This is a genomic window from Rhodococcus sp. Z13_19A (assembly GCF_058133575.1).
The window spans coordinates 223997-279279 of sequence record NZ_JBYUNN010000004.1 but is presented as its reverse complement, the minus strand read 5'-3'; the positions used below and the strand labels follow the sequence as shown (position 1 = coordinate 279279).

Annotated in this window: 58 protein-coding genes, 3 tRNA genes, 1 other RNA gene and 2 pseudogenes (2 of these 64 running past the window's edge); 23 read left to right on the top strand and 41 right to left on the bottom strand. The window is 72.2% G+C overall.

Features of this window, described 5'->3' with window-relative positions; translation table 11 throughout:
• A protein-coding gene (locus AC3YNX_RS16330; protein WP_489996149.1) for a DEAD/DEAH box helicase crosses the window boundary here: on the bottom strand, positions 1-1182 show its 5' portion. It extends 531 nt beyond the left edge of the window; only the first 1182 of its 1713 coding nucleotides appear in the window; the start codon lies at positions 1180-1182; its stop codon lies off the left edge, out of view.
• 73 nt (positions 1183-1255) lie between these two features.
• Here AC3YNX_RS16330 and AC3YNX_RS16325 point away from each other — a divergent pair, with 73 nt between their 5' ends.
• The 9 genes and pseudogenes from AC3YNX_RS16325 to AC3YNX_RS16285 all read left to right on the top strand — a co-directional run bounded on the left by AC3YNX_RS16325 (position 1256) and on the right by AC3YNX_RS16285 (position 7084).
• Positions 1256-2122: a putative protein N(5)-glutamine methyltransferase gene (locus AC3YNX_RS16325; RefSeq protein ID WP_489996148.1), complete on the top strand. Its 867-nt coding sequence runs from the start codon at positions 1256-1258 to the stop codon at positions 2120-2122.
• Positions 2119-2604 carry a DUF5709 domain-containing protein gene (locus tag AC3YNX_RS16320; RefSeq protein ID WP_489996147.1) on the top strand — a complete coding sequence of 162 codons (486 nt, stop codon included), beginning with the start codon at positions 2119-2121 and terminating at the stop codon, positions 2602-2604. Before AC3YNX_RS16325 ends, AC3YNX_RS16320 begins: the two co-directional genes overlap by 4 nt.
• Positions 2605-2636: 32 nt before the next feature.
• Positions 2637-3311: pseudogene (locus tag AC3YNX_RS16315) on the top strand (alpha/beta fold hydrolase); the annotation flags it as partial.
• A 171-nt stretch (positions 3312-3482) separates the two neighbouring features.
• Entirely contained in the window at positions 3483-4559 is a 1077-nt protein-coding gene (locus tag AC3YNX_RS16310; protein ID WP_489996291.1) for an alpha/beta fold hydrolase, read from the top strand.
• A gap of 58 nt (positions 4560-4617) precedes the next feature.
• On the top strand, positions 4618-5397 hold the full coding sequence (locus tag AC3YNX_RS16305; protein ID WP_127783540.1) for an acyl-[acyl-carrier-protein] thioesterase: 780 nt from the start codon (positions 4618-4620) through the stop codon (positions 5395-5397).
• Between the two features lie 102 nt (positions 5398-5499).
• The gene (locus tag AC3YNX_RS16300) at positions 5500-5739 is read left to right on the top strand and encodes a hypothetical protein (protein ID WP_127783541.1); all 240 of its coding nucleotides are present in this window, start codon (positions 5500-5502) and stop codon (positions 5737-5739) included.
• 11 nt (positions 5740-5750) lie between these two features.
• Entirely contained in the window at positions 5751-6008 is a 258-nt protein-coding gene (locus AC3YNX_RS16295) for a DUF167 domain-containing protein (protein ID WP_127783542.1), read from the top strand.
• 92 nt (positions 6009-6100) lie between these two features.
• Positions 6101-6173, top strand: a tRNA-Lys gene (locus AC3YNX_RS16290).
• Positions 6174-6286: 113 nt separating this feature from the next.
• Positions 6287-7084 carry an SCO6745 family protein gene (locus tag AC3YNX_RS16285; RefSeq protein ID WP_489996146.1) on the top strand — a complete coding sequence of 266 codons (798 nt, stop codon included), beginning with the start codon at positions 6287-6289 and terminating at the stop codon, positions 7082-7084.
• Between the two features lie 124 nt (positions 7085-7208).
• Here the strand turns inward: AC3YNX_RS16285 and AC3YNX_RS16280 are convergent, their stop codons facing one another.
• A complete protein-coding gene (locus tag AC3YNX_RS16280) occupies positions 7209-7430 on the bottom strand; it encodes a DUF3618 domain-containing protein (RefSeq protein WP_127783544.1) in 222 nt (73 codons plus the stop codon).
• Between the two features lie 105 nt (positions 7431-7535).
• On the opposite strand from AC3YNX_RS16280, the gene bcp reads away from it, so the two are divergent.
• Positions 7536-8024 carry a thioredoxin-dependent thiol peroxidase gene (gene bcp, locus AC3YNX_RS16275; protein WP_489996145.1) on the top strand — a complete coding sequence of 163 codons (489 nt, stop codon included), beginning with the start codon at positions 7536-7538 and terminating at the stop codon, positions 8022-8024.
• 3 nt (positions 8025-8027) lie between these two features.
• Here bcp and AC3YNX_RS16270 read toward each other — a convergent pair.
• Positions 8028-8111: transfer RNA gene (locus AC3YNX_RS16270), tRNA-Leu, on the bottom strand.
• A gap of 91 nt (positions 8112-8202) precedes the next feature.
• Here AC3YNX_RS16270 and AC3YNX_RS16265 point away from each other — a divergent pair.
• The 3 genes from AC3YNX_RS16265 (at position 8203) to AC3YNX_RS16255 (ending at position 10420) form a co-directional block, all read left to right on the top strand.
• A complete protein-coding gene (locus AC3YNX_RS16265; protein ID WP_127783546.1) occupies positions 8203-8610 on the top strand; it encodes a hypothetical protein in 408 nt (135 codons plus the stop codon).
• Entirely contained in the window at positions 8610-8963 is a 354-nt protein-coding gene (locus AC3YNX_RS16260) for a DUF3817 domain-containing protein (protein ID WP_489996144.1), read from the top strand. Before AC3YNX_RS16265 ends, AC3YNX_RS16260 begins: the two co-directional genes overlap by 1 nt.
• 101 nt (positions 8964-9064) lie before the next feature.
• Positions 9065-10420 (top strand): HNH endonuclease signature motif containing protein, encoded by a 1356-nt coding sequence (locus AC3YNX_RS16255; protein ID WP_489996143.1) that lies wholly within the window; start codon positions 9065-9067, stop codon positions 10418-10420.
• Positions 10421-10446: 26 nt separating this feature from the next.
• Here the strand turns inward: AC3YNX_RS16255 and rdgB are convergent, their stop codons facing one another.
• The 10 genes from rdgB to clpS all read right to left on the bottom strand — a co-directional run bounded on the left by rdgB (position 10447) and on the right by clpS (position 17023).
• Entirely contained in the window at positions 10447-11037 is a 591-nt protein-coding gene (gene rdgB / locus AC3YNX_RS16250; protein WP_489983442.1) for an RdgB/HAM1 family non-canonical purine NTP pyrophosphatase, read from the bottom strand.
• Positions 11038-11050: 13 nt separating this feature from the next.
• Positions 11051-11830 (bottom strand): ribonuclease PH, encoded by a 780-nt coding sequence (gene rph / locus AC3YNX_RS16245; RefSeq protein ID WP_489982793.1) that lies wholly within the window; start codon positions 11828-11830, stop codon positions 11051-11053.
• Between the two features lie 52 nt (positions 11831-11882).
• Positions 11883-12683, bottom strand: coding sequence for an MBL fold metallo-hydrolase (locus AC3YNX_RS16240; RefSeq protein WP_489996290.1), 801 nt, complete (start codon positions 12681-12683; stop codon positions 11883-11885).
• Positions 12684-12726: 43 nt separating this feature from the next.
• Complete coding sequence (murI, locus tag AC3YNX_RS16235; RefSeq protein ID WP_489996142.1) at positions 12727-13557, bottom strand: glutamate racemase; 831 nt, start codon at positions 13555-13557, stop codon at positions 12727-12729.
• A complete protein-coding gene (locus tag AC3YNX_RS16230; protein ID WP_489996141.1) occupies positions 13554-14192 on the bottom strand; it encodes a rhomboid family intramembrane serine protease in 639 nt (212 codons plus the stop codon). The genes murI and AC3YNX_RS16230 overlap by 4 nt, the downstream gene beginning before the upstream one ends.
• Entirely contained in the window at positions 14189-15151 is a 963-nt protein-coding gene (locus AC3YNX_RS16225; protein WP_127783553.1) for a PLP-dependent cysteine synthase family protein, read from the bottom strand. The genes AC3YNX_RS16230 and AC3YNX_RS16225 overlap by 4 nt, the downstream gene beginning before the upstream one ends.
• Positions 15152-15153: 2 nt before the next feature.
• Complete coding sequence (locus AC3YNX_RS16220; RefSeq protein ID WP_127783554.1) at positions 15154-15432, bottom strand: MoaD/ThiS family protein; 279 nt, start codon at positions 15430-15432, stop codon at positions 15154-15156.
• Positions 15433-15508: 76 nt separating this feature from the next.
• Positions 15509-15964 carry a M67 family metallopeptidase gene (locus AC3YNX_RS16215; RefSeq protein ID WP_127783555.1) on the bottom strand — a complete coding sequence of 152 codons (456 nt, stop codon included), beginning with the start codon at positions 15962-15964 and terminating at the stop codon, positions 15509-15511.
• A gap of 59 nt (positions 15965-16023) precedes the next feature.
• The gene (gene aosR, locus AC3YNX_RS16210; protein ID WP_489982790.1) at positions 16024-16611 is read right to left on the bottom strand and encodes an oxidative stress transcriptional regulator AosR; all 588 of its coding nucleotides are present in this window, start codon (positions 16609-16611) and stop codon (positions 16024-16026) included.
• Between the two features lie 109 nt (positions 16612-16720).
• Complete coding sequence (clpS, locus tag AC3YNX_RS16205) at positions 16721-17023, bottom strand: ATP-dependent Clp protease adapter ClpS (RefSeq protein WP_127783557.1); 303 nt, start codon at positions 17021-17023, stop codon at positions 16721-16723.
• 75 nt (positions 17024-17098) lie between these two features.
• On the opposite strand from clpS, the gene AC3YNX_RS16200 reads away from it, so the two are divergent.
• Positions 17099-18394: a nicotinate phosphoribosyltransferase gene (locus tag AC3YNX_RS16200; protein WP_489982789.1), complete on the top strand. Its 1296-nt coding sequence runs from the start codon at positions 17099-17101 to the stop codon at positions 18392-18394.
• 111 nt (positions 18395-18505) lie between these two features.
• A complete protein-coding gene (locus AC3YNX_RS16195; protein WP_241248919.1) occupies positions 18506-20575 on the top strand; it encodes an ATP-dependent DNA helicase in 2070 nt (689 codons plus the stop codon).
• Between the two features lie 37 nt (positions 20576-20612).
• Here AC3YNX_RS16195 and serB read toward each other — a convergent pair whose 3' ends face one another.
• The 5 genes from serB to AC3YNX_RS16170 all read right to left on the bottom strand — a co-directional run bounded on the left by serB (position 20613) and on the right by AC3YNX_RS16170 (position 25537).
• The gene (serB, locus tag AC3YNX_RS16190) at positions 20613-21890 is read right to left on the bottom strand and encodes a phosphoserine phosphatase SerB (protein ID WP_489996140.1); all 1278 of its coding nucleotides are present in this window, start codon (positions 21888-21890) and stop codon (positions 20613-20615) included.
• A gap of 151 nt (positions 21891-22041) precedes the next feature.
• Positions 22042-23808 (bottom strand): aa3-type cytochrome oxidase subunit I, encoded by a 1767-nt coding sequence (ctaD, locus tag AC3YNX_RS16185; protein WP_489982787.1) that lies wholly within the window; start codon positions 23806-23808, stop codon positions 22042-22044.
• Positions 23809-24043: 235 nt separating this feature from the next.
• Positions 24044-24116 (bottom strand) — tRNA-Ala (locus tag AC3YNX_RS16180).
• A 77-nt stretch (positions 24117-24193) separates the two neighbouring features.
• Positions 24194-24916 (bottom strand): DsbA family protein, encoded by a 723-nt coding sequence (locus AC3YNX_RS16175; protein WP_489996139.1) that lies wholly within the window; start codon positions 24914-24916, stop codon positions 24194-24196.
• A 141-nt stretch (positions 24917-25057) separates the two neighbouring features.
• A complete protein-coding gene (locus tag AC3YNX_RS16170; RefSeq protein WP_489982785.1) occupies positions 25058-25537 on the bottom strand; it encodes a MauE/DoxX family redox-associated membrane protein in 480 nt (159 codons plus the stop codon).
• A 169-nt stretch (positions 25538-25706) separates the two neighbouring features.
• Here AC3YNX_RS16170 and AC3YNX_RS16165 point away from each other — a divergent pair, with 169 nt between their 5' ends.
• Positions 25707-26396 carry a VIT1/CCC1 transporter family protein gene (locus tag AC3YNX_RS16165; protein WP_489996289.1) on the top strand — a complete coding sequence of 230 codons (690 nt, stop codon included), beginning with the start codon at positions 25707-25709 and terminating at the stop codon, positions 26394-26396.
• On the opposite strand, the gene AC3YNX_RS16160 is transcribed toward AC3YNX_RS16165, so the two are convergent.
• From AC3YNX_RS16160 to AC3YNX_RS16145, 4 genes are all read right to left on the bottom strand, one after another.
• The gene (locus tag AC3YNX_RS16160) at positions 26371-27612 is read right to left on the bottom strand and encodes an MFS transporter (RefSeq protein ID WP_489996288.1); all 1242 of its coding nucleotides are present in this window, start codon (positions 27610-27612) and stop codon (positions 26371-26373) included. The genes AC3YNX_RS16165 and AC3YNX_RS16160 overlap by 26 nt on opposite strands.
• A 59-nt stretch (positions 27613-27671) precedes the next feature.
• Complete coding sequence (gene pgm, locus AC3YNX_RS16155; protein WP_489996138.1) at positions 27672-29300, bottom strand: phosphoglucomutase (alpha-D-glucose-1,6-bisphosphate-dependent); 1629 nt, start codon at positions 29298-29300, stop codon at positions 27672-27674.
• 264 nt (positions 29301-29564) lie between these two features.
• Positions 29565-29921: a fluoride efflux transporter CrcB gene (gene crcB, locus AC3YNX_RS16150; RefSeq protein WP_127783564.1), complete on the bottom strand. Its 357-nt coding sequence runs from the start codon at positions 29919-29921 to the stop codon at positions 29565-29567.
• Positions 29921-30352: a fluoride efflux transporter FluC gene (locus AC3YNX_RS16145; protein WP_489996137.1), complete on the bottom strand. Its 432-nt coding sequence runs from the start codon at positions 30350-30352 to the stop codon at positions 29921-29923. Before AC3YNX_RS16145 ends, crcB begins: the two co-directional genes overlap by 1 nt.
• Before the next feature lie 131 nt (positions 30353-30483).
• Here AC3YNX_RS16145 and AC3YNX_RS16140 point away from each other — a divergent pair, with 131 nt between their 5' ends.
• Entirely contained in the window at positions 30484-32169 is a 1686-nt protein-coding gene (locus tag AC3YNX_RS16140) for a class I adenylate-forming enzyme family protein (RefSeq protein WP_489996136.1), read from the top strand.
• Positions 32166-32927: an enoyl-CoA hydratase-related protein gene (locus tag AC3YNX_RS16135; RefSeq protein WP_489996135.1), complete on the top strand. Its 762-nt coding sequence runs from the start codon at positions 32166-32168 to the stop codon at positions 32925-32927. Before AC3YNX_RS16140 ends, AC3YNX_RS16135 begins: the two co-directional genes overlap by 4 nt.
• A 1-nt stretch (position 32928) precedes the next feature.
• Here AC3YNX_RS16135 and AC3YNX_RS16130 read toward each other — a convergent pair whose 3' ends face one another.
• Both AC3YNX_RS16130 and AC3YNX_RS16125 read right to left on the bottom strand, forming a co-directional pair.
• Entirely contained in the window at positions 32929-33978 is a 1050-nt protein-coding gene (locus AC3YNX_RS16130) for an NAD(P)-dependent alcohol dehydrogenase (protein ID WP_489996134.1), read from the bottom strand.
• Between the two features lie 99 nt (positions 33979-34077).
• On the bottom strand, positions 34078-35649 hold the full coding sequence (locus AC3YNX_RS16125) for an FAD-dependent oxidoreductase (protein ID WP_489996133.1): 1572 nt from the start codon (positions 35647-35649) through the stop codon (positions 34078-34080).
• A gap of 70 nt (positions 35650-35719) precedes the next feature.
• Here AC3YNX_RS16125 and AC3YNX_RS16120 point away from each other — a divergent pair, with 70 nt between their 5' ends.
• Positions 35720-36295 (top strand): helix-turn-helix domain-containing protein, encoded by a 576-nt coding sequence (locus tag AC3YNX_RS16120; protein WP_489996132.1) that lies wholly within the window; start codon positions 35720-35722, stop codon positions 36293-36295.
• A gap of 10 nt (positions 36296-36305) precedes the next feature.
• Here the strand turns inward: AC3YNX_RS16120 and AC3YNX_RS16115 are convergent, their stop codons facing one another.
• The 10 genes and pseudogenes from AC3YNX_RS16115 to AC3YNX_RS16070 all read right to left on the bottom strand — a co-directional run bounded on the left by AC3YNX_RS16115 (position 36306) and on the right by AC3YNX_RS16070 (position 42975).
• Positions 36306-36497: a GIY-YIG nuclease family protein gene (locus AC3YNX_RS16115; RefSeq protein WP_489996131.1), complete on the bottom strand. Its 192-nt coding sequence runs from the start codon at positions 36495-36497 to the stop codon at positions 36306-36308.
• A gap of 85 nt (positions 36498-36582) precedes the next feature.
• Positions 36583-36852 (bottom strand): annotated as a pseudogene (locus AC3YNX_RS16110) (GIY-YIG nuclease family protein); the annotation flags it as partial.
• An 87-nt stretch (positions 36853-36939) separates the two neighbouring features.
• Positions 36940-37310: a transfer-messenger RNA gene (gene ssrA, locus AC3YNX_RS16105) on the bottom strand.
• 92 nt (positions 37311-37402) lie between these two features.
• Positions 37403-38341: an amidohydrolase family protein gene (locus AC3YNX_RS16100; protein ID WP_489996130.1), complete on the bottom strand. Its 939-nt coding sequence runs from the start codon at positions 38339-38341 to the stop codon at positions 37403-37405.
• Between the two features lie 8 nt (positions 38342-38349).
• Positions 38350-38823, bottom strand: coding sequence for an SsrA-binding protein SmpB (gene smpB / locus AC3YNX_RS16095; RefSeq protein ID WP_127783572.1), 474 nt, complete (start codon positions 38821-38823; stop codon positions 38350-38352).
• Between the two features lie 52 nt (positions 38824-38875).
• On the bottom strand, positions 38876-39778 hold the full coding sequence (ftsX, locus tag AC3YNX_RS16090; RefSeq protein WP_127783573.1) for a permease-like cell division protein FtsX: 903 nt from the start codon (positions 39776-39778) through the stop codon (positions 38876-38878).
• Positions 39779-39845: 67 nt separating this feature from the next.
• The gene (gene ftsE / locus AC3YNX_RS16085) at positions 39846-40535 is read right to left on the bottom strand and encodes a cell division ATP-binding protein FtsE (protein WP_127783574.1); all 690 of its coding nucleotides are present in this window, start codon (positions 40533-40535) and stop codon (positions 39846-39848) included.
• A 150-nt stretch (positions 40536-40685) separates the two neighbouring features.
• Positions 40686-41801, bottom strand: a complete 1116-nt coding sequence (gene prfB, locus AC3YNX_RS16080; protein ID WP_489996129.1) for a peptide chain release factor 2 — start codon at positions 41799-41801, stop codon at positions 40686-40688.
• A gap of 39 nt (positions 41802-41840) precedes the next feature.
• Positions 41841-42425 (bottom strand): GNAT family N-acetyltransferase, encoded by a 585-nt coding sequence (locus tag AC3YNX_RS16075; protein ID WP_489996128.1) that lies wholly within the window; start codon positions 42423-42425, stop codon positions 41841-41843.
• A gap of 28 nt (positions 42426-42453) precedes the next feature.
• The gene (locus AC3YNX_RS16070) at positions 42454-42975 is read right to left on the bottom strand and encodes a PadR family transcriptional regulator (RefSeq protein WP_489982776.1); all 522 of its coding nucleotides are present in this window, start codon (positions 42973-42975) and stop codon (positions 42454-42456) included.
• 195 nt (positions 42976-43170) lie between these two features.
• Here AC3YNX_RS16070 and hisN point away from each other — a divergent pair, with 195 nt between their 5' ends.
• Entirely contained in the window at positions 43171-43950 is a 780-nt protein-coding gene (hisN, locus tag AC3YNX_RS16065) for a histidinol-phosphatase (protein WP_489983439.1), read from the top strand.
• Between the two features lie 80 nt (positions 43951-44030).
• On the opposite strand, the gene clpB is transcribed toward hisN, so the two are convergent.
• The 5 genes from clpB to dnaK form a co-directional block, all read right to left on the bottom strand.
• On the bottom strand, positions 44031-46667 hold the full coding sequence (gene clpB / locus AC3YNX_RS16060; RefSeq protein ID WP_489996127.1) for an ATP-dependent chaperone ClpB: 2637 nt from the start codon (positions 46665-46667) through the stop codon (positions 44031-44033).
• Positions 46658-46963 (bottom strand): chaperone modulator CbpM, encoded by a 306-nt coding sequence (locus AC3YNX_RS16055; RefSeq protein ID WP_127783578.1) that lies wholly within the window; start codon positions 46961-46963, stop codon positions 46658-46660. The genes clpB and AC3YNX_RS16055 overlap by 10 nt, the downstream gene beginning before the upstream one ends.
• Positions 46964-47014: 51 nt before the next feature.
• Positions 47015-47977, bottom strand: coding sequence for a DnaJ C-terminal domain-containing protein (locus AC3YNX_RS16050; RefSeq protein WP_489996126.1), 963 nt, complete (start codon positions 47975-47977; stop codon positions 47015-47017).
• Between the two features lie 6 nt (positions 47978-47983).
• Complete coding sequence (locus tag AC3YNX_RS16045) at positions 47984-48535, bottom strand: nucleotide exchange factor GrpE (protein WP_489996287.1); 552 nt, start codon at positions 48533-48535, stop codon at positions 47984-47986.
• A gap of 89 nt (positions 48536-48624) precedes the next feature.
• Complete coding sequence (gene dnaK / locus AC3YNX_RS16040; protein WP_489996125.1) at positions 48625-50529, bottom strand: molecular chaperone DnaK; 1905 nt, start codon at positions 50527-50529, stop codon at positions 48625-48627.
• A 215-nt stretch (positions 50530-50744) separates the two neighbouring features.
• Between dnaK and AC3YNX_RS16035 the strand changes: the two genes are divergently transcribed.
• From AC3YNX_RS16035 to AC3YNX_RS16025, 3 genes are all read left to right on the top strand, one after another.
• Complete coding sequence (locus AC3YNX_RS16035) at positions 50745-52532, top strand: PucR family transcriptional regulator (RefSeq protein WP_489996124.1); 1788 nt, start codon at positions 50745-50747, stop codon at positions 52530-52532.
• A gap of 100 nt (positions 52533-52632) precedes the next feature.
• The gene (locus AC3YNX_RS16030) at positions 52633-52851 is read left to right on the top strand and encodes an Rv3202a family protein (RefSeq protein WP_127783583.1); all 219 of its coding nucleotides are present in this window, start codon (positions 52633-52635) and stop codon (positions 52849-52851) included.
• A 90-nt stretch (positions 52852-52941) separates the two neighbouring features.
• On the top strand, positions 52942-54015 hold the full coding sequence (locus AC3YNX_RS16025; protein WP_489996123.1) for a S1C family serine protease: 1074 nt from the start codon (positions 52942-52944) through the stop codon (positions 54013-54015).
• Between the two features lie 12 nt (positions 54016-54027).
• On the opposite strand, the gene AC3YNX_RS16020 is transcribed toward AC3YNX_RS16025, so the two are convergent.
• Together AC3YNX_RS16020 and AC3YNX_RS16015 are read right to left on the bottom strand one after the other, a co-directional pair.
• Positions 54028-54522 (bottom strand): DUF2382 domain-containing protein, encoded by a 495-nt coding sequence (locus AC3YNX_RS16020; protein WP_489996122.1) that lies wholly within the window; start codon positions 54520-54522, stop codon positions 54028-54030.
• Positions 54519-55283: the 3' portion of a DUF2382 domain-containing protein gene (locus AC3YNX_RS16015; RefSeq protein ID WP_489996121.1), read on the bottom strand. It continues 126 nt past the right edge of the window; the window shows 765 of its 891 coding nt (coding positions 127-891); its start codon lies off the right edge, out of view; it ends in the stop codon at positions 54519-54521. Before AC3YNX_RS16015 ends, AC3YNX_RS16020 begins: the two co-directional genes overlap by 4 nt.

The following is a 55283-nucleotide window of genomic DNA, read 5'->3' as shown; positions in this document are numbered from 1 at the left end:
CGGGGCCCGCAGCATGCCGGCCTTCTGCCGGAAGCGCAGCACCGCCGCCCGCCCGCGAGCCACGTCGCGCCCGCGCCGGGCCAGGCCCATCTCCCGGCAGTACTCGCCCCACTCGCTCTCGTAGGCGCTGCGCTCGTCGACGGAGAGGTCCACCGGCAGGCCCTCCAGCGGCGCCGGCCCCCACGGTGCGGAGCGGTGCAGCATCACCGGTGGGTCGGCCTGGGTGAGCCAGCCGCGCACCGTCTCGGTGGCCGCCTGCTGCACCGCCCCGGACTCCTTGGCCTGCGCCGTCCAGGTCCACCGCGTGCGGGAGCGCTCCAGCGGGATGCCGGCGGCGGCCATCCGGGCGCCCAGCGGCGACCACCGCGCCGGCGGCTCGTCGTGAACCTGCGCGAACAGTGGCGACAGGTACGTCATCTCGCCGGGGTGGTGGCCGGGCGTGGCGGTGAGGGCGAGCACGAACGGCGCGGTGTCGTGGGCGTCGGTGTAGCGGGCGATGCGACGCATCGCGGTGGTGCGCTGGGTGTCGGTGTGCCGGTACAGGTGTGCCTCGTCCAGCACGCAGATGCCGAAGCGGTAGCGCGGCCTGCCGTTGCGGGCCAACAGCTTGCGCAGCTGGTCCGGCGAGAGCAGCAGCCAGCGCAGCCCGCCGTCGCCCACCGCGGCGATGGAAGCCCGCCAGTGCGCGATGGTGATGGAGGTGGGCCGGTCCACCGTCACCAGCACGCTGCTCTCCCCGCGCAGCTCGGCGATCTCGCGCACCGCCATGACCGCGGTGATGGTCTTGCCGGTGCCCGGGTCGTCGGCCAGGTAGAAGCCGCGGGCGCCGGCACGGGCGGCAGCGACGATGGCCTCGGCCCCGTCGCACTGCTCGGGCCGCGGCAGCCGCGGGTGGGCCTGCGCACCGGGGCCCACCTCGCCGTTGAGCTCGTCCTCCACGAAGCGCTGGTAGCTGTAGGGCAGCGAGGCGTAGGGCGCCAGCGCGGCGGGCAGCTCGGCGCCCACGTAGGCGTGGGCCTTCCAGGCCGGCACGTAGCTGACGCCGGGCAGCTGCACCCGGAAGGGCACCTCGAGGATCCAGATCCGCTCCCCCGGGCCCGCGGTGGGCGCCGGCTTGACCGTCTTGGCGGTGCGGGTGCGGGGGGTGCTGGCGCGGCGCCTGCTCGGTGCTCGGCCGGTCACGGCAGGGCTCTGCGGGAAGTGTCGATGGCGAACAGGCTAGCGCCTGCCCCCGTCGGGAGTAGGTTCGCCGCTGATGGCCGTCGACCTCGACCCCGAGCACGTCAGTGCGCTCGTCGCGCAGCTGCGTGCGGCGGGCTGCGTGTTCGCCGAGGACGAGGCCCAGCTCCTGGCACGGTCCGCCGACACCCTGGCTGAGCTGGCCGCGACGGTGGCCCGGCGCACGTCGGGAACCCCGCTGGAGCACGTGCTGGGCTGGACCGAGTTCGACGGTCTCGTGGTGGCGGTGGACCCCGGGGTGTTCGTCCCGCGCCGGCGCACCGAGGCGCTGGCCGAGCAGGCCGTGACGGCGGCCCGCTCGCTGGGGCGGCCCCCGCGGGTGGTGGTGGACCTGTGCTGCGGGTGCGCCGCGGTGGGGCTGGCGGTGCTCACCGGGCTGGCCAGCGGGCCTGAGCCCGTCGACGGGGTGCAGCTGTACGCCTCCGACATCGACGCGCCCGCGGTGCGCTGCGCCGCCCGCAACCTCGCCGGCACCGGTGCCCGGGTGCTGCACGGCGACCTGTTCGACGCCCTGCCGGCGCAGCTGCACGGGCAGGTGGACGTGGTGGTCGCCAACGTGCCGTTCGTGCCGACCGCCGAGCTGGCGCTGCTGCCCACCGAGGCGCGCGACCACGAGCCGCGGGTGGCCCTCGACGGTGGCCCGGACGGGTTGCGGGTGCTGGCGCGCACCTGCGCGGCAGCCCCGTCCTGGCTCGCCCCTGGCGGGCGACTGCTGGCGCAGACCAGCGCCGCGCAGGCGCCCCAGGCGTGCACCCTGCTGAGCGCGCACGGCCTGCAGCCGGCGGTGGTGCACGACCAGGAGCTGGACGCCACGGTGGTGCTGGGTCGCGCCCCTGAGCGGCACGAGCGCAGCCGCCCGCACAGTGACATCGTGGAGGCATGACCGGACCTGAGAGCTTCAGAGATGAAGGGGACAGCGAGTACAGCCTGGACCCCGAGGACCAGCTGCCCCAGGAGGACACCCTGCTCTACCGGGGCGTGGACGACGCCCTGGACGAGGGCTACTCGCCACCCGAGTACCCGCGCCCGGAGATGCGCCCGGACAGCTCGCCCACCTACGAGCGGGACGGCAGCGCCACCATGGACGAGCTGCTGGCGGAGGAGGTCCCCGACCCCGCGGCCGAGATCGACGAGCCGCTGGACCGCAACGACGAGTGGCGCTCCGACGTCGCCGAGCGGGCCAGCGAGTTCCCGCGGGACGAGGAGGTCGGCAGCCCGCGCTCCGGGCGGCTGGTCGCCCCGGACGAGGGCGTGGGCCCGGACCTCGACGCCGAGCTCTTCGCCGAGGACGTCGGCATCGACGGCAGTGCCGCCTCGGCCGAGGAGGCGGCGGTGCACGTGATCGACGAGGAAGCGACGGACTAGTCCACGCCCCACCACGCACGCACGGAGGCTCGATGTCCGGCTACGTCACCGTGAACGGGGTCAACACCTGGTACGCCGAGCACGGGTCCGGCGAGCCGCTGGTGCTGCTGCACGGCGGGATGAGCGACCAGCTCAACTTCATCGCCAACGTCGACGCGCTGGCCGAGCACTTCCACGTCTACGTCCCGGAGCGCCGCGGCCACGGGCACACCCCCGACGTCCCCGGCCCCATCACCTACGAGCTGATGGCCCAGGACACCGTCGCCTTCCTCGACGAGGTGGTGGGTGGTCCGTGCCGGCTGATGGGCCACAGCGACGGGGCGACCATCGGGCTGCTGGTGGCCCTGCGCCGACCGGACCTGGTGCAGCGGCTGGTCAGCGTGAGCGGCAGCATCCACCACAGCGGCAGCGTGGAGGGCTGGCTGGAGGCGGAGGCGCTGACGTCGGTGGTGGCCGACTCCTACGCCGCGGTGTCCCCCGACGGTCGCGAGCACCTCGCCGTGGTCGCCGCCAAGCTGGGCCGCATGTGGGCGGAGGAGCCGACCATGTCCCCGGAGGTGCTGCGCGACGTCGCCGCCCGCACCCTGGTGATGGCCGGCGACGACGACGGCATCGCGCTGGAGCACACCGCGGCCATGTTCCGGGCCATCCCGGACGCCGAGCTGGCGGTGGTCCCCGGCACGTCGCACACGCTGCTGCTGGAGAAGCCGGACCTGTGCAACCGCATGGTGCTCGACTTCCTGCTCCACGACGCCACCCCCACCCTGGTGCCGCTGCGGCGCGCGGGCCGGCGGGGACCAGCGGCGACCCGGCTCGCCGTTACTCGCACGCAACGCTCGCCTGACGCCCCGGCAACCCCCCGCCTGGACCATGCAGGGATGCCCCGCGACACGAGCACGCGCACGCTGCCGGACCCGCCACCCCTGCGCGTGGTGCAGGACCCGCCGCCGGCGCCGGGGGGCGAGGTGCAGCTGCGGCACCGCACCATCCACGGCTACCGGCGGGCGTTCCGGACGGCGGGCAGTGGTCCGCCGCTGCTGCTCATCCACGGCATCGGGGACAGCTCCAGCACCTGGACCCACGTCATCGACGAGCTGGCCCAGAGCTTCACCGTCATCGCACCCGACCTGCTGGGCCACGGCCGCTCGGACAAGCCGCGCGCGGACTACTCGGTGGCCGCCTACGCCAACGGGATGCGCGACCTGCTCACCGTGCTGGGCATCGAGCGGGTCACCCTGGTGGGCCACTCCCTGGGCGGCGGTGTGGCCCTGCAGTTCGCCTACCAGTTCCCGCACATGGTGGAGCGGCTCGTCGTGGTGGCCCCCGGCGGGGTGACCAAGGAGGTCAACCCCGCGCTGCGCCTGGCTGCCCTGCCGGTGGCCAACCAGGCGCTGCGCCTGCTGCGGCTGCCCGGTTCCCTAACCGTGGTGGGCCTGCTCGGCCGGGTGTCCGAGCTGCTCTACCGGGGCCCGCTGAGGGGGGCCACGGTCTTCCACGACGTCCCCGACCTGGTGCGCGTGCTCAGCGACCTGCCCGACCCCACCGCGCGCGAGGCGTTCCTGCGCACGCTGCGGGCGGTGGTGGACTGGCGCGGGCAGGTGGTCACCATCCTCGACCGCGTGCACCTGACCTCCCAGCTGCCGGTGCAGATCATCTGGGGCGCGGTGGACACCGTGGTCCCGGTCAGCCACGCCTACCTGGCCCACGCCGCCATGCCCGGCTCGCGGCTGGACGTCTTCCCCCGCAGCGGTCACTTCCCCTTCCGCGACGACCCCGAGGGATTCCTGCGGGTGGTGCGGGAGTTCCTCGCCGAGACGGAGCCGATGGTGTTCGACCCGCAGGTGTGGCGGGAGACGCTCATCGCCGGCGTCGCCCCTGCCCTCGGGGAGAGCAGCCCCGCCATGCGCCGGGCGGTGCTGGGCGCCATCGGCGCCGACGACCGGAGCGCCACGTGAGCGGCCGCGGCCTCCCCCGTCCCACCGAGATCGCCTGCAGGGGGCAACATGTCAGCACATGAGAACGCTCGAACCCACTGAGTTCACCGCGGTCCCCACCGAGGGTCGGGTGTTCACCCAGCAGCGCCGGGTCCGTGCCAACGACGTGGACCCGCAACGGCGGCTGCGCCTGGACGGGATGGCGCGCTACCTCCAGGACATCGCCTTCGACGACCTCAACGACGCCGGGTTCGGCGAGAAGCACGCCTACTGGGTGCTGCGTCGCTGCGTCGTCCGGGTGCTGCGTCCGGCCCAGTTCGACGAGGACGTCCGGCTGCACTCGTGGTGCTCGGGCTACGCCAGCCGGTGGTGCACCAAGCGAGTGCAGATCGAGGGCGACGACGGAGCGCTGATCGAGACCGAGGGCTTCTGGGTGAACGTCAGCGCCGAGACCGGGATGCCCACCCCGCTCTCCCAGGACTTCTTCTCGATGTTCCACCTGCCCGCGGCCGACCGGGAGCTGCGCTGGCGGCGGATGCTCACCCCGCCCCGCGCGCCCGAGGGCGAACACCTGCGGGGCACGCCGTTCCCGCTGCGGGTGACCGACTTCGACTGGTTCTCCCACGTGAACAACGCCGCCTACTGGTTTGCCGTGGAGGAGCACCTGGACGCCGAGCACCGCGGACTGCTGGACGGCCCGCACGAGGCGGTGCTGGAGTACAACACCCCCATCACCCGCGGTGAGCAGGTCGAGGTGATGACCACGACCGACGCTGACGCCGTGCACCTGTGGTTCCTGGTGGCCGGCCGTGTGCGCGCCGCTGCCCGTATCCGCCCGCTCGGCCCGGACGCGCTCTGAGCTCCACCACCCCCAGGTCGCCCACGCCAGCGGCATGCGCAATGCTCGGGGAGGCCGCCGCACGGCGATGCTGAACAACGCTGCGAGACAAGGGAGACCAGAGTGGCTGTGACCCGCGATGACCTGCGACGCCTGATCGACGCCGGGCCGGAGAACTACCGGCTGGTGCTGGAGGAGGGCAAGGCCAAGGTCACCGACCCGACCGACGAGGTGGACTCGGCCGACGTGGAGATCATCAACCGCGACGAGCTGGTGGAGCGCCTGCCCGCCGAGTACAGCGACACCGACCTCGACCAGCTCGCCACCACCCTCGACGCCACGGTCGGTGACCTCGGCGCCTGAGCCAGCACCACGTGCGGGTCGCCATCCGGGTGCGCCCGGGCGCCAGCCGGACCGAGGTCGGCGGGTCCCACGACGGCGCCCTGGTGGTCCGGGTGGCGGCTCGCGCCGTGGACGGCAAGGCCACCGAGGCGGCGCTGCGAGCGGTGGCCGAGGCGTTCGGCGTGCGCCGCCGCGCGGTCGAGCTGGTCAGCGGGCCCACCAGCCGCACCAAGGTGATTGAGGTCACTGGCGGCACGCAGGGCAGGCTCGACCACCTGCTGTCCGGCTGACCTGGGCCAGCGCCGTCAATGCGCCTGCTGACCTGCCGATTTCGCGAGTCGCCAGAGCCCCTGTTATCGTTTGTCTCGCGCCGCAAGCGCATGCGCCGTTAGCTCAATTGGCAGAGCAGCTGACTCTTAATCAGCGGGTTCGGGGTTCAAGTCCCTGACGGCGCACTCGCCAGAACATCACCCGCCCGGGTTACCCCGGGCGGGTCTTTTTCTGTCTGGCTCCCTGCTCGCTGAGCCGCCAGAGCGCCACTTTCCGCCGCCGGTCGTATCGTCGGACCATGGTCGAGACTCGGCGGCTGGGTGCACTCACCGAGGTGCTGCACGCCGCGGTGTACTTCGCCCCCGAGGCCGAGAGCGCCTACCTCGACCTGGGCCTGCGCGGGTTCTGGCCCGGCTACTTCGCCTCCCGGGCCGCCGCGCTCGGACCCGCCAGCGCGGAGCTGGTCACCGCGGTCTTCGCTGGGTTCGCACCCGACTTCGTCGCTCGCGCGGTCCCCCAGATCTGGCGGGTCGTCTCGCCCCGGGACGTCCTGCAGGCGCGCCAGGACGCCGCGGTGGGGGCGCTGCGCCGGCTGCTGGGCGATGACGGGGTGGACGTGACGCGGGCGGCGTCCCTCACCGGCGCAGCGGTGGCCTCGCTGGACCTGGCCGGGCGTCCGCTGGCGGCCGCGCACGCCGCCCTGCCCCGTCCCGCCGACCCGCTGGCAGCGCTGTGGCACGACTGCACGGTGCTGCGGGAGCACCGCGGGGACGGCCACGTCGCTGCGGTCACCGCCGCCGGGCTGCGCTGGCCGGTGCCGCACCTGATGGCTGCCGACCGCGTGCCCGACCGGCAGCAGGAGTTTCGTGGGTGGAGCGACGCGCAGTGGCAGGCCGCGGAGGAGGAGGCTGCCGACGTCGACCCGGCGGCTGCGGCAGTGCTGGAGGAGCACACCGACGTGCTGGCCGCCCGGGCCTACGAGACCATCGACACGGCGGCGCTGCGGCGCCTGCTCGAGCCGCTCGCCCAGCTGGTGGTGGACGGGGACGGCGTGCCCTTCCCCAACGCCATGGGCTTGCGCCGGCCCGAGCTCTGAGCCTCTGGGCGCAGACCCGATAAGCGCAGACCCGATGGGCGCAGACCCGCAGGGCGCGCAGGAGCCCCCGTCCGCGCGGGGCGGACGGGGGCTCCTGGAGAGCGTCAGGCCTGGACGGCCGTGCTCAGCGGAAGATCTTGCGCAGGACCAGCACGCCCACAACGGCCCCAACGCCGATCAGGGCGTTGCGCACGGCGGGCTCCTCGAGCTTGGCCAGCACGGTGTGCTTGACGTTGTCGATCATGCGCTTGGGGCTGGCCCGCACGGTCAGCTCGTCCACGGTCCGGGCCAGCTGGTCCCTGGCGCGCTCGATCTCACGCTCGATGTTCTCGGTGTCCCGTGCCACGTGTCCTCTTCTCTCCGAATAGCGCTGAATCTCCGACCTACCGTAGAGCAGACGGTGCCGCGAGACCCAGCACAGGTGTCGGCGTCGGGCGGTAACCTGCCTGTCGTGACTGACACGACTCGGCTCGCCCCCGGCGACGACGCACCCGACTTCACCCTGCCCGACGCCGACGGCAACCCCGTCTCGCTGGCGGACTACCGGGGCCGCGCCGTCATCGTCTACTTCTACCCCGCGGCCATGACGCCAGGCTGCACCAAGCAGGCGTGCGACTTCAGCACCAACCTCAGCGAGCTGGAGGGCGCGGGGCTGGCGGTGCTGGGCATCTCCCCCGACGCCCCGGCGAAGCTGGCCAAGTTCCGGGAGAAGGAGGGGGTCACCTTCCCGCTGCTGTCCGACGCCGACAAGTCGGTGATGCAGGCGTGGGGCGCCTTCGGGGAGAAGAAGCTCTACGGCAAGGTCGTCAACGGAGTCATCCGCTCGACGTTCGTCGTCGACGCCGAGGGCAAGATCAGCGTGGCCCAGTACAACGTCAAGGCCACCGGTCACGTCGCCAAGCTGATGCGCGAGCTGGACGTCGCCCAGGCCGCCGGCTAGGCGTGCGGGAGAAGGGACTCGAACCCTCACACTCTTTCGAGCACCAGGACCTAAACCTGGCGTGTCTGCCAATTCCACCACTCCCGCGTGCACGACAGCATAAAGGTGCCTGTGGGGCTGGCCACCAACGCTGTCCGCCCCCGGTGCACAACCGGACGCAACGGGTACCGTCGACGTCGTGACACCACCCGCCCGGCGCCACCGCGGCGCACTCGTCGCCCTCGTGGTGGTCGTCTTCTGTGGCTGCATCGGTCTCGGCTGGTGGCAGTGGGAACGCTTCTCCGAGAGCAGTGGGACGGCCCAGAACCTGGGCTACGCCTTGCAGTGGCCGCTGTTCGCGCTGGTCAGCGTGTACGCCTACCGCAAGTTCGTCCGGCTGGAGGAGCAGCAGCAGGATGACACCATCGAGGTGGCCGGGGGTGAGCAGGACCCGGAGGAGATTCCGGCCGACCTGCTGCCCGCCCGGCCTACAGCGGCCGCGCCGGTCCACGAGGGTGCCCTCTCCGACTACAACGCCTACCTCGCCGACCTCGCCGCGCAGGACCGGCAGGCAGCGACCGATCGCGATTCCACCAGGAGCAGCTGATGACCACCGCCAAGTCCGCGAGCGCCCCGGCCCACGAGGTGAGCCCCCGGGTGGGGCCGGCGCTGACGCGCTACCGCGTGCTCGCCTACGTCACCGGTGTGCTGCTCGTCGGGCTGGTGGTCGCGATGATCTTCAAGTACACCGTGGGTGACGCGGGAGTCACCTCCATCATCGCCATCGCCCACGGGTGGATCTACGTCGTGTACCTGCTGCTGGCCCTGGACCTCGCGGTCAAGGCGCGCTTCCGTCCCGGCTCGGCGGTGCTGGTGCTGCTCGCGGGGACCGTCCCCCTGATGTCCTTCGTGGCCGAGAACAAGGTCACCAACAAGATTCGTCGGGGCGAGCGCCTCTAGCTCTCCCCGCAGAACGGGCCGCACCTTGTCGGGGGCGGCCCGTTTGCTGTCTGCGCTGGTCACAGGGCCAAAATGTCGGGGCCTCGCCTTATGCTTCGAACATGAGTTCGAACGGTGTCGCGGCGGACCTCCCCGACGAGGTCGCCTCGTTGCTGGCTGAGCACGCTGCGGTGATGGTGCGGTTGCAGCAGGTGCCGCTGGCCGGGCTGTCCGATGCTGGGGTGTTGGCGGTGGTGCGCGAGGTGGAGCGGGTGCACCGGATGAAGCCGACGGTGGATCACCGGTTGATCGTGGAGATGGAGTGCCGTTCCCTGGCCACGGTGTTCCTGGCCCGGGGCACGGCGGGGTTGCTCTCTGAGACCCTGCATCTGGACGTGCAGGAGGCCCGGGCTCGGGTGCGAGCCGCCTTGGTGCGGGGTCCTCGGTCGTCCTTCACCGGGGAGGATCTCGGGCCGGTCCATCCTGCGTGCGCGGCTGCTGAAGCCGCTGGTGAGATCTCGCCGCGGCATGCCGAGATCATCGCCAAGACGCTGCACGACCTGCCGGCCTCGCTGGACGCTGAAACGACCGCCATGGCCGAGCAGACCCTCGCCGCGCAAGCCTGCGCGCTGCGGCCCTCCGAGCTGGCCAAGGCCGCGGAGCGCCTGGTCGCTTACCTCGACCCCGACGGTCGCGAGACCTCCGACGCCGATCGCGCGCGGCGGCGCGGGTTCACCATCGGTAGGCAACGCCCGGACGGGATGAGCCGCATCAGCGGTGAGCTCGACCCCATGACCCGCGCCCTGGTGGACGCCGCCTTCTCCGCCGCCGCCCGGCCGGTGTCGGAAGAGGGGACGCCGGATCCGCGCAGTGCCGCCCAGCGCAACCACGACGCCCTCGCCACGTTGTGTCGCGACGCCCTCGCCTCCGGTGAGCTCCCGAACAACCGTGGTCTGCCGGCGACGGTGGTGGTGACGATGGGGCTGGCGGACCTGGAGCGCCGCGCCGGGACAGCGTCGACCGCCTCAGGCGGGACGGTGCCGGTACGGGATCTGCTGCGCATGGCGGCTGAGGCGAAGTGGCTGCCCTGCGTGCTCGACTCCGCCGGACAAGTGCTCCACCTCGGTCAGGGTCAACGCCTGGCCTCACCGGCGCAACGGTTAGCCCTGCACGCCCGCGACCGTGGCTGCACCCGACCCGGCTGCGAGATGCCCGCCCAGTGGACACAGGTCCACCACCTGCACGAGTGGCAACACGGCGGACCCACCGACCTCCACAACCTCGCGCTCGTCTGCCCGTTCGACCACCGCCTCATCACCCACGAAGGCTTCACCGTCCGCATGGGCACCGGCGGCCGGGTGGAGTGGATCGCACCCCGACACCTCGACCCCGACCAACGACCACGCACCAACCCGATCCACCACCCACCCGACCTGAGCGACTCCGACCCTCCAGCCCGCTGCCGGGAGGTGGCGTAGTGACGTCCGAGGTGGCTGTGCGTGAGCTAGAGGGCGCGCAGGGCGGGCAACAGCTGCTCCAGAGCACGGGCGCGGTGCGAGACGGCGTCCTTCTCCTCCGGGATGAGCTCCGCCGCGCTGCAGTCCATGCCCTCGGGCACGAACACGGGGTCGTAGCCGAAGCCGTTGGTGCCTGCCGGCTCACGGGCGATGCGGCCGCGCCACTCCCCGCGCACCACCACCTCCGGTCCGCCCGGCACCACCAGCGCCGATGCCGACACGAAGGCCGCGCCACGGCGCTCGTCGGGCACGTCGGTCAGCTGGGCCAGCAGCAGCGCCGTGTTGGCCGCGTCGTCACCGTGCCGGCCCGACCAGCGGGCGGACAACACCCCGGGCATGCCGTTGAGCGCGTCCACCGCCAGCCCCGAGTCGTCAGCCACGCAGGCCATCCCGGTCGCGGCCGCACCGTCACGCGCCTTGGCCAGTGCGTTGCCCTCGAACGTCGGGGCGGTCTCCGGAGCTTCCTCGAACGGCGGCACGTCGTCCAGGCCCACCACCGTGACACCGGTGAGCTGCGCCGCAGTCACGATGCGACGCAGCTCCGCCAGCTTCTTGGCGTTGCGACTGGCCAGCAGCAGCTCCACCGGCCGCTCAGCCTCGCTTCTTGCCGGTCGGCGCGGGCGGCTCGGGCAGCACGCCCGGGTACGGCGCCGCGAGCGCCTCTGCCTGGATGGCCGACAGCTGCGCGCACCCGCGCACCGCCAGGTCCAGCATCGCGTCCATGGTGGAGCGGGCAAAGGTCGCGCCCTCACCGGTGCCCTGGATCTCCACGAAGGTCTCCGCGTCGGTGAGCACGACGTTCATGTCCACCTCGGCACGGGAGTCCTCCTCGTACGGCAGGTCGAGGCGCACCCGGCCGTCCACCACACCCACGCTCACCGCGGCGATGGCGCACGACAGCGGCTGCGGGTCGGACAGCGCGCCCTTGGCCCGCAGCCAGGTCACCGCGTCGCTCAGCGCCACGTACGCGCCGGTGATGGCCGCCGTGCGGGTGCCGCCGTCGGCCTGCAGCACGTCGCAGTCGATGGCGATGGTGTTCTCCCCGATCGCCGCCAGGTCGATGCACGCGCGCAGCGAGCGGCCCACCAACCGGCTGATCTCCTGCGTGCGGCCCCCCACCTTGCCCTTGACCGACTCGCGGTCGCTGCGGGTGTGCGTGGCCGCCGGCAGCATCGCGTACTCCGCCGTCACCCACCCCAGGCCCGATCCCTTGCGCCAGCGGGGCACGCCCTCGGTGACGCTGGCGGTGCACATCACCCGGGTGCTGCCGAACTCCACCAGCACGGAGCCGGCGGGGTGGTCGGTGAATCCGCGGGTGATGCGCACGTCGCGGAGCTGGTCGTCTTCTCTGCCGTCTGCTCGTGTGGACACCCGGCGAGCCTAGTGGGGACCGGGTGAACCGCGGATGAGCGGGCAGCGCCAGTCAGGGGTGCGCGGGCACCGACGAGCCGGCCCGGGCGCCGTGCACGATGTCGTGCTCCTCGCCCGCGCTGACGGCGTGCACCTCGCCGTCGAACTCGGCGCGGGCCTCGGCCACCACGTCCTCGCGGGAGGTCCACGGCGGGATGTGGGTGAGCAGCAGCCTGCCCACCCCCGCCTTCTGGGCCAGCTGGCCGGCCTGGGTGCCCGACAGGTGCACCCCCACCGGCCGGCTCGGGGAGTCGGTCCACGACGCCTCGGCCAGCAGCACGTCCGCGCCCTGAGCCAGCTCCTCAACCTCCGCGCACGGACCGGTGTCGCCGGTGTAGACCAGCGTCACGCCCGACGGGTCGGTGACGCGCAGCCCGAACGCCTCGCAGGGGTGCTCCACCAGCTGCGGCAGCACCGTGACGGAGCCGAACCGCACCGCCTCGCCGCTGCGCCAGTGGGTCAGCTCCATCACGTCGGAGATGTCCTCCACCTCCTCCGTCCCCGCGCACGAGGCCGCGGCCAGCCGCTGTGCGGTGTCCGTCGGCCCGTACAGCGTGGTGCGACCCGGCACCGGGCTCGGGTGGTAGCGCCGCCACACCAGCAGCCCGGCGATGTCCAGGCAGTGGTCGGCGTGCAGGTGGCTGAGCAGCACGGTGACCGACGCAGGGTCCACGTAGCGCTGCAGCGCTCCGAGAGCACCGCCGCCGAGGTCGATCACCAGTGGTGGTGCGCCCTCAGCGGTCACCAAGTAGCTCGAGGCTGGGGAGTCGGGTCCTGCCACACTGCCGGAGCATCCGACGACGGTGAGCCGCATTCCGGTCATGTTGCCACGGCCAACCGTGATCTGCGAGCGCGTCTTAGTCGACTGCGACAGCGACCGGGCCGGCGGCCGCACCGACTTCGGTCAGCTCCGGCCCCAGGAAGCGACGACCCAGCCGCGCGAACGAGGTGGGATCACCGGTGGAGAGGAACACCCTGGTCGGCGGCACCGGGCTCTCCCGCAGCAGCTCGGTGGCGCTGAGCACGCGCAGCACGTCCTTGGCGGTCTCCTCGGCGCTGGAGACCAGCGTCACCTGGTCGCCCATGGCCAGCTGCAGCACCCCGGACAGCAACGGGTAGTGCGTGCAGCCCAGCACCAGGGTGTCCACCTCGGCGCTCTGCAGCGGCTCCAGGTACGCCTGGGCCAAGCCCAGGATCTGGCGACCACTGGTGATGCCGCGCTCCACGAAGTCCACGAACCGCGGGCAGGCCACCGAGGTGACGCTCACCCCACGGGCGGCGGCGAAGGCGTCGTCGTAGGCGCGGGAGGCGACGGTGGCGCGGGTGCCGATGACGCCGATGCGGCCGCTGCGGGTGGTGGCCACCGCACGGCGCACGGCCGGCAGCACCACCTCCACCACCGGCACCGGGTAGCGCTCCCGGGCGTCCCGCAGGCAGGCGGCCGAGGCGGTGTTGCACGCGATGACGAGCATCTTCACGCCCCGCTCCACCAGGTCGTCGGCCACCGCCAGCGCGTGCGCCCGGACCTGCGCGATGGTCAGCGGACCGTAGGGTCCGTTGGCGGTGTCGCCGACGTAGATCACCGACTCCGCCGGCAGCTGGTCGATGATTCCGCGGGCCACGGTGAGCCCACCCACCCCGGAGTCGAAGATGCCGATCGGCGCGTCCGCGCCCACCGGCGTGCTCACCGGCGCACGCCCGGGCCGAGCTGTCCGGCGGCACGGTCGCGGCGGGCCATCGCGCTCGCGGCGGCCACCCCGCCGACGGCTCCGAAGAGGTGGCCCTGCCAGGACACGCCAGGCGCGCCAGGGAACACGCCCCACAGCAGGCTGCCGTAGAGCACCAGCACCACCACGCCCACCGCCAGCTGGAGCAGGCTGCGGGTGAAGACGCCGCTGACGATGAGGTAGGCGAGGTAGCCGAACACCAGCCCGGACGCGCCCACCACCACGGTGTCCGGCTCGCCGAACAGCCACACCCCCGCCCCGCTGACCAGCCAGATGATGGCGCTGACCAGCACGAACCGCAGCAGCCCCGCCAGCACCAGCACCGCGAAGCCCAGCACCAGCAGGGGCACGGTGTTGGACTGCAGGTGTCCGAAGTCGGCGTGCAGCAGCGGCGCCCAGAGGATGCCGTCGAGCCCGGTCACCGCGCGCGGCTCGATCCCGTCGTCGGTGAGCTCGTCACCGGTGGCGGAGTTGACCCCCTGGATCACCCACAGCGCGGCGACGAACAGCGCGATCGTCACGGCGGCCGTCTTCCACACGGGCTGCCCGCCCGGGGGGGAGGGTCGGTGCGCCGACGGGATCGCGGGAGGCCTCATGCCCAGAGCTGTCCTTCCAGGGCCGCCTCGGCCTCCTCGAGCGTCCCGGCGTAGGCGCCGGTGGAGAGGTACTTCCAGCCGGCGTCGCAGAGGACGAACGCGATGTCCGCCCGCTCCCCCGCCTTGACGGCCTTGCGCCCGGCGGCCAGCGCCGCGTGCAGGATGGCACCGGTGGAGAACCCGGCGAAGATGCCCTCCTGCTCGATGAGCTCGCGGGTGCGTCGCAGCGCGTCCTTAGGTCCTACCGAGTATCGGGTGGTGAGCACCGACGCGTCGTAGAGCTCGGGGATGAAGCCCTCGTCGATGTTGCGCAGCCCGTACACCAGCTCGCCGTAGCGCGGCTCCGCTGCGATCACCTGGATGCCGGGGACCTTCTCGCGCAGGTAGCGCCCGGCCCCCATCAGGGTTCCGGTGGTGCCCAGCCCGGCCACGAAGTGCGTGATGGTGGGCAGGTCCTCGAGGATCTCCGGACCGGTGCCCCGGTAGTGCGCCAGCGCGTTCGCCGGGTTGCCGTACTGGTAGAGCATCACCCAGTCAGGATGCTCCGCGACGATCTCCTTGGCCATGGCGACGGCCTGGTTGGACCCGCCCGCGGCCGGGGAGGTGATGATCTCCGCGCCGTACATGGTGAGCAGCTGCCGGCGCTCGATGGAGGTGTTCTCCGGCATCACGCAGATCAGGTGGTAGCCCTTGAGCCGCGCGGCCATGGCCAGCGAGATGCCGGTGTTGCCGCTGGTGGGCTCCAGGATGGTGCACCCGGGGGTGAGCACCCCGTCGCGCTCGGCCTGCTCGATCATGGCCAGCGCCGGACGGTCCTTGACCGAGCCCGTGGGGTTGCGGTCCTCCATCTTGACCCACAGCCGCACCGGGTTCTCGCCCTCCCACTGCGGGGAGAGCGAGGGCAGGCCGACCAGCGGGGTGTGGCCCAGGGAGTCGAGCAGGCTGTCGTAGCGGGCCATCTCTAGCGTGCGCCGCCAGCGACCGCGGGGAGGATGGTGACGTCGTCACCCTCGCCGATGGGGGTGGCCATGCCGCCGGAGAAGCGGACGTCCTCGTCGTTGACGTAGACGTTGACGAAGCGGTGGAGCTTGTCCCCGTTGACCAGGCGCTCCTTGATGCCGTTGTGCTTGGCCTCGAGGTCGTCGATCAGCTCGGCCAACGTGGCGCCCGAGGCCTCGACGCTCTTCTGGCCGTCGGTGTGGGTGCGCAGGATGGTCGGGACGGAAACGGTCACTGCCATGGGAGAGCTCCTGAGTTCGTGAGTGGTCCTTCGTGCGGGCAACGTCTGCAGGGGCGCCGGGGATTCCCGGCGCACGTCACTGCTGGTCGGGGACGTCGTCCGGACCGGAGTGCGCGAACCGGTAGCTCTCCACCACCTCGACGGGCTCCTCGGTGACCACGCCGTCGACGATGCGGTAGCTGCGCAGCTCCTCGGTGTCGGGCTCGCGGGTGGAGACCAGCACGTAGTGCGCGTCCGGCTCGGCAGCCAGGTTGATGTCGGTGCGGCTGGGGTAGGCCTCGGTGGCGGTGTGCGAGTGGTAGACCACCACCGGCACCTCGTCGTTGCGGTCCATCTCGCGCCACACCCGCAGCTGCTCGCCGGAGTCGAAGCGGTAGAACGTCGGTGAGCGCTCGGCGTTGATCATGGCCACGTGTCGCTCGGGACGGTCGGAACCCTCCGGCCCCACGAGGATCCCGCAGGCCTCGTCAGGGTGGTCGGCGCGCGCGTGGGCGATCATCGCCTCGACGAGGTCTGCCCGGATTGTCAGCACGCAACCCATCCTAGGCGACGCCGGTGCAGTGCCGACCGGGCCCGACGGGCCAGCCAGGCTCAGCTCATCAGCGACTGCACCAGGGAGTCCTGCACGAAGGTGAGCCAGTGGTACACGCCGAGGTGACCCGCGCGGGGGTCGTCCTCGGGCACCTCGTCCGGGGTGTCCGGGCCGATGTCGAGCATGGTGCCGAGGGTGAGCCGGACGTCGTTGATGGTGGCCAGCCAGGCGTCGGCCTGCGTGGTGTTCAGCGTGACCCGCCCGCCCCGCGGCGGGCAGGAGTCCAGCAGCACCTGGGCCGCCGCGCACTTGGCGTCGATGATCTCCGGCTCGTGCAGGCTGCGCAGCGCACCGGCGGCGTCGGCGCCCTGCTCCCGGTCGGCACCGTCCTGGGTGTAGGCCGGGTCGTCGAGGCGGTGGAAGTCCGGCAGCAGGCGCAGCAGGCTGTCGTCCTGGGGGCGGTCGCTGTGGCCGGTGCGCAAACCGGTCATCCGGGAGAGCTCGTCGGTGGGGGCGTCGTCGGCGCGGGCGCGCAGCATCTCCACCACCGAGGACACCAGCCCGCGGAGCACCGCTGCCTCCTGGGGGTCGAGCTCGGTGCGCACCCGAGCTCCCCCGAACGTGCTCCTGCGTGACCAGTGCTGCATGAGATGTGTCCCGGTGGGTTGGCTGACCACCCGCGCCGTGCTGCGGTGTCGGTCAGGACGGTGAATGTGCTGTGCCGTGGCGGCGAGCTGCGTGCGAGCTGGGGCGGGCTCAGCCGTCCCGCTGGAGGGTGGCCCACAGGCCCGCGGCGTGCAGCTTGCTCACGTCGCCCTCCATCTTCTCCTTGGTGCCCGAGGAGACCACCGCCCTGCCCTCGGAGTGCACCTGCATCATCAGCTCGGTGGCCTTGTCCTTGGAGTAGCCGAAGAGCTTCTGGAAGATGTAGGTGACGTAGTGCATGAGGTTCACGGGGTCGTCCCACACCACCGTCACCCACGGTCGGTCCTCACCCCGCGCCTCGTCGGTTACCGAGTCGGGGTCGACCTGAGGTTCCAGCTCAGTGGGTGCAGCCATGGACTCCACCTTACGACCGAAACGGACGAACTCCCACGTCCCGGTCTCGGTGGGAGCCTCGTACAGTGACCAGACGTGACGGCTTACACAAGCACCGCCCTGCTCACCGACCACTACGAGCTCACCATGCTCAGTGCCGCCCTCCAGGACGGCACCGGTGATCGGCACTGCACCTTCGAGCTGTTCGCGCGCTCGCTGCCCGCCGGGCGGCGCTACGGCGTGGTCGCCGGCACGGGCCGGTTCCTCGAGCTGCTGGCCGACTTCCAGGTGGGCGAGCGGGAGCTGGCCGCGCTGGCCGGGGTGGTGGACACGCGCACGCTGGAGTGGCTGTCCGAGTACCGCTTCCGCGGGGACATCGACGGCTACCCGGAGGGCGAGCTGTACTTCCCCGGCTCGCCCGTCCTCTCGGTGCACGGCACGTTCGCCGAGTGCGTGGTGCTGGAGACCCTGGCCCTGTCGGTGCTCAACCACGACTCCGCGGTGGCCTCCGCCGCCGCCCGGATGGTCAGCGCCGCCCGGGGCCGCACGCTCATCGAGATGGGCTCGCGGCGCACCCACGAGCGGGCCGCGGTGGCCAGCGCCCGCGCCGCCTACCTCGCCGGGTTCACCTCCACCTCCAACCTGGAGGCCGGACGTCACTACGGGGTGCCCACCTCCGGCACCAGCGCGCACGCCTTCACGCTGCTGCACACCACCGAGCACGGCACCGACGAGGCCGCCGCCTTCCGCGCCCAGGTGGACGCCCTCGGGGTGGGCACCACGCTGCTGGTGGACACCTACGACATCCACAACGGCATCGCCACCGCCATCGAGGTGGCCGGGCCCGAGCTGGGCGCGGTGCGCATCGACTCCGGCGACCTCGGCGTGATGGCCGCGCAGGCGCGGGCCCAGCTGGACTCCCTGGGCGCCACCAAGACCCGGGTGGTGCTCTCCGGCGACCTGGACGAGTACGCCATCGCGGGGCTGCGCGCGGAGCCGGTGGACGCCTACGGCGTGGGCACCTCGCTGGTCACCGGCTCCGGAGCCCCCACCGCGGGGATGGTGTTCAAGCTGGTCGCCGTGGACGGTGTCCCGGTGGCCAAGCGCAGCAGCAACAAGGCCTCTCGCGGCGGGGCCAAGTCAGCGGTGCGCCGGGCGCGGGCGACCGGCACCGTGGTGGAGGAGGTCGTGCACGGGGTCGAGCACGCCCCCGAGCTGGGCCCCGACGACCGCGTCGTTCCCGTCCCGCTGGTGCGCAAGGGTGAGCCGGTGGAGGGCCTGCCCACGCTGGAGCAGTCCCGCAAGCACCTGGCCGCCGGGCTGGTCAGCCTGCCGTGGGAGGGCCTCAAGCTGTCCAAGGGCGAGCCGGCCATCCCCACCACCTACCTCTGAGCCCACCGACCCTCTGAACCCACCGACCCTCTGGGCCCACCGACCCGCTGAGTCCACCGACGCGCCACCGTGGGCGGGGCCACCCCGCCCACGGCGGTAGCGTCTGCACCCGTGCCCGACTCCCCTGCTCCTGACTCCGCACGCTTGCCCGCGGTCCCCGAGCTGCTCGCCAGCGCGGTGCAGGCTCTCGGCGGCGCGGAGCGCACCGGGCAGCTGAGCATGGCCTCCGCCGTGGCGCACGCGCTGGAGGGCGGCCAGCACCTGGCGGTGCAGGCCGGCACCGGCACCGGCAAGTCGCTGGCCTACCTGGTGCCCGCGATCCGGCACGCCGTCAGCTCGGGCAAGACGGTGGTCGTCTCCACCGCCACCATCGCCCTGCAGCGCCAGCTGGTGGACCGCGACCTGCCGCGCCTGGCCAAGGCGCTCAAGCCCGAGCTGGGCCAGGCCCCGCAGTTCGCCATCCTCAAGGGCCGGCGCAACTACCTGTGCCTGCACCGCCTCGACGCCGGCGCCCCCGAGGACCCCGACGAGGCACTGTTCGACGCCTTCGCCGTCTCCAAGATGGGCCGGGAGGTGCAGCGCCTGCACGCCTGGGCGGAGAAGACCGAGACCGGTGACCGCGACGAGATCGTGCCCGGGGTGAGCGAGCAGGCCTGGCGGCAGGTCAGCGTCTCCGCCCGGGAGTGCCTCGGCGTCGCCCGCTGTCCGGTGGGCAGCGACTGCTTCGCCGAGCAGGCGCGCGCAGCCGCCGCCAAGGTGGACGTGGTGGTGACCAACCACGCGCTGCTGGCCATCGACGCCATCACCGGCATCCCGGTGCTGCCCGAGCACGACGCGGTGGTGATCGACGAGGCCCACGAGCTGGTGGACCGGGTGACCGCGGTGGCCACCGCCGAGCTGCACGGGGCCGCCATCAGCGCCGCGGCCCGGCGCTGCGCCAAGATGATCGACGACCGCGACGTGGATCGGCTGGAGGCCTCGGCCGAGGGCTTCACCATGGCGCTGGAGGACGTGGGCCCCGGCCGCTGGGAGCGGAGCCTGCCCGACCAGGCTGCCACCGCGCTGGCCGCCGTCCGCGACGCCGCCTGGGCGTGCCGCACCGCCATCGGCCCGGTCAAGCCGGGGATGAGCGCCGCCGACCCCGAGGCGGCCGCCGCCCGCACCGCCGCGCTGGCCCTGATCGACGAGGTGCACGACACCGCGGTGCGCGTGCTGGTGGCCTTCGACCAGCCCGACCCCGCCAAGCGGCACGACGTGGTGTGGCTGGCCGCGGAGGAGCGCCGCGGGCTGGTGCTCAAGGTGGCGCCGCTGTCGGTGGGCGGGCTGCTGCGCAAGAACCTCTTCGACGACTCCACCGTGGTGCTCACCTCCGCCACCCTGGCGCTGGGCGGCTCCTTCGACAACCTGGCCCGGCAGTGGGGGCTGCCCGCGGAGAACGCCGCCCGCAGCGACACCGGTACCGCCAGCGCCAAGGAGGCGCCCTCGGAAGGAGCGGCGAGCAGCACCCGCTGGTCATCGCTGGACGTGGGCTCACCCTTCGCCCACGCCACCTCGGGCATCCTCTACGTGGCCAAGCACCTGCCCGCACCCGGCCGGGACGGACTGGTGGAGGCCTACCTCACCGAGATCGAGGAGCTGGTCTCCGCCGCCGGTGGGCGCACCCTGGGCCTGTTCTCCTCCATGCGCGCGGCCAAGGCGGCGGCGGAGGCCATGCGCGAGCGCCTGGACACCCCGGTGCTGTGCCAGGGCGAGGACTCCACCGGCCAGCTCATCACCAAGTTCGCCGCCGACGAGGCCACCTCGCTGTTCGGCACGCTGTCGCTGTGGCAGGGCGTGGACGTGCCGGGCCGGTCGCTGTCGCTGGTGATCCTGGACCGCATCCCCTTCCCCCGCCCTGACGACCCGCTGCTGGTCGCCCGCCAGCGCGCCGTGGAGTCCACCGGGGGCAACGGCTTCCTCACCGTGGCCGCCAACCACGCGGCGCTGCTGCTGGCCCAGGGCGTGGGCCGGCTGCTGCGCAGCGTGGACGACCGCGGGGTGGTGGCCGTGCTCGACCCGCGCCTGGTCACCGCCCGCTACGGCGGCTACCTGCGGGCGTCGCTGCCGCCGTTCTGGCAGACCACCGACCCCGCCGTGGTCCGCTCCGCGCTGCGTCGGCTGGTGGACAACCCCGAGGCCTAGGCCCGGTGCGGGCCCGCGCGGTCCGCTCAGCCGGTGGTCACTGGCCGCCGAGGGGCACGCGCCGCAGCACCCCGTCGATGGCGTCCGCGGCCTCCACCTCGGCCCGGGTGATGCCCAGCACGAACAGCACTGCGTCCAGGTAGGGGTAGGACAGCGCGGTGTCGGCGACGTCGCGCAGCGCCGGCTTGGCGTTGAAGGCGATGCCCAGCCCCGCGGCAGAGATCATGTCGATGTCGTTGGCGCCGTCGCCCACTGCCACGGTCTGCTCCAGGGGCACGCCGGCCTGCGCGGCGAAGCGCTGCAGCGCCACCGCCTTGGCGGCCCGGTCGATGATCGGCCCGATCACCCGTCCGGTGAGCGTGCCGTCCACGATCTCCAGGGTGTTGGCCGCCACGAAGTCCAGCTCCAGCTCGTGCGCCAGGCCCTCGATCACCTGGGTGAAGCCGCCGGAGACCACCCCACAGTGGAAGCCCAGCCGGCGCAGCGTGCGGATGGTGGTGCGGGCCCCCGGGGTGAGCTCCAGCTCGTCGGCCACGTCCTGGATCACGCTCGCCGGCAGCCCGGCCAGCGACTGCACCCGCTGGTGCAGCGACTGGGTGAAGTCCAGCTCGCCGCGCATCGCGGCCGCGGTGATCTCGGCGACCTTGTCCTCGGCGCCGGCGCGAGCGGCCAGCATCTCGATGACCTCGCCCTGCACCAGGGTGGAGTCGACGTCGAAGACGATGAGCCGCTGCGCCCGGCGGGCCAGTCCGCCGCGCTGCACCGCGATGTCCACGCCCTCCCCGGCGGCCACCGCGGCCAGCCCGGTGCGCAGCGCGGTGTCCGAGGCGCTCTCCTGGCCCACGGTGCCCGTGGCCTCGCAGCCGTCGCCAGGGGCACTGACCATCAGCTCCAGGCCGGTGACCGGGTAGTCGGCCACTGCGCGGATGGCGTCGATGTTGGCGCCCTGCACCGCCAGCTCCCGGCCGATGGCGGTGAGCGCCCGCGCCTTCACCGGGCTGCCCAGCACCAGCACCGAGTGCGTGGAGGGGCTGCGACCGCCGCCGACCGGTGCCCCGACCTCCACGTCCACGTGCACGCCCACCGTGGGCATCACCTGCTCCACCGACGCCTTGAGCGCGTCGGCGTCCCCGGCGCAGCTGACCAGCACCCCCAGCGTGAGCCGCCCCCGGATGACCACCTGCTCGACGTCCATCACGTCCACGTCGTGCTTGGTCAGCTCCTGGAAGAGCACGGAGGTCACGCCGGGGCGGTCAGGCCCGGTGACGGTGACCAGGACAGTGCTCTCGTGCGTCGGCTGGGCTGGCCCGGTCACGTCGGGGTTCCTCCTGGGTTGGGTTCTCGCCCGGGCCTGGAGGCCCGGGTGCTGTCACGTCTTCTCACAGTGCCACGGGACGGCGATGAGCCCCGACCCACTGCAGGTCGAGGCTCATCGCTGGAGTGCTGCGGAGCTGAGTGCTACCGGTCTAGCGCGACCGGGGGTCGCCGCCGTTGGTGGAGTCCGGCTCCACCACGTTGCTGACCTTCTCCGACGGGGCGCCGTGGTTCGCGGCGGCCTTGCCGGTGTGCGCCTCGGCGCGCATGCGCTCCGCCATGTGCGGGTAGTGCAGCTCGAAGGCAGGACGCTCCGACCGGATGCGCGGCAGCACGGTGAAGTTGTGCCGCGGCGGCGGGCAGCTGGTGGCCCACTCCAGGGAGTTGCCGTAGCCCCACGGGTCGTCGACCAGGACCGGCTTGCCGTAGCGGTAGCTGACGAAGACGTTCCACAGGAACGGCAGCGTCGAGGCGCCGAGGACGAACGCACCGATGGTGGACACCGTGTTCAGCGTGGTGAACCCGTCGGAGGGCAGGTAGTCGGCGTAGCGACGGGGCATGCCCTCGTTGCCGAGCCAGTGCTGCACCAGGAACGTCAGGTGGAAGCCGATGAACGTGGTCCAGAAGTGGAACTTGCCCAGCTTCTCGTCCAGCATCCGGCCGGTCATCTTGGGGAACCAGAAGTAGATGCCGGCGTAGGTCGCGAACACGATGGTGCCGAAGAGCACGTAGTGGAAGTGCGCCACCACGAAGTAGGTGTCCGACACGTGGAAGTCGATCGGCGGGCTGGCCAGCAGCACACCGGTGAGCCCACCGAAGAGGAACGTGATCAGGAAGCCCAGGGAGAACAGCATGGGCGTCTCGAAGGTGAGCTGGCCCTTCCACAGGGTGCCGATCCAGTTGAAGAACTTCACGCCGGTGGGGATGGCGATGAGGAACGTCATGAAGGAGAAGAACGGCAGCAGCACCGCACCGGTGGCGTACATGTGGTGCGCCCAGACGGCGACCGACAGCGCGGCGATGGCCAGCGTGGCGAAGACCAGGCCCTTGTAGCCGAAGAGCGGCTTGCGGGAGAACACCGGGAAGATCTCGCTGACGATGCCGAAGAACGGCAGCGCGATGATGTAGACCTCGGGGTGGCCGAAGAACCAGAACAGGTGCTGCCACAGGATGACGCCGCCGTTGGCGGGGTCGAAGATGTGCGAGCCCAGGTGGCGGTCGGCAGCGAGGCCGAAGAATGCCGCGGTGAGGATCGGGAAGGCCAGCAGGATCAGCAGGCCGGTGATGAGGATGTTCCAGGTGAAGATCGGCATCCGGAACATCGTCATGCCGGGGGCGCGCAGGCAGACGACGGTGGTGATCATGTTGACCGCACCGAGGATGGTGCCCAGGCCGGCGATGGCCAGGCCCATGATCCACAGGTCGGCGCCGGCGCCCGGGGAGTAGACGCTGCTGGACAGCGGGGTGTAGGCGAACCAGCCGAAGTCAGCGGCACCACCGGGGGTGATGAAGCCGGAGATGGTGATGGTCCCGCCGAACAGGAACAGCCAGTAGGAGAAGGCGTTCAGCCGGGGGAACGCCACGTCCGGCGCGCCGATCTGCAGCGGCAGGATGTAGTTCGCGAAGGCGAACACGATCGGCGTCGCGTACAGCAGCAGCATGATCGTGCCGTGCATGGTGAACAGCTGGTTGTACTGCTCGTTCGAGAGGAACTGCAGCCCAGGAACGGCCAGCTCGGTCCGCATGAGCAGTGCCATCAGGCCACCGACGATGAAGAAGACGAACGCGGTGACCATGTACATCAACCCGAGGGTCTTCGGGTCGGTCGTCTTGAGCATGTTGACGATGAAGTTGCCCTTTTTCACCTCCCGGGCCGGGTACGGCCTGGTGGCGACGGGCTGGGGCGCTAGGGCCGTCACTGATCCTCCTGACTGCGCGTCCGACCGGGGTGAACCCGGGGGACCCGTGCTGCCTCACGAACCGCTTGGCTCGCGCATCCTGCACCGCGACCCACCCCGACGAGTCGGAGGAAAAGCGGCAGAGCAGATCGTAGCCGGAGGCAAGTGCCGCACAGCCGCCGCCCCGCCGCTAGTCGCCCGAACGCACGCGAGGCCCAGATCCTGTTCGGATCTGGGCCTCGCGTGCGTTCACGGGTGGAGCTGAGGGGACTCGAACCCCTGACCCCCACACTGCCAGTGTGGTGCGCTACCAGCTGCGCCACAGCCCCGTGCTGCGAGACAGAAAGTTACACGACGTGGGTACCAGAACTGAAATCGGGGGTACCCCTCTGGGCGAAACCGCTGGTCAGCCGAGCTGGGACACCCAGCTGGTGTTGCGGAAGTCCACCGACTTGCCGTCCCGGAGCACCGTCGGCGTCGCGACCGCGCCCACCGCGGCCGCCAGCTCGGCCTCCCCGGCCTGCGAGGCGGCCTGCGCGTCGGCGATGCGTGCCCCGCTGGTGATGCACGGGCCCGCCTCGGCCGGCGCACCCACCTGGGTGGCCAGCTCCGCGAGCTGGTCGTTGCTCAGGTCTGTGCCGGCCCGCTCGGCCGGCTGGTTCTCGGTGTCGAAGAGGGTGGCGTGGTAGGCCGGGTAGGCCCGCCCCTCCCCCGTGGTGGCCACGCACAGGGCCGCCGCAGCCGCCCTGGTGGAGTAGTCCTTGCTGGCCGAGGCGTCGTTGAGGAAGTCCAGCGAGTGGTAGCGCACGGCGATCTTGCCCTCGTCCGTGGCCTGCGCCAGCTCCTGGCCGTAGATCTTCTCGAACTGGGCGCACACCGGGCAGAGGTAGTCCTCGTAGATGTCGATGGTCACCGGCGCGGTGGCCGACCCCACCCGCACCACGCCCTGGTTCACCTGGACCGGAGAGTTCTGCGCATGGCCGTACCCCTCGTTCCGAGCCTCGTTCTGGTTGCTCTGGTTGACGACCCCACCGATCACCACCACCGCCACGAGAGCGAGCACCACGCCGGCGATGATCGTTGACCGCTTGCTGGTCACCGGGCGCTTGTTCATGCCTTGGCTGCTCACGTGTTCCTCCGGGGCGGTTCGCCGGCGAGCCTGGTGCCGCAGACGTTGCACCCAGGATGCCACTGCTGTCGCCGACGCCACACAGACACCGTTGACATGTTGGCGCACAACAACACTCACGCCAGGTCGGGCCTGGTGACCTCAGCGGGCGCGGGCCAGCGGCCAGGGTGAGCGCGAGCCGGCACCCAGGGCCACCGGGCTCAGCGGGCGGTACACCAGCCACCCCGCCAGCACCATGAAGCCCAGGTCACGGACGATCTCCACGGCGTAGTCCCAGGGTCCGACGTCGCCCACCCCTCCCCCGCCGAAGCAACCGCAGTCGATGGACAGCCCACGAGCCCAGACCGAGGACACCCCGGCGATGAAGCCGACCAGCACCACCAGCGAGACCACCGCCACCGGTCGCACCCCCACGCCGCACAGCAGCAGCAGGCCGAGCCCGATCTCGACGAAGGGCAGCGCGTTGGCGAACGGGGTGACCATCGACTCCGGCAGCAGCTGGTAGGCGCGCACGGCGACCACGGCCTGCAGGGGGTCGGCCGCCTTGATGGCGCCGGAGGCCAGCCACACGGCCGCCAGTCCGAGCCGGGCGAGCAGGCTCACCCAGGGAGTGAGGAACATCCCCGCAGAGTAGACGTTTCCCCCGGTCAGGGTAGCCTCTCCTTCGTCCACAAAGGATCGTCCGGCCGGTATCGTGCACCTGGTGACCACCTCAGCCATCCCCGGGTTCCGGGGCCCGGCCGCCACCGGCGGGCCTGTCGCCAGCTCGGCCCAGGACGGCCCGGGCGAGATCGGTCACACCCACGCCGACGTGTCCGGCGGGTGGCTGCGCGCCGCGGTCTTCGGCGCGATGGACGGGTTGGTGACCAACATCTCCCTGGTCGCCGGCATCGGTGCTGCCGGGGCCGCGCCACGCACCATCGTGCTCACCGGGGTGGCCGGGCTGGTGGCCGGCGCGTTCTCCATGGCGCTGGGCGAGTACACCTCGGTGTCCACCCAGAACGAGCAGGTGGAGGCCGAGGCGCGGGTGGAGCGCCGCGAGCTGCGCGACAACCCCGCGGGCGAGGAGGCCGAGCTGGTCGCCATGTTCACCGAGATGGGCATGAGCACCCCCACCGCCACCAGCGCGGCCCGGGAGGTGCACCACGACCCGGAGCGCGCGGTGCGCACGCACCTCACCCACGAGCTGGGCATCGACCCCGAGGAGAAGCCCTCCCCGATGGTGGCGGCGCTGTCGTCGTTCCTGATGTTCGCCCTGGGCGCGATCGTGCCCCTGCTGCCCTACCTGCTGGGCTTCAGCTCGCTGCTGGCCGGGCTGGCCGTGGGCGCGCTGGGGCTGGTGCTGGCCGGAGCGGTCGCGGCCACGTTCACCGCGCAGAAGTGGTGGCGCGGCGCCGCCCGCCAGCTGGTGTTCGGCGTCGTGGCGGCGGGCGCCACCTACCTGGTGGGCACCCTCATCGGGGTGGGCCCGGTCGGCTGACCTGGGCCTTGCCCTGCCCCTTGCCCTGACCCGGAGCCGCTGCCCGGCCGGGCAGCGTCTCCGGGGCCCGTGCCCACACCAGTGCGGCCACCAGGGCGATGGCCCCGGTCACCCCGAAGGCCGCCGAGTAGGACACGTGCTCGGCCAGCAGGCCCGCCCCCACCGGGCCGGCGATGGCGCCCACGTCCGAGGCCATCTGGAAGCCGGCGAACACCGGCCCGCCCTTGCTCTCCGAGCCCACCACGTCGGCCACCGCGGCCTGCTGCGGCGGGTTCATCAGCCCCGACCCGACACCCGCCAGCGCCGTGGCCACCAGGAAGGACACCGGCCCGCCGGTGAAGCCGAGCCAGATGGTGGCGCTGCCGGTGATCACCAGCCCGGTCAGGGTCAACCCGCGCCGCCCCCACACGTCCGACATGCGGCCGGCGGGCAGCAGCACCGCGGCGTTGCCCACGGCGAACACCGACAGCGCCACTCCGGACAGCGTGGCGCCCTGGTCCAGCGCCTCGGTGACGAACAGCGGGATCAGCGCCACCCGCACGCCGATCACGCCCCAGCCGTTGGCGAAGCTCGACGCCAGCGACGCCCGGTAGGCGCCGTTGCCGAGCGCCGCGCGCAGGGTCATCACCGGCCGGTTGTCGGTGCTGTCGCGGGGGGTCAGCGTGGACCCTCGCAGCTGGGTGTACACCACGGCGGCGGCCACCAGCAGGGAGACCATGTAGATCACGAACGGCACCCGCAGGCCGAAGCGCAGCAGCGCCCCGCCCACCAGCGGCCCGCCGATGCTGCCCAGCAGGAAGCTGGTGGCGTAGAGCCCGGTGACCCGGCCGCGCACCTCCGGCGGGGAGATCCGCACCAGCAGGCCCACCGCGGACACGGTGAACATGGTCGAGCCGATGCCCCCGAGCCCGCGGAAGACCAGCAGCTGCCAGTAGGTCTGGGCGATGGCGCAGGCACCGGTGGACAGCGCCACGATGAGCAGGCCGGTGAGGTAAACCGGCTGCTCCCCCAGCCGCTGCACCAGCCGGCCGCTGGCGGGGGCGAACACCAGCCGCATGAACGCGAACGCGCTGATCACCACCGACGCCGCGGTGACCCCCACGTCGAAGGAGCGGGCGAACTCCGGCAGCGCGGGGGCCACCAGTCCGAAGCCCACGGCGATGACGAAGGCCGCGGCGACCAGCACCCAGATCTCCCGCGGCAGCGGTGCGCGCACAGAGCTCCGGGCGCTCGAGGTGGTGGCGGGGTGGTCGGCGGGATCGGGGAGCGGGTCGCTCAAGCCAGGACCTCGGTGACCATCTCCTGGGCGGCCGCCTGCACCTGGCGCAGGTGGTCAGCCCCCAGGAACGACTCGGCGTAGATCTTGTAGACGTCCTCGGTGCCCGACGGCCGGGCGGCGAACCAGGCGTTCTCGGTACACACCTTGAGGCCGCCCACGGGTGCGTCGTTGCCGGGGGCCCGAGTGAGCTTGGCGGTGATCGGCTCGCCGGCGAGGGTGTCGGCGGTGACCTGGTCGGCGGAGAGCTTGGCCAGGCGGGCCTTCTCCTCGCGGGTGGCCGGGGCGTCGACGCGGGCGTACACCGGGTCGCCGTGCTGCTCGGTCAGCTCGGCGTAGCGCTGCGAGGGGGTCTGGCCGGTGGTGGCGGTGATCTCCGCGGCCAGCAGGTCCAGGATCAGCCCGTCCTTGTCGGTGGTCCACGGGCTGCCGTCGTGGCGCAGGAAGGACGCACCGGCGCTCTCCTCGCCGCCGAAGCCGATGGAGCCGTCCAGCAGGCCCGGCACGAACCACTTGAAGCCGACGGGCACCTCGAGCAGGTCGCGGTGAGCGGCGGCCACGACGCGGTCGATCATCGAGCTGCTCACCAGCGTCTTGCCGATGGCGGTGTTCGCGGGCCACTGCGGGCGGTTGGTCACCAGGTAGCTGATGGCCACGGCGAGGTAGTGGTTGGGGTTCATCAGGCCGGCGTCGGGGGTGACGATGCCGTGCCGGTCGGCGTCGGCGTCGTTGCCGGTGGCCAGGTCGAAGTCGCCGCGCTTGCCCACCAGGGAAGCCATGGCGTTGGGCGAGGAGCAGTCCATCCGGATCTTGCCGTCGGTGTCCAGCGTCATGAAGTACCAGGTGGGGTCCACCACCGGGTTCACCACGGTGAGGTCGAGCTTGTGCCGCTCGGCGATCTCGCCCCAGTAGGCCACGCTGGCGCCGCCGAGCGGGTCGGCGCCGATGCGCAGGCCGACCTCGCGGATCACCTCGAGGTTGACCACCGAGGGCAGGTCGTCGACGTAGGTGCCCAGGTAGTCGTAGCGCTCCACCTGGCGCAGCGCCTCGCTGAGCGGGCGGCGCCGCACGTCGGCCAGGCCGCCGCGGAGGATCTCGTTGGCGCGGTCGGCGATCCAGCCGGTGGCCTCCGACCCGGCCGGGCCGCCGTCCGGCGGGTTGTACTTGAAGCCGCCGTCGCGGGGTGGGTTGTGCGAGGGGGTGACCACGATGCCGTCCGCCCGCCGGGTGGCGCTGGCGTTGTGCCGCAGGATGGCGTGGCTGACCGCCGGCGTGGGGGTGTAGCCGTCGCGGCTGTCGATGGCCACCGTGACGTCGTTGGCCACCAGCACCTCCAGCGCGGTGCCCCAGGCCGGCTCGGACAGCGCGTGCGGGTCGCGGCCGATGAACAGCGGCCCGGTGGTGCCCTGGCTGGCGCGGTACTCGCAGATGGCCTGGGTGGTGGCCAGGATGTGCGCCTCGTTGAACGCGCCGTCCAGGGAGGAGCCGCGGTGTCCGGAGGTGCCGAAGACCACCTGCTGCGCCGGGTCGTCCACGTCCGGGGTGATGGACGTGTACGCCGACACCACCTCGGCGACGTCGATCAGGTCGGAGGGCTGCGCCGGCTGGCCGGCACGCTCGTGCGCCACGGGTACTCCTCGGGTCTCACGGGTTCGGAGGTCACAGGTCGGGGTGGTGCGCTGCGGGGCAGGCGCACCGGGGTCAGCGCTTCAGGTCGCCACGGGCAGGCCCGCGTGCCGTCCATCCTCTCCCCCTCCCCCGACGGGCGCACACCCCGCCCGGTCGCAGTGGCCGCCAACGACGGCCGGGGCAGGCAGTGCAGCCGCGAGCACGTTGGCTTGGCAGCGGTTGCAGACCACCGTGGCGGTGGTGGGGACGTCTGCAAGTACGCCCTAGTCGTGCACCCACTCGTAGCCGGCCAGGGCCAGCAGCAGACCCACCACCACGCTCACCGCGACGTAGATGAGCGCGGTGCCCTGGTCGCCCTTCTCGTTCAGGCTGACCGCCTCGTGGCTGAACGTGGAGTACGTGGTGTACGCCCCGCAGAAGCCGGTGCCGACCAGGGCGAACCACTCCGCCGACAGGTCCGCCCCGGTGAACATGCCCAGCAGGAAGCAGCCGGTCATGTTCACCACGAACGTGCCCGCCGGGAACGCGGTGCTGCCGGCCCACGGCTTGGTCCACCTGCCCACGAGGTACCGGGTGGGCGCCCCGATCGCGCCACCGATGGCCACCAGCAGCCACACCATCACCGGGCTCCGATCGATCGGGTGAGCTGCACGCCCAGCCAGGCGGCCGCCAGTGCTCCCACCAGGGTCACCACCGCATAGATGGTGGCCACCCCGCTGCTGTCTCGCGTCACCGCATCAACGGCATAGGTGGAAAAGGTGGTGAACCCACCCATCAGCCCCGTTCCGAGAAAGGGATACAACAATGGGTGACCGCTGCGCTTCTCGGTCACCGCCACCACGATCACCCCGAGCAGGAATGACCCGAGCACGTTCTCCACCAGCGTCGACCAGGGAAATCCCCCGGGATCGGTGGCCCACCCGCGGTCCAGCCCGTGTCGGGCCAGCGCCCCGAGCGCGCCCCCCAGCGCGATGGCCACCAGCACGTGGAGCGTCTTCTGCCGCGTGCGATTTGGGGGATGAAGGTCCTCGTCGGTGTGCTTGCCCGCCATGGCACGACCCCAATCTTTGCGACTCTGAGCCCATCTTCCTTGGGCTGGACCCTTGCCCCGGTACTACCTGCACGGGCAACCTAGGACCTCAGCCGAAGCAACGACGCTCCGCGCTGAGTGAGGAGCTAGCTATGGTGCACGACACCACCACGGTAGGCGCGATCTTGCCCCCCGGCATCCCTGCTGACCTGCAGTTCCCGCTCACCGACGTGGGTGCGGTGCTGCGTGGTTCCGCCATTCGTTTCGCCGACCGGACTGCCTTTCACCACGACGGCGCTGAGCTGACCTACACCCAGCTGCTGGAGCGCGCCGCCCAGGTGGCCAACGGGCTACGGGCCCAGGGCGTGCAACCCGGCGACGTGGTGGCCGTGCACATGCCCAACTGCCTGGACTACCCGCCGATCTACTTCGGCATCCTGCTGGCCGGTGCGGTGTTCACCCCGGCCAACCCGCTGCTGCCGCCCGGCGACCTCGCCTTCCAGCTGTCCGACAGCGGTGCCGTCGCGGTGGTCACCTGGAGCATCGCCGCTCCGGCGATCGGGGCCATCCGCGACCAGATCCCCGCCCGCACCATCATCACCGTGGACGCCGAGCTGCCCGACGCGGTGCCGCTGGAGCAGCTGCTGGCGGGCCAGTCCACCACGCCGCCGGAGCTGGACGTCGACCCCGCCACCGCGCTGGCGCACCTGGCCTACACCGGCGGCACCACCGGACGCTCCAAGGGCGTGGAGCTCACCCACCGGCACGTGGTGACCAACGCGCTGCAGGCGGCGTGCTGGGGCAGCGGCTCGGTGCCGGTGCTCACCGACGACGGTGACCTGCTGCTGGACCAGGTCGGCTCCGAGCAGGAGTGGCCCACCCGCCACGGCACCGCGATCACCGTGAACCTCACCCCGTGGTTCCACGCCATGGGCGTCATCGGCTACCTCAGCGTGCCGCTGCTGACGGGCAGCACGGTGGTGATCCACCAGCGCTTCGACCCCGGGCACTTCCTGGCCGACCTGGAGAAGTTCCGCGCCACCATGATCGGCGGCGCTCCCCCGGTGTTCGTGGCGCTGCTGCGTCACCCGGACTTCCTCACCCGCGACCTGTCGGCGGTCAAGGGCATCACCTCCGGTGCTGCGCCGCTGCCGGTGTCGGTGCTGGAGGCGCTCAAGCAGCGCTTCCCCGACGCGGTGGTCACCGAGGCCTACGGGCTCACCGAGGTGACGATGATGGCCACCAGCAACCCGTCGTGGCGCTCGGGCACCCGCAAGGTGGGCACCGTGGGGGTGCCGGTGTTCCAGACCCAGGTGCGCCTGGTGGACGTGGACGGCTCGAGCGTCGCCGACGGCGAGAGCGGCGAGGTGTGCATCCGCGGCCCGCAGGTGATGCAGGGCTACCACCACCGCCCGGAGGCCACCGAGGAGGTGCTGGCCGACGGCTGGCTGCGCACCGGCGACGTCGGCACCCTCGACGAGCAGGGCTACCTGTCCATCGTCGACCGCGCCAAGGACATGCTGCTCTACAAGGGCTACAACGTGTTCCCGCGCGAGCTGGAGGAGATCCTGCACGCCCACCCTGCGGTGGCCGGGGCCGCGGTGGTCGGCCGGCCCGACCAGGAGGCCGGCGAGCTGCCGGTGGCCTTCGTGGTGCTCGTGGAGGGCTCCGACGTCACCGCCGAGGCGTTGCAGGAGCACGTGAACGCGCTGGTGGTGCCGTACAAGAAGCTGCGCGAGGTGCACCTGGTGGACGCCATCCCGGTGTCGGCGGCAGGCAAGGTGCTGCGCCGGGAGCTGCGGGCGGGGCTGATCGCCGAGACGGGCATCGTCGAGTGAGCGTGCTGGTCAAGCAGGACGGCCCCACCACTCGGATCACCCTGGACCGCCCGCAGCGGCGCAACGCCCTGGCCGAGGACGTGCTGCGCGAGCTGCTCGCCGCGCTGGAGGAGACCGCCGCCACCCCGGCCACCGGCATCGTGCTGGCGGCGGAGGGTCCGGTGTTCTCCGCCGGGCACGACTTCAGCGACGTGCACGGCCGCGACCACGCCGGGGTGCGGGAGCTGTTGCAGCTGTGCACGGCGGTGATGCGAGCCATCGGCAGCGCACCGCAGGTGGTGATCGCCCGGGTGCAGGGCCTGGCCACCGCGGCGGGCTGCCAGCTGGTGGCCAGCTGCGACCTGGCGGTGGCCGCGGAGTCGGCGGGCTTCGCGCTGCCGGGCGGGCAGGCCGGGTGGTTCTGCCACACCCCCGCGGTGCCGGTGGCCCGCTCCATCAGCCGCAAGCACCTGATGGAGCTGGCGCTCACCGGCGACGTCATCGACGCCACCACCGCCGCGCAGTGGGGGCTGGTCAACTACGCGGTGCCCGACGCCGAGCTGGACGCCGCGGTGGACGCGCTGCTGGCCCGGGCCACCCGGGGCAGCAGGGCGTCCAAGGCGCTGGGCAAGCAGACCCTGCGCGCCCAGCTGGACCGGCCCACCGACGACGCCTACGCCCTGGCCATCGAGGTGATGGCCGCGGCCTCGCAGACCCCGGACGCGGTGGAGGGCCGGGCGGCGTTCCTGGAGAAGCGCCGGCCCACCTGGCAGGGCTAGCTCAGCCCGCCGCGATGGTGGCGGTGTCGATGACGAAGCGGTAGCGCACGTCGGAGTCCACGACGCGGTCGTAGGCCTCGTCCACCTGGTCGGCGCTGATCGTCTCGATGACGGCGCCGATGCCGTGCTCGGCGCAGAAGTCGAGCATCTCCTGCGTCTGCGGGATGCCACCGATGTTCGACCCGGCCAGGGTGCGGCCCTCGCCCACCAGTCCGCCGGGTGTGACCTGGTAGGGGTTGGAGGGCAGACCCACGTTCACCAGCGCACCCAACGGGCGCAGCAGCGCCACGTAGCGGTCCATCTCCAGGTCGGCGCTGACGGTGTTGATGATCAGGTCGAAGCTGTTGCGCAGGCTCTTCAGCGTGTCGGCGTCGGAGGTGGCGTAGTAGTGGTCGGCGCCCAGCTCCGCGCCCTGCTCCTGCTTGGCCATCGTGCGGGAGAGCACGGAGACCTCGGCGCCGAGCTTGTCGGCGATCTGCACGGCCATGTGGCCCAGCCCGCCCATGCCGATGACGGCGACCTTCTTGCCCGGCCCTGCTCCCCAGCGCTTGAGCGGGCTGTAGGTGGTGATGCCGGCGCACAGCAGCGGCGCGGCCACGTCGAGACCGAGGCCGTCCGGGATGCGCAGCACGAACCGGTCGGAGACCACGACCTCCTGGCTGTAGCCACCCAGGGTGGGCTCGCCGTCGTAGCCGAGACCGTTGTAGGTCATCACCGCACCCTTGTCGCAGTACTGCTCCTCGCCGCTGCGGCAGAAGTCGCACTCCCCGCAGGAGTCCACCATGCAGCCCACCCCGACGCGGTCCCCCACCTGGTAGGCGGTGACGCCGGAGCCCACCTCGGACACCACGCCCGCGATCTCGTGGCCGGGAACCATTGGGAAGATCGCCGTGCCCCACTCCTCGCGCACCTGGTGGATGTCGCTGTGGCAGATGCCGGCGAACTTGACGTCGATGCGGACGTCGTCGTCCCGCAGCGCGCGGCGCTCGATGGTGGTCGGCTTGAGCGGCGCTCCGGCCGAGTCGGCAGCGAGGGCGGCGGTGCTCGTCATGGTTCTCCTGTGCGTAGGCGGTGTTACTCCCGAGTACAGGTCGCCAGAGCCGCGGGCTATTCCGCGGATCACACGACGTGCGTCACAACGCCTGCACCGTCAGCGCCGTCTGCAGGCGCGCAGCACCACGTCGTGGGTGTGCGGCGAGATCTCGGCGGGCTCCCCGGTGCGCGGGCGGGTCTCGTCCACCAGCACCTCCCAGTCGTCGTCCAGCAGCGCCGCCACGTCCGGCGGCTGCACGTAGTCGGCGGGGTCGAAGTCCTGGGAGTGGGCGTGGGCGTGGGCGTGCGCCAGGTCACCGAAGGCGTGCCCCACCACCAGCAGGGTGCCGCCCGGGGCCACGGCGGCCAGCAGCGCGCGCTCGGTGGCGTGGTCAGCGCCGTGCTGCAGCGCCGGGTAGTGCAGCGACACCAGGTCGTAGCTGCCCAGCGGCTCGGTGGTGACGTCGACCTTGCGCCAGTCCACCTCCACCCCTGCCCCGGCAGCCGCCGCCCGGCCTCGGTCCAGCGCCACCTGCGAGACGTCCACGGCGGTCACCTGCCAGCCCCGCTGGGCCAGCCAGATCGCGTCGCCGCCCTCTCCGCAGCCCACGTCCAGGGCCCGTCCCGGCTGGTGCCCGGTCAGCTCGTCCACCAGCACGCCGTTGGGTCCGCCGCTCCAGATCTGCTCGGCGTAGCGGTGGTCCCACTCCACGTCAGCCGGCAGCGCCGCCACCGCCGCGGTGGTGTCCTCGGCCACCAGGTCGGCGTTGATCGCCGCACCCACCCAGCCACCGTCGGCGGCGGCGGCCAGCACCTGCTGCGCGACGTTGGTGGCGTTGCCGGCGACGAACACCCCGGCCACCGCCGTGGCGCCGCTGGCGTCGGTGGGGATCACCTCGCCCAGGCCGGCTGGGTCGGGCACCGCCGTCAGCCCCAGCGAGTGCACCAGCTCGGCCCGGGCCACCATCCGCGGCGCCACCACCACCGCGTCGGCAGGCACCACGGTGCCGTCGGCCAGGCGCACCCCGGAGACCTGGTCGGCGTCGACCACCACCTGCTCCACCCGGCCGGGCAGCACCTGCACGCCGCGTGCCGCCAGCCGAACCCGCTCGTGGTGGTCCGGCCCGGTGCCCTCGTGCACCACCACCGTCACCTGCTCGGTGAGCTGGCGGAACAGCCCCGCCTGGTGTGCCCCGGCCGGTCCGGTCGCGATCACCACGATGCGTTGGTCGCGCACCTCCCAGCCGTGGCAGTACGGGCAGTGCACCACGCCGCGGCCCCACTGCGCGCGCACCCCCGGGATGTCCGGCAGCAGGTCGGTGAGGCCGCTGGCCAGCAGCACCCGGCGCGCCTGGACGGTGCGGCCGTCGGTGAGCGTGGCCTGGAAGCCGGTGTCGGTGCGGCCCACGGTGCGCACCCGGCCGTCCCAGATCTCCACGCCGTAGCCGCGCACCTCGGCGCGACCCCGCGCGAGCAGCTCGGCCGGGGCGATGCCCTCGTGACCGAGGAAGCCGTGCACGTGCGCGGCCGGAGCGTTGCGCGGCTCGCCGGAGTCGATCACCACCACCGAGCGGCGTGCCCGCCCGAGCTGCAGGGCGGCGGTCAGGCCGGCCGCGCCGCCGCCGATCACCACCACGTCGTGGGGGTGGTCGGCAGAGCGCTGGTCGTCCTGGATCACTGGTTCCGTCATGTCCACAACCGTACGACCGCTCAGGCGAATGCAGCAACGCATCTTGCGGTAATGGCAAGAATCGCCCAGGATGGGTGCCGTGCCCGCCAACGACGTCGAAGAGCTCGTCCGCGCCCGGTTGCGCACCCTGCGTCGCTCGCTCGGGTGGTCCCTGGACGAGCTGGCCCAGCGCAGCCACCTCAGCCCGTCCACCATCAGCCGCATCGAGACGGGCAAGCGCGGCATCAGCATCGACGTGCTCATCGCCTTGGCCACCGCGCTGCAGATCGACCTCGACTCGCTGCTGGACGTGCACGGCAACGACGAGGACGTGGTGATCCGGCCCGTCCCCACCACCCGCCACGGTGCCACCACCTGGCCGCTGAGCCGCCCCACCGGCAGCACCACCGCCCTCAAGATGCGCCTGGTGCCCACCGATCAGCGCCACGAGCCGCGGGTGCACCCGGGCCACGACTGGATGTTCGTGCTGTCCGGCCGGGTGCGGCTGACGCTCGGCGAGCGGGAGATCGTGGTGGAGACCGGCGAGGCCGCGGAGTTCTCCACCATGACCCCGCACGCCGTGGACGCCCTCGACGGGCCGGCCGAGCTGGTCATGGTGTTCGACCGCGACGGCCAGCGCGCCCACCTGCACACCGACGGCGCCTGAGCCGGAAGACTCACCCGGTTGCTGGTGGTCGCGGCCCCGCGGATGCGCGGTAGGCCGCACGTGCGGCGGCGATGCTCGAGTACAGCGGATGGCCGATGTTGTGCGCCTGGTTCAGGGGCGGAACCAGCTTCGCGATCACCGCAGCTTCCACGGCGTGCGGCTCGGGGTGCTGCACCCAGGTGACGCGAAGGTGCTCCCGCATCCACCGCGAGCCGTGCCTCGTCCACATCGATGGGAACGACCCGAGGGCTGGTCCACCGCGTGGCGTAGCCCTCGGAGCTCATGAGCAGTGCGACCAGGACACGACGGAAGGTCGACGAACCAGTCGGACCTCGGAAGTGGTTCCGCACCACCCTGCGGCGCAAGTTCCGCGCCAGCCCGACGTACAGCAGCCCCAACCCCTCGACGCCAGGAGCTTCGGCCCCGCGAACGCCCGGGAGAATGTCAGGCTCTGCCCACCACGAGTAGAGGCCCGAGGTCCGGGGCACCTCTAAACCCGCTCGCTCCGCATCAGCCGGGGTCTGGCACAGCTCCGTGGCTGCGGTCCGGGCGTCCATCATGGGCCCAGCCTGTCATTGACGGCGTCTGAGCCGGCACACGAAAAAGGGGCGGTCACCGTGGTGACCGCCCCTCCCTCACGTACGGGGTGGAGGTGCCGGGAATCGAACCCGGGTCCTTCGTCGCATCAACAGGGCTTCTCCGTGCGCAGTCCTCTATGTCCCTGCTTGGATCTCCTGGTCACGAGGACGAGCCAGGACGACGATCCCAGCCGCTGTTTGGTGTCCCCTGCGGATCCGCGGCCGATCCGCAGGGTAAGAGCCCTCTAGTCGATGCCAGGGTCCGGGGCGAGGGCACACCCGGTCTGACAGAGTCGCTACTCGCTCAGGCGGCGAGGGCGAACTCGCGCTGACTGGAGTCGGCGCTTATTTGGTTGCAGTGACGCTTGTGGTGGTCTCCTGCCTGCACCAGCACGCTTCCCCTGAATCAACGTACGGAGTCGAAACCGTTCACCCCCATACGTGCCCGGCAACCTGCACCGGGCTCCCTACCTTAACGCCCCGACCCCGCCGCGTCATTCCTGGGCGGGAGAAGGCGCGTCGGCCCAGGTCAGGCAGCCAGCCCCAACAGCCGAGACGGGGTGTCGTGCAGGACCGCCCGCAGGAAACCCTCCCCCAGCCGGTCGTCCGCGGCGGCCCAGCCGGCGATGGCCCGCAGCTGGGTGGCGTAGTCGTAGGGGATGTTGGGGAAGTCGGTGCCCAGCGCCACCCGGTCGGGGTGCTCGGCCAGCCGGGCCGCCCAGTCGGCGGGCAGCGGCGTCATCTGTTGGCTGAACGGCGTGCCCACCATGGTGGTGTCCAGGTGCACCCGCGGGTAGGCCGCCACCAGCTCCAGCGCCTCGGTGAACTCGGGCATCCCGGCGTGAGCCAGCACTGCGGTCAGCTGCGGGTGCCGGCGCAGCACCTCGCCGAACACGTCCAAGCCGGTGTGCTCGCCGGGGATCGGACCGTGCCCGCAGTGGATCACCACCGGCACGCCCAGCTCGGCGAGCAACCCCCAGGAGTGGTCCAGCAACGGGTCGCGCGGGTCGAAGCCGCCGACCTGCACGTGCACCTTGACCACCCGCGCGCCCTGGCGCAGCGCGGTGCGCAGGTAGTCGGTGACGCCCGGCTCGGGGAACAGCGTGGCGGTGGGGACCGCGGTGGGCACCCGCGCGGCGAAGTCGGCGGCCCAGTCGTTGAGCCAGGCCGCCATGCCGGGCTTGTGCGGGTACACCAGCGGCGCGAAGGCCCGCAGACCCAGGCGGCCCAGCACGGCCAGCCGCTCGGGCTCAGGCAGGCGGTAGTGCACCGGCCACGGGGTGCCGTAGTTCTCGCTGGCGTGGTCGAAGTAGTCCCAGACCTTGGCCATCACCCGCTCGGGCAGGAAGTGCACGTGCAGGTCGACCAACCCGTCCAGGCCCAGTGCCCGGGTCCAGGCGGCCACCTCGGCGTCGTCCCCGGGGCCGTCGAGCACCGGCCGCGTGAACGCTGCGGCAGCGGTGCCCACCGGGGTGCTCAGCGCATCCCCTTGACGCGACGCCCGAGCTCCCGGGTGACCTCGCGCTCCATGTCGCGCTTGGCCAGGTCCTGGCGCTTGTCGTGGGCCTGCTTGCCCTTGGCCAGGGCCAGCTCCACCTTGACGTAGCCGTTCTGGAAGTACATCGACAGCGGCACCAGCGTGAGGCTGCCCTCCCGGGTCTTGCCGATCAGCCGCTCGATCTCGGACTTGTGCAGCAGCAGCTTGCGGCTGCGGCGCGGGGCGTGGTTGGTCCAGCTGCCCTGGGTGTACTCGGGGATGTGCAGACCGCGCAGCCAGATCTCGCCGTTGTCCACCGTGGCGAAGGCGTCCACCAGCGACGCCTTGCCGTCGCGCAGGCTCTTCACCTCGGTGCCGACCAGCACGACGCCGGCCTCGAAGACGTCCACGATGCTGTAGTTGTGGCGCGCCTTCCGGTTGGTCGCGATGGCCTTGCGGCCCTTTTCCCTCATGCGTCCACCCTATCCACCGGCGCCAGCCGGTAACCGGGGCGCCCGGCGCGCGCTACTGGCGGACGTACAGGCGCAGCGTGATGTAGGCGGTGAGCGAGGACAGCCCGATGCCGACGATGCCCAGCAGCGGTGCCACGTAGAGCACGTCGCTGGTGGTGATCTGGCCGATGATGTTGGACGAGTACAGGTCTTCCAGCACCCCGTCCAGGAACACCGACTTGGCCGTGAACAGCCCGATCACCGCCAGCGCCGAGCCGATGAGCCCGGCCACCACCGCCTCCAGCAGGAACGGCAGCTGGGTGTACCAGCGGGTGGCGCCCACCAGCCGCATGATGCTCACCTCGGTGCGTCTGGTGAACGCCGCGATCTGGATCATGTTGGAGATCAGCAGCAGCGCGGCCAGGGCCTGCACCACCGCGATGGCGAAGGCAGCGTTGCGCACCCCGCCGAGCACGGAGAACAGCCGCTCCACCAGCTGGGCCTGGTCGACCACCCGGTCCACCCCCGGCTGGGTGCCGAAGGTCTCGTTGATCACCGCGAAGCGCTTGGGGTCGCTCAGCTTCACCCGGAACGACGCCGGCAGCGCCTCCGGGCGGGCCAGCTGCACCAGCTCGGGCTGCTGGGCGAAGACCTTCTTGAAGCGCTCGTAGGCGGCGGTCCGGCTCTCGTACTCCACCGACTGCACGCCGGGGAAGTTCTGCAGGTCCTCGCGCAGGGTGGCGCAGATCGGTCCGCTGCACTCGGCGTCGCTGGTGGAGATGTCGTTGGTGAGGAAGACCGCCACCTCGACCCGGTCGAAGTAGATCTGCTCGGTCTTGTTGGTCATCTGCACGACCAGCAGCCCGGCGCCGAGGAGCCCGAGGGAGATCGCCGTGGTGATGATCATGGCGATCGTCATGGTGATGTTGCGGCGCAGGCCGGTGAAGACCTCGCTGAGTACAAAGCTGACGCGCATCGGGTCGCGGTCCTCCGGGACGTGGGAACAGGGTGCAGGGGCTAGCGGGGCGGCGCTGAGCGCAGGGTCAGCGGCCGACTCCGTACACGCCGCGCGCCTCGTCCCGCACGACCTTGCCCAGCGACAGCTCCACCACGCGGCGGCGCATGGAGTCCACGATGTGGTTGTCGTGCGTGGCCATCAGCACGGTGGTGCCGGTGCGGTTGATCCGCTCCAGCAGCAGCATGATGTCCTGGCTGGTGTCGGGGTCGAGGTTGCCGGTGGGCTCGTCGGCCAGCAGCAGCAGCGGCCGGTTGACGAAGGCCCGGGCGATGGCCACCCGCTGCTGCTCGCCACCGGAGAGCTCCGACGGCAGGCGGTCGGCCTTGCCGGCCAGCCCGACCAGGTCGAGCACCTCGGGCACCACCTTCTTGATGGTGCTGCGGGGCTTGCCGATCACCTCCAGCGCGAAGGCCACGTTGTCGGCGACGTTCTTCTGCTGCAGCAGCCGGAAGTCCTGGAACACGCAGCCGATGCGCTGGCGCAGCTTGGGCACCCGGCGGGCGGCGAGCTTGTTCACGTGGAAGTTGGCCACGTGGATGTCACCGGAGGTGGGGGCCTCCTCGCGGAGCAGCATCCGCATGAACGTGGACTTGCCCGAGCCGGATGCGCCGATGACGAAGACGAACTCGCCCTTCTCGACCTCCATGCTCACGCCGTCCAGCGCAGGCCTGGTGGAGGACTTGTAGGACTTGGACACGTGCTCGACCCGGATCACAGGCGGGAAGTCTACCGACCCAGTCGGATTGTCCGATCCCTTCCCGACCCGGGCGCGTCACGAAAGCCGTGCTCACACGCTTTCAGGGGCGCGCCGAGGGTCCTCAGGCCTGGGGCTCCCGCTGCGCTCAGCTCTGGGTTCCCGCTGCGCTCAGCTCTGGGGCTCCCGCATGCGCCAGCGGATCCCGGCCTCCAGGAAGCCGTCGATGTCGCCGTCGAGCACCTTGGTGGGGTCGCCCACCTCGTGCTCGGTGCGCAGGTCCTTCACCATCTGGTACGGGTGCAGCACGTAGGAGCGCATCTGGTTGCCCCACGAGCTGCCGCCGTCGCCCTTGAGCGCGTCCATCTCGGCGCGCTCCTCCTTGCGCTTGACCTCCAGCAGCTTGGCCTGCAGCACCTTCATGGCGGCGACCTTGTTCTGCAGCTGGCTCTTCTCGTTCTGGCAGGTGACCACGATGCCGGTGGGGATGTGGGTCAGCCGGACGGCGGAGTCGGTGGTGTTCACGCTCTGCCCACCGGGGCCGGACGAGCGGTAGACGTCCACCCGCAGGTCGCCCTCGGGGATCTCGATGTGATCGGTGGTCTCCACCACCGGCAGCACCTCCACGTCGGCGAAGGACGTCTGCCGCCGCGCCTGGTTGTCGAACGGGCTGATCCGCACCAGGCGGTGGGTGCCCTGCTCCACCGAGAGCGTGCCGTAGGCGTAGGGCGCCTTCACCGCGAAGGTGGCGCTCTTGATGCCCGCCTCCTCGGCGTAGGAGGTGTCGTAGACCTCGGTGCCGTAGCCGTGCCGCTCCGCCCAGCGCAGGTACATCCGCATGAGCATCTCGGCCCAGTCGGCGGCGTCCACTCCCCCGGCGCCGGAGCGGATGGTGACCAGGGCGTCGCGCTCGTCGTAGGGACCGGAGAGCAGCGTGCGGACCTCCATGGCGGCGATGTCCTCGCGCAGGGCGGCCCGCTCGGCGTCGGCGTCGGCGGTGGCCTCGGCGGCTGCGTCCCCCTCCTCGCCCTCGGCCAGCTCGTAGAGCAGCGGCAGGTCCTCCAGGCGCTGACGCAGGCCGTTGACCCGGCGCAGGTCGGCCTGGACGTGGGAAAGCTGGCTGGTCACCTGCTGGGCGTGCTCCTGGTCGTTCCACAGGTCCGGGGAGGCAGCCTGCTGCTCGAGCTCGTCCACCCGGCGACGCAGCTCGTCCACGTCCAGCACCGCCTCGACGGTGCCCAGGGTGGTCTCGAGCTCGGCCAGGTCAGCAATGACGTCGGGATGCACGATTCACCAGGCTACCGCCCTGATCAACCGACCAACCGCCTAGGCGCAGGAGGCCGCCCCCGGCGGGCGCAGGTCCCGGCGAACCAGCCAGCGCGGCCGGTGCCCGCTGTGCCCGGTGGTGGGTGCCGCGCGGTGAAAACCTGCGCGCTCGAACAGCTCCACCGTGCCGACGTAGCCGGAGATGACGTCGACCTTCTGCGCCCCCTTCTCGATGGGGTAGCCCTCGACCACCTCCGCCCCGTGCGCGGCAGCGTGGGCCACCGCCCCGGCCAGCAGCTCGTGCATCAGCCCCCGGCGGCGGAAGGCGGGCCGCACCACGAAGCAGACGATGCTCCACGGCGGTGGCCCCTCCAGCAGGGGCAGGGTGCGCGAGTGCTGCAGCCGCCGGTAGGAGCTGCGCGGGGCCACCGAGCACCACCCCGCCGCCTCGCCGTCGACGTGGGCCAGCACCCCTGGTCCCGGCTCGGCCGCGCACTCGCGCCGCATGTGCTCGGGGCGCTGCGGCCCGCGCAGGCGGGAGTCGCGATAGCTGGTGCACCAGCAGCCACCGGCGTCCGGGCGCCGGGTGCCCACGACCCGGGCGAAGTCCTCGAACCGCCCGACCGCGGAGCGCACCTCGGTCACCACCAGGGCACCGCTAGGTCGTCATGATCTAGATCGTCATGATGCGGTCGACCAGCTTGGCCAGCGCCTTGTAGTGGTTGACCGTGAACTCCGCGACCGCCTTGTCGTAGGGGTCCGGCACGGCCCGATAGGTGGCCTTGGCCTCGGCCAACCGGTCGGCCACCGCCTGCTGGGCGGTCTCCAGCAGCTCGTTGCGGTGGCGCTCGCTCATCTCGCCGGCGTTGGCCAGCCGCAGGATGAGCGGGCTGCGCACGGTGTCGCCCACCGCGGCGACCGCATCACCCTGGCCCAGCCACGCCTTGAAGGCTCGGCGGCCGGCGGCGGTGATGACGTACTGCTGGCTGGAGCGCGCACCGAGCTTGCCCAGGCGCAGCAGGCCGGCCTCGGTGAGGGCGGGCAGCTCCCGGTACACCTGACTACGAGTGAGACCGAAGTACCCGCTGTAACGCTCCTCGGCCAGCGCCATCAGCTGACCGCCGGTGGCCGGCCCCTCGCGGAGGAGTCCGAGCAGCGCCGCAGCGGTGGAGTTCAGCTGGATGCGCGTAGCCATCCTTCCACCGTGCCACCGTGCACCCGAGGACGTCCACTCACGACCGTCCATATCGGACGAAACTGCAGCCACCGGCCAGCGGGACGACGGTACGAGCAGGCCGGTACCGTACTTGCCGTGACAAACCCGGAGCACCCCGCCGACCCCACGGCCAGCGAGTCCACCCACGACGACGCGGCCAGCGAGACCTCCGACATCCTGGCCACCGACGACCTCGCCCTGGCCCACCAGATCGCCGACGCCGCCGACGCCATCACGCTGGCCCGCTTCCTGGCCCTGGACCTGCAGGTGGACGACAAGCCCGACCTCACGCCGGTCTCCGACGCCGACCTGGCCGTGGAGCGCGCCGCCAGGGAGGTGCTGGCCGCCCAGCGCCCCGACGACGCGGTGCTCGGCGAGGAGTACGGCGGCGAGGTGACCTTCAGCGGCCGCCAGTGGGTGCTGGACCCGGTGGACGGCACCAAGAACTTCGTCCGCGGCGTGCCGGTGTGGGCCACCCTGGTGTCGCTGCTGGAGGACGGCGTCCCCACGGTGGGCGTGGTGAGCGCGCCCGCCCTGGGCCGGCGCTGGTGGGCCAGCACCGGCGACGGCGCGTGGCTGCGGGTGTACGGCTCGCCGCGGCGGCGCCTCAGCGTCTCGCGGGTGGACGACCTGGCCTCCGCCAGCCTGGCGTTCTCCAGCCTCAGCGGGTGGCGCGACGCGGGCCTGCGGGAGCAGTTCATCGCGCTGTCCGACGACGTGTGGCGGCTGCGCGGCTACGGCGACTTCTTCTCCTACTGCCTGCTCGCCGAGGGCGCGGTGGACGCCGTCGCCGAGCCCGAGGTGTCGCTGTGGGACCTCGCGGCGCTGGACGTCCTGGTGCGCGAGGCCGGCGGGGCGTTCACCGCGCTGGACGGCACGCCGGGCCCGCACGGGGGCAGCGCGGTGGCCACCAACGGGCTGCTGCAGGAGCGGGTGCTGTCCCGGCTGCGCTGACTGCGCAGAGTTGCTCTAGGTGCGTCTGCAAGTACGCCCATCCGCCAGGATGGGCGTACTTGCAGACGCACCTAACCCCCTCACGCAGCGGTGCCGGCCAGCTCCTCGGCCCCGCTGTAGTCGACCTTCAGCTCGCCGTCGACCGCGTCCACCGTCACCGTGGCGCCCTCCGCGACGTCGCCGCGCAGCAGCGCCCGCCCCACCGCGGTCTCCACGTCGTGGGAGATGTAGCGGCGCAGCGGCCGCGCCCCGTACACCGGGTCGAAGCCCCGCTCCGCGATCAGCTTGCGGGCGGCGTCGGTGAGGGTGATCCGGATGCGCTGCTCGGCGAGGCGGTCGCGCAGCTCGGCGAACTGCAGGTCCACGATCTGCATGATCTGCGGCAGCCCGAGCGGGGCGAAGAGCACCACGTCGTCCACCCGGTTGAGGAACTCCGGGCGGAAGTGCAGCCGCAGGTCCGCCATCACCGCCTCGCGGGCCTGCGGCTGGATCTCCCCCTCGGCGGTGATGCCCTCCAGCAGGTGCTGCGAGCCGATGTTGGAGGTCATGATGATGACGGTGTTGCGGAAGTTCACCGTCCGTCCCTGCGCGTCGGTGATCCGGCCGTCGTCGAGCACCTGCAGCAACGTGTTGAACACGTCCACGTGGGCCTTCTCGATCTCGTCGAAGAGGATCACGGAGTACGGCTTGCGGCGCACCGCCTCGGTCAGCTGGCCGCCCTCGTCGTAGCCGACGTAGCCGGGCGGCGCGCCCAGCAGCCGGCTCACGGTGTGCCGCTCCTGGTACTCGCTCATGTCCAGGCGCACCATCGCGTCCTCGGAGTCGAACAGCGCCACCGCCAGCGACTTGGCCAGCTCGGTCTTGCCCACCCCGGTGGGGCCCAGGAAGATGAACGACCCGATCGGCTTGCGGGGGTCCCGGATGCCCGAGCGGGCCCGGATGATCGCGTCGGACACCGCCTCCACCGCCTCGTCCTGGCCCACCACCCGCTCACGCAGGGTCTCGTCCAGGCGCAGGATCTTCTGCCGTTCCCCCTCCTGCAGCCGGGTCACCGGGATGCCCGTCCAGGACGCCACGATCTCGGCGATCTCGTCGGCGGTGACCACCTCGCGCAACAGCCGGTGCCCGTCCTGCCGGTTGGCCAGCTGCGACTCCTCCGCGCCCAGCCGGCGCTCCAGGTCGGTCAGCTCGCCGTAGCGGATCTCCGCGGCCCGGTTGAGGTCGTAGCGGCGCTCGGCCTCCTCCGCCTCGTGGCGCAGCCGCTCCAGCTGCCCGCGCAGGTCCTGCACGCGGCGGATGGAGCGCCGCTCGGACTCCCACTGGGCCCGCTTGGCGTCGGCCTCCGCGCGCAGGTCGGTCAGCTCGCGGCGCAGGTCCTCCAGCCGAGTCATGCTGGCCGGGTCGGTCTCCTTCTCCAGCGCCGCCTCCTCGATCTCCAGCCGGGTCACCCGGCGGGTGAGCTCGTCCAGCTCGGCGGGCATGGAGTCGATCTCGGTGCGCAGCCGGGCGCACGCCTCGTCCACCAGGTCGATGGCCTTGTCCGGCAGGAAGCGGTCGGTGATGTACCGGTTGGACAGCGTCGCCGCCGCCACCAGGGCGCCGTCCTGGATCTTCACCCCGTGGAAGACCTCCAGGCGCTCGCGCAGGCCGCGCAGGATGGAGATGGTGTCCTCCACGTCCGGCTCGGACACCACCACCGGCTGGAAGCGCCGCTCCAGCGCGGCGTCGGGCTCCACGTGCTTGCGGTACTCGTCCAGGGTGGTCGCCCCGATCAGGTGCAGCTCGCCGCGGGCCAGCATCGGCTTGAGCATGTTGCCGGCGTCCATGGCGCCCTCCGCCGCGCCGGCGCCCACCACGGTGTGCAGCTCGTCGATGAACAGCAGGATGCGACCCTCAGCGGCCTTGACCTCCCCCAGCACCGCCTTGAGCCGTTCCTCGAACTCACCCCGGTACTTGGCCCCGGCCACCAGCGCACCCATGTCCAGGGCGAACACCGTCTTGTCCCGCAGCCCCTCGGGCACGTCGGAGCGGACGATGCGCTGGGCCAGTCCCTCCACGATCGCCGTCTTGCCCACGCCGGGCTCGCCGATGAGCACCGGGTTGTTCTTGGACTTGCGGGAGAGGATCTGGATCACCCGGCGGATCTCGCTGTCCCGGCCGATCACCGGGTCGAGCGTGCCGCGGCGGGCGTCCTCCACCAGGTCGCGGCCGTACTTCTCCAGCGCCTCGTAGGTGCCCTCCGGCGTCGCCGAGGTGACCCGCTGGTTGCCCCGGACGTCGGTGAGCGCGGCGAGGAAGCGCTCCCGGGTGACGCCGAAGCTGGCCAGCAGGCGGCCGGCGGCGGTGCTGGAGCCGGTCTCCACGATGGCCAGCAGCAGGTGCTCGACGGAGACGTAGTCGTCCTTGAGCCGGCCGGCCTCGCGCTGGGCGGCCTCCAGCACTCCGTTGAGCTCGCGGCTGACGTAGACCTGCCCGGGGGTGACCCCGGGCCCGCTCACCCGCGGCTTGCGCTGCTGCTCGGCCTCGGCGCCGCGGCGCAGCCCGCCCAGGTCCACCTCCATCCGGGTGAGCAGGCGGGGCACCAGCGACTCCGGGTCGTCGATCAGCGCGACCAGCAGGTCCAGGGGGTCGGTCTCGTTGTGGCCCCTGCGCAGCGCCTCGGCCTGCGCCTTCTGCAGCGCCTCCTGCGACTTCTGGGTCAGTGCGTTCATGTCCATGGCGTCGCTCTTCCTCGTCTCACGTCGTGCTCGAGCGCGTCGATCCGGTCGAGCAGGTCGATGACCAGTCCGATCGCCGCGTAGTTCAGGGCCAGCCCGGACCGCAGCCGCCGGATGCGCGCCACCCGCACCGGGGTGCCGGGGGCGAACCACAGCCGCCCCTGGGCGTCCCGGGTGGCGTCGAGCAGGCTCAGCTCCACGAAGCGCACCAGCAGCTCCGGGTGCAGCCCGCTCTCCCGGGCGACGCTGTCCAGGCTCAGCCGCACGGGGCGGGCCAGCGGGTAGGTGGTGCTCATGCGGTGCTCCTGCTGCCGGTGGACTCAGGCTGGGACGGTGGTGCGCGGGCCTCAGGTGCGGGCCCGGGGGTCGAAGGTGGACTCGGTTGCCAGCTGCTCGTACAGCTCGCGCTCGTGGTCGGTGAGGATGGCCGGCACCCGGATCTGCACCTCGGCGTAGAGGTCGCCGGGTGCACCGCGGGCGTTGGGCATGCCCTGGCCCTTGAGCCGGAAGCGGCGCCCGCTGGAGGAGCCCGGCGTGATGCGGACCTTCAGCTCCCCGCCCGGGGTCTCCACCGGCACGGTGGCGCCCAGCGCCGCCTCGGCCGGGCTCAGCGGCACCGTGACGGTGATGTCGCGTCCGTTGAGCCGGTAGCGCGGGTCCGGGCGCAGCCGCACCACCAGGTACAGGTCACCGGCCGGGGCGTCGCCGGTGCCCTGCCCGCCCTGCCCGGCCAGCCGGATGCGCTGGCCCTCGACGACCCCGGGCGGGATGGTGACGTCGTACTCCCGGGTGCCGTTGCCGGTGAGGCTCAGGTGTCGCTTGCCGCCGCGGTAGGCCTCCAGCACGGTCAGCTCCAGCTCCGCCTCCTGGTCGGCGCCGGGCACCGCGAAGCCACCCCCGCCCCGGGCGCCGCCGAAGATGCCCCCCAGCAGGTCCTCGAAGTCGAAGCCCTCGGCCCCGCCGAAGTCGCCGCCGAAGTGCACCCGGGTGCCGCCCGCGGGTCCCCCGGCGGTGGTCCACCCGCCGGAGCGTCCTCGTGCACCTGCCCCGGCCCTGGCCCGCTCCGCAGCGTCCTCCATCCCCTCGGGGATCTTGCGGAAGTCCGGTCCGAAGCGGTCGTAGCGCGCCCGCTGCTTGGGGTCGGTGAGCACCTCGTGGGCCTCGCTGATCTCCTTGAACCGCTCCTCGGCCTCCGGGCTGGAGTTGAGGTCGGGGTGGTACTGGCGCGCGAGCCTGCGGTAGGCCTGCTGGATGTCCTTGGTGGAGGCGCTCCGGTCCACCCCGAGCACCTGGTAGAAGTCAGTGGCCATGCGCCCTCACTCCGCGGTTCCGGGATCCGCCGGGGCACGGCTGACCACCACCGCCGCCGGGCGCAGCTGGTGGGTGTCCTCGCCGTAGCCGGGCGACGTCACGTGCACCACCGTGCTCGGCGCCGCGCTCGGGTCCTCCACCACCGACACCACGTCGTGGTGGCGGGGGTCGAACGGGACGCCGACCTCGTCGTGGCGGACGTAGCCCAGGTGCGCCAGCACCTGCACCGCCTGCTGGTGGATGGCCTTGAGCCCCTGCACCACCGGGTTGTCGGCGTCGGCGTGCTCCAGGGCCAGCTCGAGGTTGTCCACCACCGGCAGCCACTGGGCGGCCACCCGGTTGCGCTCGTCCTGGCGCTCCCGGCCGGCCTCCCGCGCGTGGCGCTTGCGCAGGTTGTCCAGGTCGGCCAGCGCCCGCCGCCAGCGGTCCTCCATCTCCGCCAGCGCCCCGGCAGCGTCCCCCGGCTCCGCGGCGCCGGTGACCAGCTCTTCCTCGGCGCCCTCCGTCGCCGCGACGGACTCGGTGGGGTCGGGGGTGCTCGTGCTCTCCCCGCCCACCGCGGCGTCGGCGGGCTGCGCGGCCGGCTCGGCGGCCGATGCCGCCCGGCCGGTGCGACGCGGACTCGGTGACGTCACCGGGTGCCGCCTCAGCCCTTGTCGAACTCGGCGTCGACCACGTCGTCACCGGGTCCGCCGGGCCCCGGGCCCGAGGTACCCGCCGGGCCGGCGGCCCCGGGCCCCGCGCTCGCGCCGCCGCCGCTGGGGATGGCCGCCAGCCCGGCTGCCACCTGCTGCAGCTCCGAGGTCAGCGAGCGCACCCGCTCCACGCCGGCCTGGTTCTTGATCGCCTCACGGGCGTCGCCCACCAGCATGTCGGCGCGGGCCTTCTCGTGGCTGGGTGCGGCGTCGCCCAGCCCGGACAGCAGCCGCTCCACCCGGTAGGCCATCGCGTCCAGCTCGTTGCGGGCGTCCACCTCCTGGCGGCGCTGCCGGTCCTCCGAGCGGTGCGCGTCGGCCTCCTGCACCATCCGGTCGATCTCGCTCTTGTCCAGGTTCGAGCCCTCGCTGATGGTGATGCGCTGCTCCCCGCCGGTGTCCTTGTCCTTGGCGCTGACGTTGAGGATGCCGTTGGCGTCGATGTCGAAGGTGACGTCGATCTGCGGCTCGCCCCGGGGGGCGGGGCGGATGTTCTCCAGCTGGAACCGGCCCAGCACCCGGTTGTCGGCGGCCATCTCCCGCTCCCCCTGCAGCACCACGATGTCCACCGCGGGCTGGTTGTCGGCGGCGGTGGAGAAGGTCTCCGAGCGGCGGGCGGGGATGGTGGTGTTGCGGTCGATGATCTTGGTCATCACGCCGCCGGCGGTCTCCACGCCCATGGACAGCGGCGTGACGTCCAGCAGCAGCACGTCGGAGACCTCGCCCTTGAGCACCCCGGCCTGCACGGCAGCTCCCATGGCCACCACCTCGTCGGGGTTCACGCTCATGTTGGGTTCCTTGCCGCCGGTCAGGCGCCGCACCAGGTTCTGCACGGCCGGGATGCGGGTGGAGCCGCCGACCAGGATCACCTCGTCGATGTCGTCGTCGGTCACCTGCGCGTCGGACATCGCCTGCTGCACCGGGCCCAGGCAGCGCTCCACCAGGTCGGCGGTCACCTGGTCGAAGGTGGACCGCATGATGGTGGTGTTCAGGTGCATGGGGCCGTCGGCGTTGGCGGTGATGAACGGCAGGCTCACCTGCGTCTGGGTCACCGAGCTCAGCTCCACCTTGGCCTTCTCCGCAGCCTCGAACAACCGCTGCAGCGCCTGCGGGTCCTTGCGCAGGTCGACCCCGTTCTCCTTCTGGAACTGGTCGGCCAGGTAGTCCACCAGCCGGCGGTCGAAGTCGTCGCCGCCGAGGTGGGTGTCGCCCGCGGTGGAGCGCACCTCCACCACGCCGTCGCCCACGTCGAGCAGGCTGACGTCGAAGGTGCCGCCGCCGAGGTCGAAGACCAGGATGGTCTCGTTCTCCCGCTTGTCCAGCCCGTAGGCCATCGCCGCGGCGGTGGGCTCGTTGACGATGCGCAGCACGTTCAGGCCGGCGATGCGGCCGGCGTCCTTGGTGGCTTGGCGCTGCGCGTCGTTGAAGTAGGCGGGAACGGTGATCACCACCTCGTTGACCTTCTCCCCGAGGAACTTGCCCGCGTCCTCGGCGAGCTTGCGCAGCACCAGGGCGCTGATCTCCTCCGGCGCGTACTTCTTGCCCCGGATCTCGAAGCGGGCCTCGCCGTTGTCGCCGGGCACCACGTCGAAGCCGACGGCCTTGGCCTCGTCGGAGATCTCGTCGTAGCGGCGGCCGATGAACCGCTTGGCCGAGTAGATGGTGCCCTTGGGGTTGAGGATGGCCTGGCGGCGAGCCATCTGGCCGACGAGGCGCTCGCCGCTGTCGGTGAAGGCGACCACCGACGGGGTGGTGCGGGCGCCCTCGGCGTTGGCGATGACGATGGGCTCACCGCCCTCCCACGCCGCGATGACCGAGTTGGTGGTGCCGAGGTCGATGCCGACTGGTTTTGCCATCAGGGTGTGCTCCGCTCAGGTCGGGACGAGCTGTCTCGGGTCGGCAACCGGACGGCCCGTCCGGGCGGCCGGACGCGGCCACGACCCCTGCGCTCCAGCGTCACCCCCCGTCGGAGGCCCCGCCTCGACCTGCGGGGGTGAACTGCCCGCCGGCGACCCGTCCCCGCAGGTCAGGTCGGCGGGGCGACGGCGCCGCCGTGGGTACGCTCGGTGTGGTGGCACGTGAGCTGGACGACACCGTCGGAGGGTGCGTGCTGCCCGCCGCTGGTCCGGTCGAGCGGGCGTGGGACTGGCGCCAGGTGTTCAGCGCGACCGCGCACCTGTTCGACGGCCACGAGCCGGCCGAGGTGCTGCAGCTGGCCGCGCACGTGGTGCCCTGCCTGGGCCCGTTCACGGTGGAGGCCAGCTACCGCGCCGAGGCCGGGCTGCTGCGGCCCAGCCCACCGCAGTCCGCCGGGGCCCTGCGCCCGGGCACGGCGGCCAGCTCGCTGGGCGCCGACCGCGACGTGGCGCGCGACGACGACCGGTGGCACCACCTGCTGGGCCTGCGCGCCGGCCACGACGTGGTGGGCTGCCTGGTGGTGGGCGCACCCGCTGCTCCCGACCCCGACGCGCTGTTCGCCCTGGGCGTGCTGGCCCACGAGGCGGCCACCGCGGTGGCGCACGCGCAGCTGGCCGCCCGCGAGCAGCAGCGCAGTCGCCAGCTGCGCCAGCTCGCCCGGTTGCGCGAGGTGATCAAGGACCGCACCAGCACCATCGGTGAGCTGGCCACGGAGGTGGCGCGCCTGCAGGGGCAGCAACACGTGCAGCGCACCGTGGCCGTCGCCGCGGCGGCGGGCTCGGCCGACGCGGCCCTGCTGACCGCGCTGCACCAGCTCACCGGGCTGGCGACCGGCCTGGAGGACACCTTCGGCAACCTGCGCGCCTGGCAGGGACCCGAGCGCGCCGGGCGCTACCGCCGCACCGGAGGCCGCAACCGCGAGGACCTGCTGCGCCGGGCCGCCGCCAGCTGCGGCCCGCTGCGCGAGGCCAACCGGGTGCTGCAGGTGATCCGTCCCCGCCAGGACGTGCTGGGGCTGCTGTACCTGTGGGATCCCGACCACCGGGTGGGTGAGCTGGACGAGCTGGCACTGACCCAGACCGCTGCGGCGCTCGGGGTGGAGATGGCCCACCAGCGCGACCTCGCCGAGACCGAGCTCCGGCTGCGGCGCCACCTCGCCGAGGACCTGGTGGCGGGCACCGACGAGGCCAGCGCCGTAGCCCGGGCCGACCTGTTGGGCCACGACCTGCGCCAGCCGCACCGCGTGGTCACCCTCAGCTGGGACCCCCGGACGGCGGTGCACACGGTGGCCGAGGCGGTCCGGCACTGCGTCGGCACCCGGCAGGTGCCGTCGCTGCTGACCCAGCGCGGACAGACCGTGGTGCTGGTGACCCAGGCGAGCACCGACCCCGACGCGTTGTACCGCGGCGTCGCCGAGGAGCTGGCCCCGGCCACCGGGGTGCTGGGGGTGGGGTCGGTGTGTGCCGGACCTGCCGGGCTGCCACAGTCCTTCGCCGACGCGCTCCGGGCCCAGGAGGTCCGGCGCCACACCCACCACGCCGCCGGGGTGGTGCGCTTCGACGAGCTGGGGGTGTACCGGCTGCTGGACTCCGGCGGCGGGCCGGAGGAGGTGCGCGCCTTCGTCCGGGAGAACCTGGGCCCGTTGCTGGACTACGACGAGCTCCACGGCAGCACCATGGTGGCCACGCTCACCCAGTACCTCGAGCGCGGCGGTGGCTACGACGCGACCGCCCGGGCGCTGCTCATCCACCGCAGCACGCTGCGCTACCGCCTCGCCCGCATCCGCGAGCTCACCGGGGGCGACCTGCACGACGTGGACACCCGCCTCAACCTGCACCTGGCCACCCGTGCCCTGCAGGTGCTGCGCGGCGCCGATGGCGCAGCAGTCCCGACGCTGCGCAGCCCAGCGGTGCCGAACCAGGCAGCCGAGGTCGTGGAGTGAGCGCCCCGGCCGGCACCGCCCCGTCGCCGCCGCGCCTACCCTCGTGGGTTGCGCGACGGCGCACCCTGGTGAGCACGACGAGAGAGGGAAGCAGGTGCACATGGCAGACGACCGCAGGCCACCGCTGGAGACCCCGGAGGCCGACCGCCTCGAGCAGGAGCGCGCGCTCGACGAGCTGCCGGAGGACGGCGACACCACCGACGAGCTGCCCGAGCAGCTGCCCGAGTCGCTGGAGGCTGATCCCGCCGACGCCCTCGACCAGCGCCGCGAGCTGCCGGACACCGACGACGACTACCCGCCCGGCGAGACGGCCGGCTAGACCCGCACCGGGTCGTCGCCGGGCTCGCGCACGAGCCGAAGGGGGTTGTCGCTAGCAGCTCTGGACCTCTCCCCCGGAAGGTGTGTTGTCATGCGCCCTGTTCTCGTGCCCCTCCCTACCGAGCCCGGCGGCGGGCCAGCTGCAGCCGTCACCAGCCGACGCCGACAGCTCCGGCTGGGCGCGTGCAGCGCAACCGTGGTCCTCGGGGTGGTGCTGGCCGGCTGCACGTCGTCCTCCACCCCCAGCCCCACCGTCTCCTCCGCCTCCGCCGTCGCCGACGTGCCCGCGATCGTCGACAAGGTCGAGCCGTCGGTGGTCACGATCATCAACGACAACGACCTGGGCAGCGGCGTGGTCTACCGGAGCGACGGCATCATCCTCACTGCCGCACACGTGGTCTCCGGGGCGGCGCAGGTGGTCATCGCCTACTCCGACGGCCAGCGCGGGCCCGCCACGGTGCGGGCCAGCGACGCGGGCAGCGACATCGCGGTGCTGCAGGCCAGCCGGCAGGACCTGCCCGCCGCGACCTTCAACACCGAGCTGCCGGTGGTGGGCGCACCCACGGTGGTGATCGGCAGCCCGCTGGGCCTGCAGGACACCGTGACCTCCGGGATCATTTCTGGGCTGCACCGGGAGATCCCCACCTCCAGCAACATCGGCACCGCGCTGTCTGACCTCATCCAGACCGACGCCCCGATCTCTCCGGGCAACTCCGGCGGACCGCTGGTCAACGCCGGGGCCGAGGTGATCGGGCTGGCCGAGGCCTACCTCCCGCCGACCACCGGGGCGGTGGCGCTGGGCTTCGCCACGCCGGCGGCGACGGTGGTGAGCGTGGCCGACCAGCTGCTGGCCTCCGGCACCGCCAAGAACCCCTACGTCGGCCTGCAGATCCAGACGCTGACCGCGGCCGAGGCCCAGCGGCTGGAGCTCAACCGCGACAACGGCGTGGTGGTGGTGGAGGTGGTGCAGGACAGCCCGGCCGCCAACGCAGGCCTGCAGCCCGGCGACGTCATCATCAGCTTCGACGGCAAGGACACCCCCACCGCGCAGGCCTTCGTGCGGATCCTGCGCGGCACCACGCCGGGGCAGACCGTCCCCATGACGGTGCTGCGCGGACCTTCCGAGCAGCAGCTGCAGGTGGTGATCGGCGCCCGAGCCGGCTGACGGTGCTCCTGGTCAGCGCTGGTCGGGGGGCTCGGTCGCGGTGTGCACCTCGACCACCTCCCGGGCGAGGTCGGCGCTGACGGTGTGCGCCCCGTCGACCCGCTCCACCCGGACGGTCACCCGCTCGTAGGGCCGCGTCGCCAGCTGCACGACGGGGACCTCCTCGTGCAGCACCAGCACCACCGGCTCACGCTCCTCCCCGAACGCGGCACCCTCGGCGGCCTGGTCGGGGGTCTGGGCGTCGGGGACCTGGTCATCGGGGGTCTGGGCCACCGGCAGGTGCTCCAGCACCAGCTCTTCCCGGCGGACGTCCACGCTCACCTGGCGGGTCTCGGTGACCACCCGCCGGCGCACCCGCACCCGTTCGACGGGCACCCGGCGGACGCGGACGTCCAGCTCCTCCTCGGCGCGAGTCGTGCCGGCAGATGCCGCACCCACAGCACCGGTACGACCAGGACGCGCCGCCGAGGGGTCGGCGGCGCGTCCCGGGTCGGGGGTGGCACTCACGAGCGCTTGTGGCCCTTGTCGTCGTCGGTCACCTGGTCGATCTGCTCCTTGCGGACCTGCTCGGAGACCTTCTCCTCGCCGCGGACGGTCTCGGTGTCCATCCGCACCCGCTCCTTGGGCACCGTCTTCTTCTCGACCACCGGCTCCTCGGCGTGCAGCGTCACCTCGTGCTCCTCCTCGCTGATCTCCGGCCCGGAGGTGGCGGCGTCCACGTTGGCGTCGGTGATGGGCTCGCGCTGCACCCGGACCTCCTCGTGCGAGACGGGCACCGACTGGGTCACCGTCTCGGTGACCACGTGCTTGCGCAGCCGTGCCCGGCCCGTCCGCACGCGCTCGGTGCTCACGCTCACCTCCTCCTCCGACCGGGTCATCGCGTCGTCGGTGTTGGGCCCGGAGGTGTCGTGGCCCGAGCTGCTGGACTGGCTCGCCTGGCCCGCGCTGCTGCTGGCCGAGCCGCTGCTGCCCGCTGAGCTGGTGCCGCTGGAGCTGGTCTCGCTCGAGCCGCTGGAGCTGCTGCCGCTGGAGCCGGTGCCGCTGGAGCTGGTGTCGGCGGTGGCGGTGCTGCCGGAGTAGGGCACGTCGTAGTAGGTGAACAGCTCGATCTCCTCGTCGGTGGACAGGTCGCCACCGGGATCGTGGTGGGGCGCGTCCTTGATGAGGTTCTTGCTGTAGGGCACCGTGAGGTCCTTCTCCTCCAGCGAGGCGTCGACCAGCGGGACCAGGGTCACGTGGCCGCCGAAGAACCCGGTCTTCACCGCCGC

Bases quoted from the DNA above. Each gene is read 5' to 3' on its own strand.
- AC3YNX_RS16325 (WP_489996148.1), top strand. From the start codon at position 1,256: ATGGCCGTCGACCTCGACCCCGAGCACGTCAGTGCGCTCGTCGCGCAG.
- AC3YNX_RS16320 (WP_489996147.1), top strand. From the start codon at position 2,119: ATGACCGGACCTGAGAGCTTCAGAGATGAAGGGGACAGCGAGTACAGC.
- AC3YNX_RS16310 (WP_489996291.1), top strand. From the start codon at position 3,483: ATGCCCCGCGACACGAGCACGCGCACGCTGCCGGACCCGCCACCCCTG.
- AC3YNX_RS16305 (WP_127783540.1), top strand. From the start codon at position 4,618: ATGAGAACGCTCGAACCCACTGAGTTCACCGCGGTCCCCACCGAGGGT.
- AC3YNX_RS16285 (WP_489996146.1), top strand. From the start codon at position 6,287: ATGGTCGAGACTCGGCGGCTGGGTGCACTCACCGAGGTGCTGCACGCC.
- AC3YNX_RS16260 (WP_489996144.1), top strand. From the start codon at position 8,610: ATGACCACCGCCAAGTCCGCGAGCGCCCCGGCCCACGAGGTGAGCCCC.
- AC3YNX_RS16255 (WP_489996143.1), top strand. From the start codon at position 9,065: ATGAGTTCGAACGGTGTCGCGGCGGACCTCCCCGACGAGGTCGCCTCG.
- AC3YNX_RS16240 (WP_489996290.1), bottom strand. From the start codon at position 12,683: ATGCGGCTCACCGTCGTCGGATGCTCCGGCAGTGTGGCAGGACCCGAC.
- AC3YNX_RS16230 (WP_489996141.1), bottom strand. From the start codon at position 14,192: ATGAGGCCTCCCGCGATCCCGTCGGCGCACCGACCCTCCCCCCCGGGC.
- AC3YNX_RS16225 (WP_127783553.1), bottom strand. From the start codon at position 15,151: ATGGCCCGCTACGACAGCCTGCTCGACTCCCTGGGCCACACCCCGCTG.
- AC3YNX_RS16220 (WP_127783554.1), bottom strand. From the start codon at position 15,432: ATGGCAGTGACCGTTTCCGTCCCGACCATCCTGCGCACCCACACCGAC.
- aosR (WP_489982790.1), bottom strand. From the start codon at position 16,611: ATGCAGCACTGGTCACGCAGGAGCACGTTCGGGGGAGCTCGGGTGCGC.
- clpS (WP_127783557.1), bottom strand. From the start codon at position 17,023: ATGGCTGCACCCACTGAGCTGGAACCTCAGGTCGACCCCGACTCGGTA.
- AC3YNX_RS16170 (WP_489982785.1), bottom strand. From the start codon at position 25,537: ATGTTCCTCACTCCCTGGGTGAGCCTGCTCGCCCGGCTCGGACTGGCG.
- crcB (WP_127783564.1), bottom strand. From the start codon at position 29,921: ATGGTGTGGCTGCTGGTGGCCATCGGTGGCGCGATCGGGGCGCCCACC.
- AC3YNX_RS16145 (WP_489996137.1), bottom strand. From the start codon at position 30,352: ATGGCGGGCAAGCACACCGACGAGGACCTTCATCCCCCAAATCGCACG.
- AC3YNX_RS16140 (WP_489996136.1), top strand. From the start codon at position 30,484: ATGGTGCACGACACCACCACGGTAGGCGCGATCTTGCCCCCCGGCATC.
- AC3YNX_RS16130 (WP_489996134.1), bottom strand. From the start codon at position 33,978: ATGACGAGCACCGCCGCCCTCGCTGCCGACTCGGCCGGAGCGCCGCTC.
- AC3YNX_RS16125 (WP_489996133.1), bottom strand. From the start codon at position 35,649: ATGACGGAACCAGTGATCCAGGACGACCAGCGCTCTGCCGACCACCCC.
- AC3YNX_RS16120 (WP_489996132.1), top strand. From the start codon at position 35,720: ATGGGTGCCGTGCCCGCCAACGACGTCGAAGAGCTCGTCCGCGCCCGG.
- AC3YNX_RS16115 (WP_489996131.1), bottom strand. From the start codon at position 36,497: ATGCGGGAGCACCTTCGCGTCACCTGGGTGCAGCACCCCGAGCCGCAC.
- smpB (WP_127783572.1), bottom strand. From the start codon at position 38,823: ATGAGGGAAAAGGGCCGCAAGGCCATCGCGACCAACCGGAAGGCGCGC.
- ftsX (WP_127783573.1), bottom strand. From the start codon at position 39,778: ATGCGCGTCAGCTTTGTACTCAGCGAGGTCTTCACCGGCCTGCGCCGC.
- AC3YNX_RS16070 (WP_489982776.1), bottom strand. From the start codon at position 42,975: ATGGCTACGCGCATCCAGCTGAACTCCACCGCTGCGGCGCTGCTCGGA.
- clpB (WP_489996127.1), bottom strand. From the start codon at position 46,667: ATGGACATGAACGCACTGACCCAGAAGTCGCAGGAGGCGCTGCAGAAG.
- AC3YNX_RS16055 (WP_127783578.1), bottom strand. From the start codon at position 46,963: ATGAGCACCACCTACCCGCTGGCCCGCCCCGTGCGGCTGAGCCTGGAC.
- AC3YNX_RS16050 (WP_489996126.1), bottom strand. From the start codon at position 47,977: ATGGCCACTGACTTCTACCAGGTGCTCGGGGTGGACCGGAGCGCCTCC.
- dnaK (WP_489996125.1), bottom strand. From the start codon at position 50,529: ATGGCAAAACCAGTCGGCATCGACCTCGGCACCACCAACTCGGTCATC.
- AC3YNX_RS16030 (WP_127783583.1), top strand. From the start codon at position 52,633: ATGGCAGACGACCGCAGGCCACCGCTGGAGACCCCGGAGGCCGACCGC.
- AC3YNX_RS16025 (WP_489996123.1), top strand. From the start codon at position 52,942: ATGCGCCCTGTTCTCGTGCCCCTCCCTACCGAGCCCGGCGGCGGGCCA.